This window comes from Bartonella sp. CL436QHHD (assembly GCF_042195105.1).
GTDB lineage: Bacteria > Pseudomonadota > Alphaproteobacteria > Rhizobiales > Rhizobiaceae > Bartonella.
The window spans coordinates 57,672-115,342 of sequence record NZ_JBHINR010000032.1 but is presented as its reverse complement, the minus strand read 5'-3'; the positions used below and the strand labels follow the sequence as shown (position 1 = coordinate 115,342).

At 38.6% G+C, this 57,671-nt stretch carries 40 protein-coding genes (2 of these 40 cut by a window edge); 22 read left to right on the top strand and 18 right to left on the bottom strand.

The genetic code is table 11. The features are described 5' to 3' along the window. The 3 genes from rpsA to pncB all read left to right on the top strand — a co-directional run. Nucleotides 1–778, top strand: partial view of a 30S ribosomal protein S1 gene (rpsA, locus tag ACFIKN_RS04345; protein WP_026500132.1) — the 3' portion only. The gene continues 923 nt to the left of window position 1, outside the view; 778 of the gene's 1,701 nt are visible here — the last part of the coding sequence; its start codon lies off the left edge, out of view; the stop codon is at nucleotides 776–778. A gap of 228 nt (nucleotides 779–1,006) precedes the next feature. Next, entirely contained in the window at nucleotides 1,007–9,577 is an 8,571-nt protein-coding gene (locus ACFIKN_RS04340; RefSeq protein WP_375657968.1) for a GH36-type glycosyl hydrolase domain-containing protein, read from the top strand. Between the two features lie 133 nt (nucleotides 9,578–9,710). Then, nucleotides 9,711–11,015: a nicotinate phosphoribosyltransferase gene (pncB, locus tag ACFIKN_RS04335; protein WP_273790248.1), complete on the top strand. Its 1,305-nt coding sequence runs from the start codon at nucleotides 9,711–9,713 to the stop codon at nucleotides 11,013–11,015. A gap of 1,561 nt (nucleotides 11,016–12,576) precedes the next feature. On the opposite strand, the gene ACFIKN_RS04330 is transcribed toward pncB, so the two are convergent. From ACFIKN_RS04330 to nth, 10 genes are all read right to left on the bottom strand, one after another. Next, entirely contained in the window at nucleotides 12,577–12,963 is a 387-nt protein-coding gene (locus ACFIKN_RS04330; protein WP_273790249.1) for a YbaN family protein, read from the bottom strand. Between the two features lie 408 nt (nucleotides 12,964–13,371). Then, complete coding sequence (locus tag ACFIKN_RS04325) at nucleotides 13,372–14,277, bottom strand: metal ABC transporter permease (RefSeq protein WP_273790250.1); 906 nt, start codon at nucleotides 14,275–14,277, stop codon at nucleotides 13,372–13,374. Then, complete coding sequence (locus ACFIKN_RS04320; RefSeq protein WP_273790251.1) at nucleotides 14,274–15,140, bottom strand: metal ABC transporter permease; 867 nt, start codon at nucleotides 15,138–15,140, stop codon at nucleotides 14,274–14,276. Before ACFIKN_RS04320 ends, ACFIKN_RS04325 begins: the two co-directional genes overlap by 4 nt. Continuing rightward, a complete protein-coding gene (locus ACFIKN_RS04315) occupies nucleotides 15,137–15,967 on the bottom strand; it encodes a manganese/iron ABC transporter ATP-binding protein (protein ID WP_273790252.1) in 831 nt (276 codons plus the stop codon). Before ACFIKN_RS04315 ends, ACFIKN_RS04320 begins: the two co-directional genes overlap by 4 nt. Then, the gene (locus ACFIKN_RS04310; protein ID WP_273790253.1) at nucleotides 15,964–16,872 is read right to left on the bottom strand and encodes a metal ABC transporter substrate-binding protein; all 909 of its coding nucleotides are present in this window, start codon (nucleotides 16,870–16,872) and stop codon (nucleotides 15,964–15,966) included. The genes ACFIKN_RS04315 and ACFIKN_RS04310 overlap by 4 nt, the downstream gene beginning before the upstream one ends. Nucleotides 16,873–17,162: 290 nt before the next feature. Further along, a complete protein-coding gene (pheT, locus tag ACFIKN_RS04305) occupies nucleotides 17,163–19,577 on the bottom strand; it encodes a phenylalanine--tRNA ligase subunit beta (protein ID WP_375657967.1) in 2,415 nt (804 codons plus the stop codon). Nucleotides 19,578–19,616: 39 nt separating this feature from the next. Further along, complete coding sequence (pheS, locus tag ACFIKN_RS04300; protein ID WP_375630537.1) at nucleotides 19,617–20,693, bottom strand: phenylalanine--tRNA ligase subunit alpha; 1,077 nt, start codon at nucleotides 20,691–20,693, stop codon at nucleotides 19,617–19,619. Nucleotides 20,694–20,787: 94 nt separating this feature from the next. Continuing rightward, the gene (gene rplT, locus ACFIKN_RS04295) at nucleotides 20,788–21,189 is read right to left on the bottom strand and encodes a 50S ribosomal protein L20 (RefSeq protein WP_012754515.1); all 402 of its coding nucleotides are present in this window, start codon (nucleotides 21,187–21,189) and stop codon (nucleotides 20,788–20,790) included. Nucleotides 21,190–21,222: 33 nt separating this feature from the next. Beyond that, nucleotides 21,223–21,426, bottom strand: coding sequence for a 50S ribosomal protein L35 (rpmI, locus tag ACFIKN_RS04290; RefSeq protein ID WP_183193590.1), 204 nt, complete (start codon nucleotides 21,424–21,426; stop codon nucleotides 21,223–21,225). A gap of 155 nt (nucleotides 21,427–21,581) precedes the next feature. Beyond that, nucleotides 21,582–22,322 (bottom strand): endonuclease III, encoded by a 741-nt coding sequence (gene nth, locus ACFIKN_RS04285; protein ID WP_273790256.1) that lies wholly within the window; start codon nucleotides 22,320–22,322, stop codon nucleotides 21,582–21,584. Between the two features lie 120 nt (nucleotides 22,323–22,442). Between nth and ACFIKN_RS04280 the strand changes: the two genes are divergently transcribed. From ACFIKN_RS04280 to ilvD, 3 genes are all read left to right on the top strand, one after another. Beyond that, complete coding sequence (locus ACFIKN_RS04280) at nucleotides 22,443–22,874, top strand: Hsp20 family protein (RefSeq protein ID WP_012754518.1); 432 nt, start codon at nucleotides 22,443–22,445, stop codon at nucleotides 22,872–22,874. 26 nt (nucleotides 22,875–22,900) lie between these two features. Then, complete coding sequence (locus tag ACFIKN_RS04275) at nucleotides 22,901–23,152, top strand: DUF1150 domain-containing protein (protein WP_012754519.1); 252 nt, start codon at nucleotides 22,901–22,903, stop codon at nucleotides 23,150–23,152. Nucleotides 23,153–24,145: 993 nt separating this feature from the next. Beyond that, nucleotides 24,146–25,984 carry a dihydroxy-acid dehydratase gene (gene ilvD / locus ACFIKN_RS04270; RefSeq protein WP_375657966.1) on the top strand — a complete coding sequence of 613 codons (1,839 nt, stop codon included), beginning with the start codon at nucleotides 24,146–24,148 and terminating at the stop codon, nucleotides 25,982–25,984. A 1,039-nt stretch (nucleotides 25,985–27,023) separates the two neighbouring features. On the opposite strand, the gene mutS is transcribed toward ilvD, so the two are convergent. Beyond that, nucleotides 27,024–29,768 carry a DNA mismatch repair protein MutS gene (mutS, locus tag ACFIKN_RS04265; protein ID WP_375657965.1) on the bottom strand — a complete coding sequence of 915 codons (2,745 nt, stop codon included), beginning with the start codon at nucleotides 29,766–29,768 and terminating at the stop codon, nucleotides 27,024–27,026. Nucleotides 29,769–29,963: 195 nt separating this feature from the next. On the opposite strand from mutS, the gene ACFIKN_RS04260 reads away from it, so the two are divergent. After that, nucleotides 29,964–32,264, top strand: coding sequence for an NADP-dependent malic enzyme (locus tag ACFIKN_RS04260; protein WP_375642989.1), 2,301 nt, complete (start codon nucleotides 29,964–29,966; stop codon nucleotides 32,262–32,264). A gap of 67 nt (nucleotides 32,265–32,331) precedes the next feature. Here the strand turns inward: ACFIKN_RS04260 and secB are convergent, their stop codons facing one another. Both secB and ACFIKN_RS04250 read right to left on the bottom strand, forming a co-directional pair. Then, a complete protein-coding gene (gene secB, locus ACFIKN_RS04255) occupies nucleotides 32,332–32,808 on the bottom strand; it encodes a protein-export chaperone SecB (protein ID WP_375630527.1) in 477 nt (158 codons plus the stop codon). Between the two features lie 143 nt (nucleotides 32,809–32,951). Continuing rightward, a complete protein-coding gene (locus ACFIKN_RS04250) occupies nucleotides 32,952–33,446 on the bottom strand; it encodes an FxsA family protein (protein ID WP_375630525.1) in 495 nt (164 codons plus the stop codon). A gap of 174 nt (nucleotides 33,447–33,620) precedes the next feature. On the opposite strand from ACFIKN_RS04250, the gene ACFIKN_RS04245 reads away from it, so the two are divergent. Together ACFIKN_RS04245 and ACFIKN_RS04240 are read left to right on the top strand one after the other, a co-directional pair. Next, the gene (locus tag ACFIKN_RS04245; RefSeq protein WP_273790262.1) at nucleotides 33,621–34,313 is read left to right on the top strand and encodes a Tim44/TimA family putative adaptor protein; all 693 of its coding nucleotides are present in this window, start codon (nucleotides 33,621–33,623) and stop codon (nucleotides 34,311–34,313) included. Between the two features lie 52 nt (nucleotides 34,314–34,365). Beyond that, nucleotides 34,366–34,956 carry a Smr/MutS family protein gene (locus ACFIKN_RS04240; protein WP_375657964.1) on the top strand — a complete coding sequence of 197 codons (591 nt, stop codon included), beginning with the start codon at nucleotides 34,366–34,368 and terminating at the stop codon, nucleotides 34,954–34,956. Between the two features lie 912 nt (nucleotides 34,957–35,868). Here ACFIKN_RS04240 and ACFIKN_RS04235 read toward each other — a convergent pair. Continuing rightward, the gene (locus ACFIKN_RS04235) at nucleotides 35,869–36,405 is read right to left on the bottom strand and encodes a GcrA family cell cycle regulator (RefSeq protein ID WP_375642988.1); all 537 of its coding nucleotides are present in this window, start codon (nucleotides 36,403–36,405) and stop codon (nucleotides 35,869–35,871) included. Between the two features lie 486 nt (nucleotides 36,406–36,891). On the opposite strand from ACFIKN_RS04235, the gene ACFIKN_RS04230 reads away from it, so the two are divergent. From ACFIKN_RS04230 to ACFIKN_RS04220, 3 genes are read left to right on the top strand one after another with little or no spacing between them, the layout of a single operon-like run. Next, nucleotides 36,892–38,106: an aspartate aminotransferase family protein gene (locus tag ACFIKN_RS04230; protein WP_273790265.1), complete on the top strand. Its 1,215-nt coding sequence runs from the start codon at nucleotides 36,892–36,894 to the stop codon at nucleotides 38,104–38,106. Further along, complete coding sequence (gene argF / locus ACFIKN_RS04225) at nucleotides 38,103–39,038, top strand: ornithine carbamoyltransferase (protein ID WP_375630517.1); 936 nt, start codon at nucleotides 38,103–38,105, stop codon at nucleotides 39,036–39,038. The genes ACFIKN_RS04230 and argF overlap by 4 nt, the downstream gene beginning before the upstream one ends. Nucleotides 39,039–39,074: 36 nt before the next feature. Next, nucleotides 39,075–40,076, top strand: a complete 1,002-nt coding sequence (locus ACFIKN_RS04220; protein ID WP_375657963.1) for an Hsp33 family molecular chaperone — start codon at nucleotides 39,075–39,077, stop codon at nucleotides 40,074–40,076. An 848-nt stretch (nucleotides 40,077–40,924) separates the two neighbouring features. Here the strand turns inward: ACFIKN_RS04220 and ACFIKN_RS04215 are convergent. The 4 genes from ACFIKN_RS04215 to ccmA form a co-directional block, all read right to left on the bottom strand. Further along, complete coding sequence (locus ACFIKN_RS04215; RefSeq protein WP_375637349.1) at nucleotides 40,925–41,539, bottom strand: DsbE family thiol:disulfide interchange protein; 615 nt, start codon at nucleotides 41,537–41,539, stop codon at nucleotides 40,925–40,927. Nucleotides 41,540–41,730: 191 nt separating this feature from the next. Beyond that, nucleotides 41,731–42,510, bottom strand: coding sequence for a heme ABC transporter permease (locus ACFIKN_RS04210; RefSeq protein WP_375657962.1), 780 nt, complete (start codon nucleotides 42,508–42,510; stop codon nucleotides 41,731–41,733). A gap of 46 nt (nucleotides 42,511–42,556) precedes the next feature. Then, nucleotides 42,557–43,222, bottom strand: coding sequence for a heme exporter protein CcmB (gene ccmB, locus ACFIKN_RS04205; RefSeq protein ID WP_375630511.1), 666 nt, complete (start codon nucleotides 43,220–43,222; stop codon nucleotides 42,557–42,559). A gap of 11 nt (nucleotides 43,223–43,233) precedes the next feature. Continuing rightward, nucleotides 43,234–43,845: a heme ABC exporter ATP-binding protein CcmA gene (gene ccmA / locus ACFIKN_RS04200; RefSeq protein ID WP_273790270.1), complete on the bottom strand. Its 612-nt coding sequence runs from the start codon at nucleotides 43,843–43,845 to the stop codon at nucleotides 43,234–43,236. A gap of 297 nt (nucleotides 43,846–44,142) precedes the next feature. Here ccmA and acnA point away from each other — a divergent pair, with 297 nt between their 5' ends. The 10 genes from acnA to cyoD form a co-directional block, all read left to right on the top strand. Then, nucleotides 44,143–46,836 carry an aconitate hydratase AcnA gene (gene acnA / locus ACFIKN_RS04195; protein ID WP_375657961.1) on the top strand — a complete coding sequence of 898 codons (2,694 nt, stop codon included), beginning with the start codon at nucleotides 44,143–44,145 and terminating at the stop codon, nucleotides 46,834–46,836. A 238-nt stretch (nucleotides 46,837–47,074) separates the two neighbouring features. Then, nucleotides 47,075–47,341, top strand: a complete 267-nt coding sequence (rpsT, locus tag ACFIKN_RS04190; RefSeq protein WP_273790272.1) for a 30S ribosomal protein S20 — start codon at nucleotides 47,075–47,077, stop codon at nucleotides 47,339–47,341. 701 nt (nucleotides 47,342–48,042) lie between these two features. Beyond that, complete coding sequence (dnaA, locus tag ACFIKN_RS04185) at nucleotides 48,043–49,614, top strand: chromosomal replication initiator protein DnaA (protein WP_375637197.1); 1,572 nt, start codon at nucleotides 48,043–48,045, stop codon at nucleotides 49,612–49,614. Between the two features lie 186 nt (nucleotides 49,615–49,800). Then, nucleotides 49,801–50,922, top strand: coding sequence for a DNA polymerase III subunit beta (gene dnaN / locus ACFIKN_RS04180; protein ID WP_375642983.1), 1,122 nt, complete (start codon nucleotides 49,801–49,803; stop codon nucleotides 50,920–50,922). Nucleotides 50,923–50,942: 20 nt separating this feature from the next. Then, nucleotides 50,943–52,073 carry a DNA replication/repair protein RecF gene (recF, locus tag ACFIKN_RS04175; RefSeq protein WP_273790275.1) on the top strand — a complete coding sequence of 377 codons (1,131 nt, stop codon included), beginning with the start codon at nucleotides 50,943–50,945 and terminating at the stop codon, nucleotides 52,071–52,073. A gap of 54 nt (nucleotides 52,074–52,127) precedes the next feature. Beyond that, nucleotides 52,128–52,580: a type II 3-dehydroquinate dehydratase gene (aroQ, locus tag ACFIKN_RS04170; RefSeq protein ID WP_375630506.1), complete on the top strand. Its 453-nt coding sequence runs from the start codon at nucleotides 52,128–52,130 to the stop codon at nucleotides 52,578–52,580. 130 nt (nucleotides 52,581–52,710) lie between these two features. After that, the gene (gene cyoA, locus ACFIKN_RS04165) at nucleotides 52,711–53,682 is read left to right on the top strand and encodes a ubiquinol oxidase subunit II (RefSeq protein ID WP_273790277.1); all 972 of its coding nucleotides are present in this window, start codon (nucleotides 52,711–52,713) and stop codon (nucleotides 53,680–53,682) included. A 76-nt stretch (nucleotides 53,683–53,758) separates the two neighbouring features. Beyond that, entirely contained in the window at nucleotides 53,759–55,777 is a 2,019-nt protein-coding gene (gene cyoB, locus ACFIKN_RS04160; protein WP_273790278.1) for a cytochrome o ubiquinol oxidase subunit I, read from the top strand. Further along, the gene (locus tag ACFIKN_RS04155) at nucleotides 55,774–56,442 is read left to right on the top strand and encodes a cytochrome (ubi)quinol oxidase subunit III (protein WP_375657960.1); all 669 of its coding nucleotides are present in this window, start codon (nucleotides 55,774–55,776) and stop codon (nucleotides 56,440–56,442) included. Before cyoB ends, ACFIKN_RS04155 begins: the two co-directional genes overlap by 4 nt. Further along, on the top strand, nucleotides 56,442–57,671 hold the 5' portion of the coding sequence (gene cyoD, locus ACFIKN_RS04150; protein WP_375657959.1) for a cytochrome o ubiquinol oxidase subunit IV. The gene runs 159 nt beyond the window's last position; the window shows 1,230 of its 1,389 coding nt (coding positions 1–1,230); the start codon lies at nucleotides 56,442–56,444; its stop codon lies off the right edge, out of view. The genes ACFIKN_RS04155 and cyoD overlap by 1 nt, the downstream gene beginning before the upstream one ends.

The window sequence follows — 57,671 nt, the reverse complement described above, 5'->3', positions numbered from 1 at the left end:
GCTGATCCATGTTTCTGAAATGAGCTGGACAAAGAAAAATGTTCATCCTGGAAAAATTCTGTCTACATCACAAGAAGTAGAAGTGGTTGTTCTTGAGATTGATCCTTCTAAACGGCGTATTTCTCTTGGCTTAAAGCAAACATTTGAAAATCCATGGGAAGCTTTTGCCAATAAATTTCCTGTCAATTCGCAAATTGAAGGAGAGGTTAAAAATAAAACAGAATTTGGTCTGTTTATTGGGCTTGAAGGCGATGTTGACGGTATGGTTCATTTGTCTGATCTTGATTGGAACCGTCCTGGTGAACAAGTTATTGATACTTATAATAAAGGCGATATCGTTAAGGCTGTGGTCCTTGATGTTGACATTGAAAAAGAGCGCATTTCTCTTGGAATTAAGCAGCTTTCCAGCGATAAAGTTGGAGAAGCAGCTGCTTCTGGCGAATTGCGAAAAGGTGCTGTTGTAACATGCGAAGTGATTGCTGTTAACGACAATGACATTGGTGTGAAATTGATTGATCACAACCTTGAGACAACCATTCGGCGTGCTGATCTCGCGCGTGATCGTGATGAGCAACGTCCTGAGCGTTTCGCAATTGGGCAAAAGGTTGATGCTCGCATCACAGCATTTGATAAAAAAACACGTAAAATTTCAGTATCGATTAAAGCTTTAGAGATTGCAGAGGAAAAAGAAGCTGTTGCACAATATGGTTCTACAGATTCAGGTGCTTCTCTTGGTGATATTCTTGGTGCAGCTTTGAAAAAACAAGAACAAGATTAATCATCAATCATTAAAGTTAGTGTTATTATTAAGGTCACTCATTTTAGGAGTGACCTTTTTATTTTCTAAAGAAATTGTCTGCTTATTTTTAAATTATTGAAACAAAAATTATAAATGCTTGCAAATAAAAACAAAAAGTTTGTTTTTTGTCTAACAACGGTTCACTATTCAGATAAAATGCTTAAAATTTAAATAAAAAACGATGTAATTGAATAACAATGGGACATTATGACGTGCATAAGACCTTTCATAAAGTGCTTTTTTTCTCAAAAAGAGAAAAAAGACCATTTTATTAATACGGATTTTCCTCTTCGTGCAATTTATAAGGTACAGGAAGATCTTTATAACTTAGGGCATGATATAGCTTCTGGTAAAGAAATTTTACTCCCTGAATATGAAGGAGTAGAAGATTTTCGCAAGAGATTGAATGAAAATGCTAAACTTATTCTTCATGCCTTTCACACCAGTGATTTTGCTGCCCGAAATGATGAAACCATCGCACCTTCTGCTCAATGGCTCATTGATAATCATTACACCATTGATAAAACCATACAAAAGCTACGTCGTAATCTACCCAAGTCCTTCATAAAGCAACTTCCTCTTTCTACACACAAAGCGGGAATACCACGAATTTTTGCTTTAACTTGGCTTTATATTGCGCATACCGATAGCAGCTTTTCACAAGAAACACTCACTGCTATGACCAACGGATTTCAAGAAGTTTGTGCGCTCACAATTGGTGAATTGTGGGCTCTTCCTTCTGTTATGCAAATGCTGCTCATTGAAAATGTCCGTCGTCTTTCAGTCCGTATCGAAAAAGCGCGACATATGCGCCGTCTTGCTAGTCAAGTGGCTGATAAAATTTCTCTTGTAGAAAATAAAACAAATCTACACTCTCTTTTTACGCAGTATAAACCATTTACTGTTGATCCAACTTTTTCAGCACATTTATTCTATCGCCTGCGCAGTGCATCTGTCGATTCAACCGTAGCATTAACTTGGCTTGAAAAGCAATTGAAAAGCCAAGGCAGTAGCTTAGAGATTGCAACAGCTGATGAACATACCCGACAAGCAGCAGATGGTGTGACCATGGGAAATATTATCCGTGCTCTTAAAGCTATAGATGATGTTGATTGGATAGCATGGTTTGAAACAGTGAGTTGTGTCGATTCTATTTTGCGTAAAAATAGTGATTTTTCTGAAATTGATGCTCACTCACGCAATATTTATCGACAAGTCATTGAAAAAGTTTCACGCTTTTCGCCTCTTAGTGAACTGGAAGTTGCACATAAAGTTGTAGAAATGGCAAATTCCACTTCTAAAGATATGCCTCATCATTCTTGTGTGGGGTGGTACCTTGTTGATGATGGTCGTGGCATATTTGAAAAGGCTTGTGGGTATATTCCGCCCTTTCTCATAAAATGGACACGCGCTTCCTGTTGCTCAAAATTGAGAGTCATCGCCCTTCCTGTCTCTTTTCTGACGCTTTCTCTTTTGCTGGTAATTTACGCCCTTTTACAAATATCTGGCATGACACAATGGATGTCTTTTTGCTTTACTGTATTGGCGCTTTTTCCTGCTATTGATGCTTCTTTTGCTTTATTTAACACTGTTGTTTCGTGGTTTGTCCCATCAAAACAACTCATTGGTTATGAATATAAAGAAGGTATTCCAAAACATGCACGGACAATGGTTGTTGTACCTACTTTGATGACATCACGCGCTAATGTTGATGAACAAGTGCGCAATCTTGAAGTGCACTATCTTTCCAATCCTAAAGGTGCCATTCATTTTGCGCTCATTACAGATTGGGTGGATGCTCCATTGAGAGAAACGCAAGATGATCTTGATTTATTGCACTATGCGCAAAAGACTATTGATAAACTCAATAGTCGTTATCATCGTGATGAACTTCCGCTTTTTTTCCTTTTACATCGCCGACGCCTTTATAATGCAAGCGAAAAATGTTGGATGGGATGGGAACGAAAGCGAGGAAAACTTCATGAACTTAATCGGCTCTTAAGAGGCGATAAAAATACAAGCTTTTATCCTCCCAATCCACATCTTCCTATGGATTGCCGTTTTGTTATGACGCTGGATTGTGATACACGTCTTACTCCAGAGAGCGTCGCGAAACTTGTTGGAAAGCTTAACCATCCACTCAATCATCCCGTTTTTGATCCACAAAGTGGAAAGGTTGTAAAGGGCTATAGCATTTTACAACCACGCATTATTCCTTCTCTTACAACAGGAAAAAAAACATCAATTCTCCAACGGGTTTTTTCTATCAACCGTGGCATTGATCCTTATGTTTTTGCTGTTTCTGATACTTATCAAGATCTTTTAGGAGAAGGCACCTTTATCGGTAAAGGTCTTTATAATATTGATGCATTTGAACAAGCGCTTGATGGCAAAATTAAAGAAAATACTATTCTTAGCCATGATCTCTTAGAGGGAGGTTATGCTCGTACTGCTCTGGTAAGTAGCATAGAAGTCATTGAAGACTATCCAACCGCTTACAATATTGATGTTATGCGTTATCATCGTTGGGTCCGCGGTGATTGGCAGCTTTTGCCTTATCTTTTTTCCCACCGTCAAATAAGTTTCGTGACGCGTTGGAAAATGCAGGATAATTTACGTCGTTCTCTCACTCCACTTATGTGGTTAATCGCAGCATTTGCAGGATGGGCTTTTTTGTCTTTAAAGAGTGCAATCGTCTGGCAAATATTCTTGTTGTTTAGCTCCTTCATTTCACCCATTCTATGTGTATTAAAAACGCTTGTCTCATCTAATATAGATCATTCTTTGCGTGGACATTTTCAATTAATCGGGAACAAAATTGCTCTTACAAGCGCTGATATATTTCTTAAAACGACGTTTCTTGCTCATTCGGCGTATTTTATGACCGATGCGATTATTCGTACACTCTATCGTATGACGATTTCAAAACAGCATCTTCTTGAATGGAAAACTTCTGCCGCAACAAAATCAATGCCCAATAGTTTGCGTTTCTATGTTTTTACAATGGCACCAGCATCGCTTATCGGTGTTCTTACTATAGCACTCCCTCTTTTTTCTGATAGTTTTGCAAGTTTGGTTGCTTTACCTTTTGGGATAGCATGGTTTTTTTCACCCTTTATTGCTTGGATTGTGAGTCAACCTTCAACCTTTCAAGATAGCCTTTATCTTTCTTTAAAAGATGAAAAAAAACTCCGCTCTATTGCACGGCGGACATGGCTTTATTATGCAACCTTTGTCAACGAACAAAACAACTATTTGCCTCCCGATAATTTTCAAGAAGATCCTGAACCTCTTGTTGCTCAACGTACATCGCCTACGAATATTGGCGTTTATCTCCTTTCTATTATTGCAGCACGTGATTTTGGCTGGATTGGTTTTGAAGAGACCATCACCCGTATTGAATGTACATTACGCTCTCTTACAAAAATGGAAAAGTTCCGTGGTCATCTCTATAATTGGTATGAAACGGATACACTTAGGCCTCTTTTGCCTACTTATGTATCAACCGTTGATTCGGGAAATCTTGCCGGTCATTTGGTAACACTCTCTTCTGCGTTAAGTGAATGGGCTGAAAAACCGCCTCTTTTTTTTCAAAGTGATCGAGAAGGCTTATCGGATGTTCTTGCTATTCTTGAAGAAACTGTCAGAGAAATTCCAGATCATAAACCCAGTTTACGCTCTTTACGCCAAAAAATCGAAGAAAACATCACTCGTTTTCATGATTCTGTCTTCACTTTTATAGAACAAGAAAATACGATCCCTTCTCACGTCATAAATCTTTCACTTGCAGCCCACGATATTGTGCACTTAGTCGATGAACTTGACCACAAAATTCAAACGATAGAATCTGCTCGTGCACTTTCTTGGGCTAAATGCCTTATCGACACCTGTAACGCTCATCATCATGATGCGACTGCTCATTGTGATACTGAAAAATTACGTAAAAAACTAAACAGGCTGGCTATAGTGGCACGGCAAATAGCCTTTGATATGAAATTTGACTTTTTAGAACAGCCTAAACGGCATCTCTTATCCATTGGATATCGTGTTCAAGAAAACAAACTCGATGAAAATTGTTATGACCTGCTTGCTTCAGAAGCACGTCTTGCAAGCTTTTTTGCCATCGCAAAAGGAGATATAAAACTTAAACATTGGTTTCGTCTTGGTCGACTTCTCGTACCCATAGGTGGGAAAGGTGCACTCCTATCATGGTCTGGATCAATGTTCGAATATCTTATGCCATCTCTCATAATGCATGAACCTTTAGGGTCTCTCCTAGATCAAACAAATCGATTGATTATTCGTTGTCAAATACAATATGCCCATAAACGGGAATTGCCATGGGGTATTTCAGAAGCCGCATTTAATGCTCGCGATCATTTAATGAATTACCAATACGCTCATTTTGGTGTTCCAAACCTCGGACTCCAACGTGGTCTTTCACGCAATGCTGTCATTGCTCCCTATGCCAGCCTTCTAGCGGCACAATATGCTCCTGCTTGCGCTGTCGCTAATTTAAAACGACTTCGTGATCTTGGAGCTTTAGGAACATATGGTTATTATGACTCTGTTGATTTTACCCCTTCACGCGTGAAAACAGGGGAAAAATACGCCGTTGTACGCAATTATTATGCGCACCATCATGGCATGTCTATCCTTGCTCTTAACAATGTTATTTTTCAAGGGCGAATGCGTGATCGTTTTCACCGTGATCCCTTTATTGAGGCAACACAATTGCTCTTACAGGAAAGAGCGCCTCATCTCATTCCTATTATTCATACCAAAGCTGTTAATCGTATGCGCAATAAGTCTCAAGCATTTGATGCAGCCCCTTTGCGCATTATTACAAACCCGTTACTCAAACCACGAGCGACTTTACTTTTGTCTAATGGCTTTTATTCTACCATGTTAACAGCGAATGGTTCTGGTTACAGCCGTTGGCACGATTATGCGATTACGCGCTTTATTCCTGATGCAACAGAAGATCAACAAGGTACTTTATTCTTCTTGCGTGACACGCATAGTGGACGGTGGTGGTCTGTTACTGGTGAGCCAACACGTGTTATTGAAGAAGAAGCTGTCAGCATTTTTACAGATGAAAAGGCTGAATATACAAAAATGGTTGATGGTATTAAATCAACACTTGAATGTCTTATTACATCTGAAGGATGTGGCGAAGGGAGACGTATTCAATTGATGAATACGACAAATAAAGACCGATTCATTGAAGTGACTTCTTATGGTGAATTAGCGCTTGCCACGATGGATACAGATCAAGTTCATCCTGTTTTTTCCCGTATGTTTATAGAGACAGAAATTGCTGAAGAAGGTAAAACAATTTTTGCCAAAAGGCGCAAACGCTCGCCTAGTGATCCTGAAATCTATGTTGCCCATTTTGTTTCTAGTACAACAGATATTCTCCAAGAGACAGAAGCTGAAACAGATCGCTTTCTGTTTATTGGTCGGGGGCGATCCATTCATCGGCCCGCTGCATTTGACCAAAATGCTCGTTTCAGTAACAGTCAAGGTTGTGTTCTTGATCCTGTTATGTCATTGCGATGCCGTATAAAAATTTCAGCCCATGAAAAAGCAGAACTTATTTTTTGGACCTTTGCTGCTCATACAAAAGAAGCGCTAAATAATCATATTAAACATTATCGACAACCTGATATGTTTCAAAAAGAACTTTCAATGGCATGGACGCGCTCACAAGTCGCACTGTATCAGAGCGGAACCCAGCTTAAAGAAGCTATTATCTATCAAAAATATGCAACACCGCTTATCTATCCAGAAAGAACGTGGCGTCTTCCTTCTGAAATATTAGCAAAAACGCTAGGAAAACAGTCTGATCTTTGGCCCATGTCTATCTCAGGAGACAATCCACTCTGTCTTCTTAGATTAAATAACGAGGGAAATATAACCGTACTGCGCGAGCTCCTTAAAGCACACGAATATTGGTGTATGCGCGGACTCATTGTTGATTTGGTCATTCTTAATGAACAAACATTTTCTTATATACAAAGTACACAACGCGCTCTCGAGTGGGTCTGTGAAACTTATTATCACCACACGCAAAAAGCAGATGAACGCCAACATATTTTCATGCTTCGACGCGATCAAATGAGTGAACAGAGTTTTAAAACGCTTCTTGCATCAGCACGCATCGTTCTTGATGCCCAAAATGGCTCTTTATCTGAACAACTTAAACGACTTGATGAGAATGATTTTAATCTCACAATTCATAAAAATTATCAAGAATCTTATGATCAATTAGACTTGCCAAGATATAACGAAGGACAGCAATTTACAACACAAACTGAACAAAATCTTTTTTCTTCCATTGGTCTTATTAGCCAACAAAAACCATCCTCTTTTCTCCCAAATGGAGAAGATCTAAGATATTGGAATGGTTACGGTGGTTTTAATCAGCACAATCATTATGTAATACGTCTTCATGGACGTACCACCACACCACATCCGTGGATTAATGTCATTGCTAATCACAGATTTGGTTTTCATGTCTCTGCTGAAGGTGCAATTTTTACTTGGGCTAACAATAGCCGCGATTATCAACTAACTCCTTGGGCGAATGATCCAACGTCTAACCGGCCAGGAGAAGCTCTTTATCTGGTTGATCGCCAGTCTTTAAAACGTTTCTCACCCGTTTCTACTGTTGAATGTGACGAAAATATTGTCTATGAGGCTTGTCATGGGTTTGGATTCTCAACTTTTAAATCAACACATTCAGAAATCGCATTAGAACTGACTCATACACTTGATCCCGAAAAACCTATTCGCTTTTCACGTCTTATCCTTACGAATGAAGGGAAAAAACCACGTAGTTTACGCCTTTATAATTATGTTGAATGGGTTTTGGGAAATATCCGTACAAAATATGCCCCCTTTATTGTTTCCTCTTATGAGGCTAGATGGGGTGCACATTTTATTCAAAATCCCTATCACATCGAGAAATCTCAACAAGTTACATTTTTATCAGCATCCGAAATGCCAACCAGCACTACGACCAATCGCGCTGAATTTATTGGTGCAACGGGAACCGTAACACGTCCAAATGCGATCCGTAAAGCCGGTGCTCTTTCGAATACCATTGAAGCAGGATGTGATCCTTGTTCAGCATTCGCCTATGATATTGATCTTCAACCAGGGCAAACAAAAGAAATCATCTTCTATCTTGGCAGTGCTGAAAATAGGCAAGAAGCTGAAAAATTACTTAATCAAGTACGTGCAAGTGATTTTGAGATTCAGCTCACAAAACAAAAACAGCAATGGAGTGATTTTGTTTCTCCTTTCCAAGTCAAAACACCGGACGCTTCTTTTAATCTTATGGTCAACCATTGGCTTCCTTATCAAATCTACTCATGCCGCATCATGGCACGCGCAGGCTTTTACCAAGCTAGTGGTGCATTTGGTTTTCGTGACCAGTTACAAGATAGCCTGTCTTTGTTATTGCTGGAACCACAATTAGCACGTGAACAATTGTTAAATGCAGCAGCGCACCAATTTCTTGAAGGTGATGTGCAACATTGGTGGTTGCCTGACACAAATGCTGGTGTTCGTACATACATTTCTGATGATATCGTTTGGCTTGCATATGCAACAGCTCTTTATGTCAATACCACTGGCGATAATGCCTTTCTTGATACGCTCATTCCTTTTATTGAAGGTGATGTTCTCAAAAGTGGGCAACAGGATGCTTATTTTCAACCCACCCAATCCTCAAAGGTTGCAACAGTTTATGAACATTGTGCTTTAGCTTTAGACCTTGCCATTAAACGCTGCGGACCACATGGTCTCCCTCTTATTTTAGGTGGGGATTGGAATGATGGCATGAATTTGGTCGGTGTGGAAGGAAAAGGCGAAAGCATTTGGTTAGGATGGTTTCTTGGGCACACATTACAAGCATTTATCTCTTTAGCCAAAAAACGTGGTGACAATAGCCATATGCAAATATGGAGTACGTACCTTGAACATTTAACAAAATCCCTAGAGAAAAATGGTTGGGATGGTGCTTGGTATCGACGTGGTTATTTTGATGATGGAACGCCTCTGGGCTCTAAAGTCAATGATGAATGTCAAATTGATACCATTGCTCAATCTTGGGCTGTCATTTCTCAAATGGCATCGCTTGAGCGCCAAAAACAAGCAATGACATCAATGCTGGAACATCTCTATGATAAAAAAGGTGGACTCATTCGCCTTTTTTGGCCGCCTTTTGATAAAAGTACGCTCGAGCCTGGTTACATAAAAGGTTATCCTCCAGGAATTCGAGAAAATGGTGGTCAATACACGCATGGTGCCATTTGGAGTATTTTTGCGTTGGCTGAAATGGAACAAAACGATAAAGCTTATGCTTTATTTTCTATGATAAACCCAATTACCCACGGACAAGATCCTGAAATTTATCGTGTTGAACCTTATGTGATGGCCGCAGATATTTATGCTGTTGAACCACGATGTGGTCAAGGCGGTTGGACTTGGTATACAGGTTCAGCCGGTTGGTTTTATCGCGCCGCAACACAAGCTATTCTTGGAATACAGCGTCAGGGAGACCTCTTGTTTTTGCAGCCACATTTACCCTCTATTTGGCCAAAATATGAAGCAACAATGAAGTTTTATGATGCCGTTTATAGCATTAAAGTAAAATGGGGACCTAAAAATATGCTCTATGTTAATAGCAAAGAATATACCGAATTTCATACAGGGATAAAGTTACAAAAAACAGGTCAGCATGAAATTATACGTATTGTCAAATATTAAAGATGAAAGATGAAAAAAGAGAGCAGACTTTTTTATTCTTGCCCAAAACTGTAGAGTTGTTATATTGCACCGCCTATATTAGCCGTGTTGGTGCATAATATTTTAGATTTTATGAAACTGAAAGAAAAAGGTTATGAATCATCCGGATATTGCTAGACGTGTTTACAATCATACTTGGAAACTTGATCCCATTATTCGTTCACTTCTCGATACGGATTTTTATAAGCTTCTTATGGTGCAGATGATTTGGGGGTTATATCCTAATGTTGATGTTACTTTTTCCCTCATAAATCGCTCTAAAACAATACGTCTTGCCGATGATATTGATGAGAGTGAATTACGTGCTCAACTTGATCATGCTCTTAGTTTGCACTTTACAAAAAAAGAAATGATTTGGCTTGCTGGTAATACATTTTATGGACGCAAACAAATTTTTGAACCGGATTTTCTTCAGTGGCTTGAGAATTTTCAACTCCCAGAATATGAACTAACCCGTAAAGATGGCCAGTATATTCTTCATTTTTATGGTTCGTGGGCTCATAGCTCTATGTGGGAAATTCCAGCCCTTGCTATTATAAGTGAATTACGTTCACGTGCTGCTCTCAAAAAACTAGATCGTTTTGCTCTTGATGTACTTTATGCGCGTGCTAAAGCAAAAATGTGGAGTAAAGTTGAACGTCTCAAAAAATTGCCTGATATTAAAATATCTGACTTTGGGACAAGGCGCCGCCATTCTTTTTTATGGCAGCGCTGGTGTGTGGAAGCATTAAAAGAAGGGATTGGTAATTCTTTTACTGGAACTTCTAATGTTCTTCTTGCCATGGATACGGATTTAGAAGCTCTTGGAACCAATGCACACGAATTGCCCATGGTTATTGCGGCTCTCAGCAATAACGATGATGAATTACGCAGAGCTCCGTATCAAGTCTTGCAGGATTGGAACCGTTATTATGGTGGAAATCTTCTCATTGTTTTACCTGATACCTTTGGTACAGAAGCATTTTTACGCAATGCACCAGATTGGGTAGCTGATTGGACGGGTTTCAGACCCGATAGTGCGCCCCCTATTGAAGGTGGCGAACGTATTATTCAATGGTGGAAAGAAAAAGGAAAAGATCCATGCAAAAAACTTCTAATTTTTTCTGATGCTCTTGATGTCAATACAATTGAAAAAACCTATCATCATTTCCATGGTAAAGTGCGCATGAGTTTTGGGTGGGGCACGGATCTTACCAATGACTTTACAGGCTGTGCACCTCAGGAAATCGAAACTCTTGATGCTCTTTCCCTTGTTTGTAAGGTGACCTATGCCAATGGTCGACCAGCCGTGAAACTTTCAGATAATCCTGAAAAAACGATCGGTGATTCAAAAGAAGTACAACGTTATATCAATTTTTTTGGTAATACAAAGCGAATTGCTAGACCTATAAAGACGTAGTTTTCGGCTCTTTAAACAAGTATATTGCCTCAACATATTGTTTATAAGATTGATTTTTGTTCTGCCCTAAGGATGAGGATTCTTAACCTTTGCTGGTCTGAAATAGTTCGGCTGTTTTTTGAGCAGATTCTACTTAGTCTATCAACGCATACGCTTCACTTACATAAGGCGCGATAGATAAGACTTAAAAATATTCACTACGCATTAAAAAAATACTTAACGCGCTAGGGAAGTTTAGCCAAGGAGGCTTCCTTATATCATTTGTCATAAATAACAGTGTTATACAGCATAACAAGATACTATCATTTTGCATGTTGAATGAGCGTGCGCGAGTATCATAAGTTTTTCTCATTTCAATCCTGTTAAATCAAGCACACTAATCCCCTTGCATATATGAAGGTTTTCAAGTTTTAAGAGTTATTGTTGTAGTTTGACAGTAGGTTTTATACTAAGTGGAAAGAGGCGGGATTAAGTAGGAATACGTGGTAATTTGTTGTTTTATGTACAATTTTTACCATTAAATGCGCGTTTTATCAAAATAGATTTTGACACCTAAAATTACAAAAATTACCGAAAATCAGAAAAAAGTGCGTTTCCATAGTAAAAATGAGAAAAGGCTTTCAAAACCCTTTGAGAACACCTTTAAAACTCTTTGAAAAAAATAAATTGGTACAAAATCTAGTGTCAAAATATACAAAACCAGATGACAAGCTACAATTGCAACATTAGAAATTACTAAGGCAACATTGGAGGATGATAAATAGCATGGTGACTATCGGTATGCATTTTGCAAGGCAAGGATGATGGTGCTCAAATAGATTTTATACACTTTACAGGAGATTTTACTTTATCCATGTATGGTCTGCTATTATGAAATGAGTAAAGCGTTGAGAAATGTTTCATTAAAATAAATGTGTAAATAACATGATTTGGGAGACCTTTTGTTTTACGTGAGGGGCATGACTTCATTAAAAAACAGAGAATGCAATAATATTTTTATTTCGAATAAGCTTTATATCAAGACAGAGAAATTATTTATTCGCATATTATAATAAGAATGCGTGTATGTATAAACCATTTGAAAAATTCTGTTGTTTCTTATGAATTATTCTTAAGTTAAGAACAGATGTAACCTTAAAGATTGATATAATAGACCGGCTTCTTAACTGTATAAGTATAAAAATGAGGGTATTTAGTAAGCTTTGTATTATATCCTCATTAAGAGATATGAAAACAAACGAAATGTCTATCATATCAATGACTTTTCAATGATGTATATATAGAGATTCATACAAACATGCTTTACAAAAATAATGACTCTCTTCCATGAATGTGATTTATCATTGTTTACCAAGTGAGAACATTTTGAGTATTCGTAAACAATCTTCTTTGTTCATAAAAATTATTTCACAAACATATTATTAATTAATTGCGCTCAAAAAGCTTGCTATTTCATATGTATTTTGGATATGGAGAGCTTATATTCAAAACTTAAAAGTCCTCATAGTTTTTACAAATAAGTCGAAGCTAAAAAGAGTATCTCATAAAGCCTTTTTTATCATTAAGAAGATGGACGTGTTACAATATAAATGGCAATCAGCAATAATATAACCGCAACAAGTAAGGAAATCCATAAAGGAGGGTGTAGCATTACGAAAAAGGATAAAAATCCTCCTGTCATACTCATCATTGCAAAAACTTTAACGAATGGAGAGATTGCTTTTTTTTCTTCCCATCGCTTAATAGGGGGACCAAAAATACGATGATTATTCAACCATTGATGAAAACGTGGAGAAGAACGCGTAAAACACCATGAGGCAACCAATAAAAAAGGCACCGTTGGCATAATAGGTAATACGACACCGATAATACCTAATATAACCATCGCCCACCCTGCTATATAATAGCAGATACGTAAAGGGTGCGATATCTTCGAATCTTTTTTCATTCTCTCGTACTATTTTCCTCTACGCAAAACCCTATACAAAAACATTGTATCTGTTTTTTTCTGTTTACATGTCTGAGTGCACAATTACGCTCTACCCCTTCATGCGTAAGTGTCTTTGCTGTTATAAGTTCCTTGAAAATACCGAATAGCTTACACAATATGATAATCATTTTAAATGATTTCAAGAAAAGAGGAGAGATTTTAGAAAAACAAAAAAATAAAAAGGCTGCAGAAGAAATCAATGCAGCCTCTTAATTAAGAATGCAGTGTTGGGGGGGAGAAAATGTACTGCACTCATCTGCTAGATATTAGGAGGAAAAACAACCTAGCACCCCAGACTCTAATTAAAATAAAAATGAGAAACAATATATAAAAATGCATGGCTGATATGCATGAATTTTAACACTTTCAAGTTTCTTGAACTGTGTTTCGACGAAAGAAAATCATCATGAAAATAGCCATAAAAATCAACGTCAAGATCAACACAATTGTGGAAGCAGAATCAGAGCCGATAAATAAGCTGAGATAAATCCCTAAAAAACCAGAAAAAGCTGCAACAAGTATCGCGATCATTAACATAAAAGAAAACCGCTTTGTGACAAGATAGGCAATTGCTCCTGGTGCTATCAGTAAAGAAATAACGAGCACGATACCGACAGCTTTCAAAGCTGCAACAATTGTAAGAGAAATCATCGTTAGAAGGGTATAGTGGAGTAGAGATATTGGTAACCCCATTGCACGTCCTTGAACTGTGTCAAAAATATACAGCATAAAGTCGCGCCATTTTGCTGCTAAAATAAAAGTGACAACAGCAGAAATGATTGCCGTCTGCGTTATATCAAGCCAGTTAACACCCAAGAGATTACCAAATAGAATATGATTCAAATCTAAGCTACTATAAATAGACGTGGCTAAAACAAGCCCTAAACCAAACATTGAAGAAAAGACCACGCCCATCACCGTATCCTGTTTGATACGGCTATTGCTCCCTAAAAAACCCGTTAATAGTGCACACACCATTCCTGCAACAAAAGCACCGCAAGTAATCAAAGTCATTGTAATATTCTCTGGACGCATATGCTGAAACCAAGCAAATGGCAAAGAAGTTAAAAATGCGATTACCCATGGTGTTGTCATATAACCAACAACAACACCTGGAAAAACTGCATGAGAAATGGCATCGCCTAACAGCGCCCATCCTTTCAAAATAAGAAAACAGGAAAGCATCGCCATGGGAATAGAAAGAATCATGACAATAAGCATACCCTTAAGCATAAAAGAAAACTGAAACGGAAGCAGTAATTGATCAATCATGATAATATTACACCCTTTTTTGCTGCATTTATGCGTAAGCGCGCGGCAATAAACCCATGTTTAGGAGCAAAAATAAAAGCTAAAACAAATAAAGATGCTTGAAAAAGCACAACAACCCCCCCCGTTTGTGCATTCAAAAAATAACTCACATAAACACCCAAGATACTTGTGAAGGTTCCAATTACAACTGCAATAACCAAGATGTTCACGAAACGATCACTTAAAAGATAGGCCGTTGCCCCAGGTGTCACAACAAGACAAATGACTAAGAACGCTCCAACGGTTTGCATCGCAGCAACGGTACAAGCGGCAAGCAATGTGAAAAAGAGAATCTTTAAAAATTTTACGTTTAATCCAATGGCATGCGCATGCGTCTCATCAAATAACGAAACAAGAAGATCTTTCCATTTCAAAAGCAATATAAGCAACGAAACAAAGCCGATAAAAGCCAATTGTAGAATATCTGTTGAACTAACTGCTAAAATATTTCCCAAAACAATCGTATCAATATTAACAGCCATTGGTTTTAATGATTTGAGAAACAACCCAAAGGCAAAAAAGGAAGAAAAAATGAGCCCAATAATGGTATCTTCTTTAAGTTTTGTCCGGTGGTTAAAAAAGAGCATTGCTGCTGCTGCAAGACCACCAGAAAAAAAAGCGCCAAGTGAAAAAGGTAACCCTAAAAGGTAAGCTCCTGCTACACCAGGAACAATCGAATGGGAAAGTGCATCACCAATCAATGACCAACCTTTTAACATCAAAAAAGCCGAAAGAAAGGCACAAACACACCCAACTAATCCAGAAACCCACATTGCATTCACCATATATTGATAGCTCAGTGGCTCAAGCAACCAAGAAATCATGCAACGTGCTCCACTCTTTCAATATCTTCACAAACGGCAGACTGCTTTCTTCCCATGAAAACATCATTTTTTTTTGTGGTTTGAAGATCAAAAATATGGTGGTGCAAAGACCCTCCAAAAGTTTTCTCCAGATTTTCCTTTGTAAAGATTTTTTCTGTTAACCCAGAAGCTAAAACGGTCCCTTTTATTAAAACTGTATGATCACAAAATTCGCGAACAGAACCCAAATTGTGAGTTGAAACCAAGATCACTGCTCCTTCTTTACGAAGATCTTGTAACAAAGCAATGATTTTATCTTCTGTTGTAACATCAACCCCTGTAAACGGCTCATCTAATAAAATAGCTTTTGCTTTCTGTGCAAGAGCGCGCGCTAGGAAAACACGCTTTTTCTGTCCACCAGAAAGTTCTCCAATTTGGCGCTTGGCAAAAGCCAACATATCAACGCGTTCTAAGGCAATACGAACGGCTTCATAATCTTGTGTACGGGCATAGCGAAAGAAATTCATATGACCATACCGCCCCATCAATACAACATCTTCGACCAAGACAGGAAAATTCCAATCAACATCTTCACTTTGAGGAACATAAGCAATGAGGTTTTTTTTCAAAGCTATATCAACAGGTAAATCAAACATGCGAATTTTTCCCTTTGAGGGGCGTACAAACCCCATAATCGCTTTAAATAACGTTGACTTACCGGATCCATTAACACCAACCAATGCCGTAATAGAACCCTTTGGACTTTCAAAATTCACTTCGCGTAAAGCTGTATGTCCATTACGATATGTTACCGTTACTCCTTGGGCAAATATTCCACATTCCGTCATTGGCTTTTTACTCCCTCTACTAAAGCATTGCTAATACGCCCACTCGTGACACGTAATAAATCAATATAAGTGGGTACCTCACCATTTTTCTCACTTAAAGAATCAACATAAAGAACACCACCGTATTTAGCCCCTGTTTCTCTGGCAACCTGCTTAGCAGGCGCAGGGGAAATAGTGCTTTCAGAAAAAACTGCATGAATATTGTATTTGCGAACCATATCAATAACATGCTTGACCTGCTGTGGTGTTCCTTGTTGGTCAGCATTGATGGGCCATAAATAAAGTTCTTTTAGATCAAAATCACGCGCCAAATAGCTAAAAGCCCCCTCACTTGTCACAAGCCAACGTTTGTCTTGCGGTACAGCTTCTAATTCAGCCCTAATTGGATCAATCGTTGCACGAATTTTCTGTTTATAAATTTCAGCATTCTGTTTATAAATTTCAGCATGTTCAGGATCATATTTTACAAAAGCATCGCGAATATTATCAACGTAAATCAAAGCAGAGGTCGGTGACATCCACGCATGAGGATTAGGTTTACCGCTAAAGGGGCCCTCACCAATTTTAATGGGTACAATACCTTTTGAAACAACAACACTTGGAACATCCTTGATATTTTGAAAAAACTTTTCAAACCAAAGCTCTAACTCTAAACCATTCCACAATACAAGGTTAGCTCCCTGAGCACGCATAAGATCGCGTGGGGTGGGTTGGTATTCATGAATTTCCGCACCTGGTTTTGTAATGGATTCAACATCAGCGGCATCACCTGCTACATTGCGTGCCATATCAGCAATGATAGTGAATGTCGTAACAGCTTTAAATTTACCAGCACACAAAGCAAAATTGGGTGTAAAAAAAATAACACTTCCAAAAACTATGGTGAAAAACGTTCTTACGTTCATTGGTTTTCTCTTTCCTTTATATGCCTTCTTTTTATTGCAAATAATTTGCATTATCATTTAGCAATAGCAGTTATCTTTTACATTTGCAATGAAGGATTAAGAGAAAAAATAACTTTTCAAAATGTTTAAAAACAGTTTTTTCATATTAAAAAAATTGATGATTTAAGCAGCTTGTTTTGGTAAGGAGGTCCCCTTTCAAGAAGCTCTATAGCTCTTGAATGCCAAACAAAAAGGGAGCACTCAAAGATGCTCCCACTTCATGTAAAATATCTCATAAAAAATGAGAATACTCAGTAGCGTAAATATGCACCTGTCATTTTGGTAACATTATCCACGATCTTTGAGGCAAGCTTTTCTAAATCTTCATCCGTTAGAGTCCGTTCTATGGGCTGAATAGTTACTTCAATTGCAACAGATTTTTTATCTTCACCAAAGCTTAAATCTTCGAAAACATCAAAAACCTGCACTGAATGAATAAGTTTTTTATCGGCTCCACTTGCCGCACGAATAATAAGAGAAGAGGCAACAGTTTTATCCGCTATAAAGGCAAAATCACGCCGCACCATTTGAAAAGGTGAGAGTTTCAAAGGAGGACGGCTTTTGGTCGTTTTTTTCTTTGATTCTGGAATTCGGTCTAGAAAAATTTCAAAGCCGCATAAAGGGCCACTGACATCTAACTTTTCTAATGTAGCAGGATGAAAAACACCAAAAAAACCAAGAATAATCTTTGATCCAAGTTTTATGACACCTGAACGACCAGGATGATACCAATCTGGTGCTCCAACTTCAATCTGCACTTTCCCAATATCCATATCACATGCTTCTAAAATAGCTAAAGCATCTGCTTTGGCATCAAAAACATCAACGACGGTTGCATTTCCATTCCAAAAGCGCCCAGCACCTTTAAATTGCTCTGTTCCGCGACGAATCCCACTAACAACACGGTGTTGTTTATCAGGGGTGTCGCCCTCATAAATACTGGAAACTTCAAACAAAGCAAGATCGGAAAAACCACGATCAGCATTTCTTTGTGCCGCCATAATCAAACCAGGTAAAAGGGAAGGACGCATCATTGACATATCAGCAGCAATAGGATTAACCAATTTAAGCTCTTCTTGACCTCCTCCAAAAGCAAGAGCTTGATTTTCAGAAATAAAAGACCATGTTACCGCTTCTTTCATACCGCGTTGCACTAAAGCCAAACGTGTAGCACGTGAACGAATTTGTGCGCATGTTACAATCTGATCTTTTTCTTCTACGAAGTTTTCCAAAGGAATAGGTTTAATTTTATCTAACCCATAAATTCTCATGATCTCTTCCACCAAATCGGCTTTACCCATAATATCAGGGCGCCATGATGGTACTTTTACGGTAACGACATCTCCTTTTCCTTCAACAAAAAATCCAAGTTTTGTTAAAATAGAGATGATTTTTTCAGGCTCTATTTCCAAATTTGTTAAACGTTTAATTTCAGAAAAAGGAAAAGCGATCTGTTTGATTTCTTGTTGCTGATAGCCAACGATCCTCTTCTTAGATACTTCACCACCACAAAGATGCAAGACCAATTCTGTTGCAATCTCAAGCCCTGTTTCTATAAAAGCCGGATCAACACCTCGTTCAAATCGATAACGTGCATCACTGATAAGACCTAATGCTCTTCCTGTTTGTGCAATGCTTTGCGCATCCCAAAGCGCCGATTCAATAATAACGCGATGTGTTGTTTCATCACAACTCGTTCTTTCTCCGCCCATGATACCGGCAATCGAAACAACTCCCTCGTCATCTGCAATGACACAATTCTTAGCGCCCAAATGATAGATTTTTCCGTTCAGTGCTTGAAGCTGTTCTCCCTCACGCGCACAACGTACACACAAATTACCTTTAATTTTATCTGCATCAAAAACATGGAGTGGACGACCAAGGTCAAAACTGATGTAATTGGTCATATCAACAAGCGCATTAATCGGTCTCAAACCAATTGCATTCAAACGCTGTTGCATCCACTGGGGTGATTCGCCATTTTGAACATTGCGTACTTCACGCCAAGCAAAACCTAAACATAATGATGAATCTTGCGAAAAATCTAATGAAACATTGAGAGGTGTTTCAAAGGAAGGCTCAAATTTTGGTAAAGACAATTCTTTTAATTGTCCGATTCCTGTAGCGGCAAGATCACGGGCAATACCACGAACACCTGTGCAATCGGAACGATTAGGGGTCAAACCAATATCAATGACCGGATCATCTAAACCAGCATAAGCTGCAAATGAACCTCCAATAGGACTATCTTCTGGAAGTTCAATAATCCCATCATGCTCATTCGATAATTCAAGCTCTGCTTGTGAACACATCATCCCAAAACTTTCAACACCACGGATTTTTCCTACAGATAATGTTACATCAAGTCCTGGAATATAAGTACCTGGTAGTGCCAGAACACCAATAAGACCTGCACGCGCATTTGGTGCTCCACAGACAACTTGAACAGGTGTGGAAGTCCCTGTATTGACGGACAGAATCTGGAGTTTATCTGCATCAGGATGCTTTATTGCTGTTAAAACTTTTGCAATCACAAAACCTTTTAAAGAAGATCGATCATCAACGGAGTCAACTTCAAGACCGATAGCTGTTAGTTTCTCACAAATTTCATCCAAAGATGCATTTGTCTCTAAGTGATCTTTTAACCACGACAATGTAAATTTCATTTTAAAACCTCACATGAAAGCGATGACTAAGATCACACATTATCTATTAGGAAAAAAAGCAGGCATATCAAAGAAACGAAAGCCATAGTGGTCTAACCAACGCAGATCAGCATCAAAAAAAGCCCGCAAATCAGGCATACCGTATTTCAACATGGCAATACGATCAATGCCCATTCCCCATGCAAAGCCTTGATATTCATCGGGATCTAAGCCAACATTTTTCAACACATGAGGGTGCACCATTCCGCATCCTAAAATTTCCAACCAATCCTGCCCTTCTCCGAACTTTACGTCTGAACCAGAACGATCACATTGAATATCCACTTCCATAGATGGCTCGGTAAAAGGGAAAAAAGAGGGACGAAAACGCATTTTTACAGAGGGAACTTCAAAAAATTCTTTACAAAAGGTTTCATGTAGCCACATCATATGGGCAATGGTGGAGGTTTTATCGATGACAAGACCTTCTACCTGATGGAACATGGGAGAATGTGTTGCATCCGAATCCATGCGGTAAGTTTTTCCAGGAATAATGATCCGTATCGGTGCTTTTTGTCTTTCTAGTGTGCGAATTTGTACAGGTGATGTATGGGTCCGCAATAATTTTCGTTCTCCCATTTTATCAACATCAAAAAAGAAGGTATCATGCATTTCGCGTGCTGGATGCCCTTCAGGAAAATTCAATGCCGTAAAATTATAATAGTCTGTTTCAATATCAGGTCCCTCTGCAAGAGAAAAACCCAACTTCGTATAAATGGCAATAATTTCCTCAATCACTTGTGAAATAGGATGAATGCGTCCCCGTTCTATAGGTGAAGAGCGAATAGGCAAGGTAACATCAACTGTTTCACGAGAAAGACGGGCATCCATTGCCTGTCTTTTCAGAAGATCACGCTTTTGCGCCCATAATTCTAAAATACGATTTTTTAATCCATTAAGAACTGGTCCAACTTTATGACGCTCGCCAGCATCCATTTTTCCTAATTCTTTTAATTTTTCAGAGATACTACCTTTTTTACCCAATGCTGCAATACGCACTTCTTCAAGAGCTTTTTCATCACCTGCTGCCTCTAAGGCTAAACAAATTTCTTGTTCCAGACGCTCAATATCATTCATATTTTTGCCTATTTTTTAATAAAGAAAAACCCGCACTTGCAATAGCCAGCACGGGACCTCAAATAAATGAATGCTTTAAGAGAACACGACTGGCTTATTTGACAGCGCCTTCGAAAGCATTAGGTGTCGTATCTTTTAAATATTCTAAAGCTTTTTTTGCCGAAGCTACTAAAGCAGAAAATGCTTCCGCCTCGTGGATTGCTATATCTGAAAGAACTTTACGATCAACTTCAATACCAGCTTTTGATAAGCCATCAATAAAACGTCCATAAGTTAAACCTTCTGCACGAACAGCCGCATTAATCCTCTGAATCCACAAAGCACGGAAAGTACGCTTTCTATTTTTGCGATCACGATAAGCGTATTGCTTTGAACGATCAACCGCTGCTTTAGCTGCACGAATGGTATTTTTACGACGACCGTAAAAACCTTCAGCCTGTTTAAGAACTTTTTTGTGCTTAGCGTGTGCTGTCACACCTCTTTTCACACGAGCCATATTATAATCTCCTCAAAATCAAAAGCGTAAGGTTTAAATACCATTCGGCAAATAATGCTGAATGACTTTTTTAGCATCTTGTTCACACAAAACCATTGTTCCACGTGCATCGCGAATAAATTTATTCGAACGCTTAATCATGCCGTGGCGCTTACCGGCAGCTGCTACTTTAATTTTGCCTGACGCAGTGATTTTAAACCGCTTTTTAGCGGATGATTTGGTCTTCATCTTGGGCATTTTGCTACTCCGTACATTAATTTATTCACTCAAAAAATTTATTCACTCAAGCGGACCAACGCTTGAACAAGCATTTAAACAGCCACGGCATGCCCTGCCGGGCGGCTCTTAAAGACGTTTTCATAAGCTAGTATACACAAAATTGCAAGACCGTATTACAAAAAAATCGGCGCTCCATTGCCTTGAAGCTCAACTAAAGGTGCTGGAATTGCATTTGTTTTGATAGCTGCTTTACATAAATCGGCAATAATGCATTGCGTACATTGTGGTTTACGGGCTTGACAAATATAGCGACCATGTAAAATCAGCCAATGATGTGCATGGCGAATATAATGAACCGGTATAATCTTTAATAATTTTTTCTCAACAATTTCTGGTGTTTTGCCAGGCGCTAAACCAAGACGATTGCTTAAGCGAAAAATATGTGTATCTACTGCCAATGTAGGTTGACCAAAAGCAACATTCAAGACCACATTAGCCGTTTTGCGCCCCACTCCAGGAAGGGCCATGAGTGCTTCACGCGTATCGGGTACTTGACCGCCATAATAATCAATTAAATAGTTGCAAAGCGCATAAACATTACGTGCTTTTGCACGCCAAAGACCAATTGAACGGATATGATGTGCTATTTCTTCTTCTCCTAATGCAACCATTTTTTCCGGTTGATCAGCAAGGCGAAATAATTCTTTTGTCGCTTTATTAACGCTTACATCTGTCGCTTGAGCCGAAAGCACAACGGCAACCAAAAGCGTAAAAATATTTGTATAGATAAGATCACTCTTAGGCGCTGGGCGTTGCACAGAAAAACGGCGAAATATTTCTGCAATTTCATTTTCATTATATAATATACCAGATAAATTTCGCACTTTTGACAATTTTATGGTACGTTGAGGCATTGAACTCTCTTAAATCTTCTCTCTTGAAGTTATCATTCACGCTCGCCATATGAGAGAAATGCAGCGAACACTTTTATAGAGTGTGGTCAAGTAAAGCCGTTTTAAAGAGGATACTCATGAATGACACATGTGACGCCTTTCTCCAATCCCTTTCTTTTAGGGTTTGAAACCGTAGAAAAAATATTGCAACGTATCGGTAAAGCTGATGAGGCTTACCCAGCCTATAACATTGAACGTTTGCATAAAAATGATGATGCAAATCATATCCGGATAACTTTGGCTGTTGCTGGATTTAAGATTAACCATCTTAATATTTTGCTTGATGATAATCAATTGGTTATTCATGGTAAACAAACAGACAACCAAAATCATCAATATTTATATCGCGGTATAGCTGCGCGACAATTCCAGCGAACCTTTGTTCTCGCGGAAGGGATGCATGTTACAAATGCGGAGTTGAAAAATGGTCTTTTATCAATTAATCTGTATCAACCAAAATTAAAAAAAGAAATAAAACAGATTCCAATTAAAGTCAGTAGTGGTGAGTCATAAAAGTTAAGGCGTAAAGGAACAGTGAAATGGGAGAACATAAACAAAACTTGTCGTTTCAGAACACATCCTATTCTGATGCGGGACAGATTGCCTATTTAAAAAAAGTTTGTACAGATGATCTGGCTAAAAACTTTCCAGATCTTCCACCGATGACCCCAGGCATTACGATATGGGCTCTCTTTGGTGAAACAGGTTATCCTATCATTTTATCCGATGAGCGTTCTATCGCTCTTGCTGGAGCCAATGAGCATGAACTACAAATTGTAACTCTGCACTAGATTACCTTACGAGAAAAAGCTGTACTCTTTTATAAATTCTATCTGTTTTTTCGTAAAGGGTGTAATGTGGGTTATAATGAGATTAAGTATTGATTTATATTCATAATTAATTTTTTACAACTGGAATGAGAGTCCCGAATATCATAAGGTTCTCTCATTTGAGATCTTCTTATATTGAAACAATTAAAGTCACTTGCTTGATGTCATAAGCAGGGAGAGCCATGTGGATAAAAACACTTGAAGAAAGGAATAAAAATATCTCTTTTTAATTGTCTCAATTACCAAAGACATTCACAATATGGGGATGAAAAAATGTATGATGGTGTCAGTTTTCTTCTTCATAAGTGTGAAGATGTCCCTTATAGATTTATATTATTCACGAGGGCTGTTATACCATTCATGGGCGCTATCGTGAAATGGGCTCGAGTTACATTGAAAGATGTCTCTTTAAAATGAGTACATAAAGGCTATACAAGTGTATTTTGTTTGGTGTGTTTTGTTCTTCCTGAGGGGAGTAGCTCTATTGAAGAGTGTAAAAACAAAAGCATGAGATAATGCGTCATAATTATTTAAAAGATATTTCTATGAATGCGTTTGAAAGGTGTAAAGCTGAATTGTAAGGAGATGATAGATTTTTACCACGATGCCTTTATATTCTTTCCAAATGAGGCTGTCTTCTTGTTCCAGAAATTACGCAAACAGATAGATGCAATATACTGACCAAATCTGGCATACAAAAATCTGGAACAGTTCGTTCCACACTGAAGCGTTTTGATATTTGTCTCAAACGTGGACTTGCACAGGGATTAGATGTTGATTAACAGGTAAGAAAAAAACAAAGGCTTTATGAAAAAGTTTATACAGGGCTTTTAATTTTGTGCTTCAAATGCCTCAGTACGAGGTATTTTGCTCTTTTGAATATTAAAGCTCTTGTTTTTATAATGAAGTTACAGCACAACAAGCAAAATGGAATTATTTGAGGGGAAAAAAATAATGCCTTCTTACCGTTCAAGAATATCAACCCACGGGCGTAATATGGCAGGAGCCCGCGGACTTTGGCGTGCAACAGGGATGAAAGATACTGATTTTGGTAAACCCATTATTGCGATTGCGAATTCTTTTACACAATTTGTACCAGGGCATGTCCATTTAAAAGATCTTGGGCAATTAGTCGCACAACAGATAGCTGTTGCCGGTGGTGTTGCGAAAGAATTTAATACCATTGCTGTAGATGATGGAATTGCGATGGGGCACGATGGAATGCTCTATTCTTTGCCCTCACGTGAAATCATTGCTGATTCTGTAGAGTATATGGTTAATGCACATTGTGCGGATGCACTTGTCTGTATTTCTAATTGTGACAAAATTACGCCTGGTATGTTAATGGCTGCTTTACGGTTGAATATTCCGACAATCTTTGTTTCTGGCGGTCCTATGGAAGCAGGTAAGATTAAATGGAAGGATCAAGATCTAAGGGTTGATTTGGTCGATGCCATGGTCGCAGCAGCTTCAGAACAAAATTCAGAAGAAGAAGTTGCTGAAATGGAGCGTGCAGCTTGTCCTACATGTGGTTCTTGTTCAGGAATGTTTACGGCCAACTCCATGAATTGCTTAACGGAAGCATTGGGGCTTTCTCTTCCTGGAAATGGATCAATGTTAGCAACACATGCAGATCGGCGGATGCTTTTCGAAGAAGCTGGAAAACAGATTGTTGCATTGGTTAAGCGTTATTATGAAAATGATGATGAAACAGTTTTGCCACGCTCTATTGCTTCACGCAAGGCTTTTGAAAATGCAATGACCGTTGATATTGCCATGGGGGGATCAACCAATACAGTACTGCATCTTTTAGCCGCGGCGCAAGAAGGTGAGGTGGATTTTACCATGACGGATATTGATCATCTTTCACGTCATGTTCCTGTTTTATGTAAGGTTGCTCCTGCTGTTGCAAATGTACATATGGAAGATGTTCATCGCGCTGGTGGTATTATGGGGCTTTTAGGCGAACTGGATGCGGCGGGACTCATTGATACATCAACTTATACGGTTCATGCAAAAACAATGAAAGAAGCTCTTTACCGCTGGGATGTAAAGCAAACTAATGAGCCAACAGTTCGTGCATTTTATCGTGCTGCTCCAGGTGGTATTCCGACACAAACAGCTTTTAGCCAATCTTGTCGCTATGAGACCCTTGATCTTGATCGTGAAAAAGGTGTGATTCGCAATAGGGAACATGCATATTCACAAGATGGAGGATTGGCAGTTCTTTATGGAAATCTTGCAAAAGATGGCTGTATTGTAAAAACAGCAGGCGTTGATCAATCAATTTTAACTTTTAAAGGTCCGGCAAGAATTTTTGAAAGCCAAGATTCAGCTGTTTCAGCTATATTAACTGATAAGATTAAAACAGGTGAAATTGTTTTAATCCGTTATGAAGGTCCACGTGGTGGACCTGGAATGCAAGAAATGCTTTATCCAACGAGTTATCTCAAATCTAAAGGATTAGGCAAGGTTTGTGCACTTGTTACGGATGGACGTTTTTCAGGAGGAAGTTCAGGGCTTTCGATAGGACATATTTCACCAGAAGCTGCGGAAGGAGGAGAAATTGCGTTAGTGGAAGAAGGGGATATCATAGAAATTGATATTCCAAATCGTAGAATTCATATGTTGGTGGATGACGTTGAGATGAAGCAGCGCCGTGCTAAGATGGAAGCAAAAGGAAAAGGCGCTTGGCAACCGATTGAGAAGCGTCAGCGTAAAGTTTCAAAGGCTCTCAAAGCTTATGCAGCGATGACTACATCTGCTTCAAAAGGTGCAGTACGTAATATTTGATGAGTTGAATAGAGACAGTACTCTGATTTTTTGCATCTTTTGCACGATATTCTGAGCTAATTATTTTATGAGTTTATGAACTTATCAGAACATTTCGAGTCATGGATGAGTATGATTAAAAAGCTATCAATACAACTAAAAGCAGCTGCGGATTGCTTATTTTAGCAGCTATGTAAGATAGATAAAGATAGATACAGTATCATTACTTTTCATATCATATTCCAATCTTATACGAAATTACAATTTCCTGTTCTCATATTTATGGAAGATATTTATTGTACTGGTGGCATTATCTTGTTGTACCGTAAAACACTGTCATTTAGGACTGTGATATACGGCATCCTCCTTAAATATTAAGTGTTTCTTAGTGCGTGGTGAATATTCTTAGACTTGTTTGTAAAGCTTTTAGTTTAAGTGAATCACATGACTAGGAAATCAAGATAAATTCCTTAGAATCTGGATTGTTTGCAGACTTGATTCGAATGAAAATCTCTATCCTTTGAGATGTAAGAAGGAGTTTAAGGATATTTAGGAAAATAAAATGCTGCTGTGATATATCTGATTATATGTTCCATATGAAAACAGTAAAAGAGCTCTTTATAGCTTAAAATGTGAAGAAAATACGAGACCCATTATCCATGAATTTATTATGCAAAATGGGATGGTATCCCAACACCAACAGCTTTAAACTAGAAATGTTGCTATGATAACAATAATATCGATCGTGAAAAAGCATAATTCACTAAATATGGCGTATTTGCAAGGTGGAGGAGATTTCATGACAATCTTTACAAAAAACGACTATCTTGTAAAAATAGTCGATCTTGATCAATTTTTTGTATAAGAGCCAATATTAATCTAAGGGAATATGAAATATAATGCATATGGTTTTGCTTCTATAGGCAATTATACTTACAAAATATATTATGTAGAAAAGCGATGGGAATACGATAAATAACTGTTTATGCTGTGGTATATCAAAAATGGTTACGTTATCTCCTATTAAGAAGGTTTTTTAATAAAAAATAACATCTGTTTTCTATAAAGGGTTACTCTTTTCAAGCTGTTTGAGGTGGTAAATTGCTTCTAAAGCTTGTTTAGGAGAGAGTTCATCGGGATGAATATTTTTTAAAGCTTCGTGAAGTATACAATGTTTGTTTTTTGCTTCATTGACGGGAGATGTTGCTTTAAGAGAAAAGAGTGGTAAATCATCAATGAGTTTATGTCCTTTTCCAGCCATTTCGCCTTGTTCTAATTGATGGAGTACATCTGTTGCTCGTGTAATAACGGCTGGGGGAAGTCCAGCAAGCTTTGCGACTTGTACACCATAGGAACGGTCAGCGGCTCCTGGTGTGACCTCATGAAGAAAAACTACATCACCATCCCAATTTTTGACTTTCATGGTTACATTATGCAGTCTGTCAAGTTTTTCGGTAAGTGCAGTCATTTCATGAAAATGGGTAGCAAGAATAGCACGACAATGGTTAACTTCATGGAGATATTCAACAGCAGCCCAAGCAATAGAAAGTCCATCAAAGGTTGATGTTCCACGTCCTATTTCATCAAGAATAACAAGGGAATGGTGGCTAGCATGATTGAGAATCGTTGCTGTTTCAACCATTTCCATCATAAAGGTTGAGCGCCCCCGTGCAAGATCATCGGAAGCCCCAACGCGACTAAATAGGCGATCAACGACACCAATATGTGCTGAAGTTGCTGGAACGAAGGACCCCATTTGCGCCATAATAGCAATAAGAGCATTTTGCCGCAAAAAAGTTGATTTTCCTCCCATATTAGGCCCTGTCAACAGCCAGATTGCTGCATATTGCTGATTTTCTTGCACAGAGAGATCACAATTATTGGCAATAAAAGGTTCTGCTGCTTGTTTGCGGAGTGCTTGCTCGACGACAGGATGGCGTCCTGCTGTAATATGAAAGGTAAGTGAAAGATCAATTTTAGGGCGGCAATATCCTTGTTCTTCAGCAAGATATGCTAAAGCGACAGAGACATCTAAAATAGCAAGTGCTTCAGAGGCTTTACGAATAAAATCAACTTGTTCGGTAATTTCCTGAACGAGAATATCAAAAATCTCTAGTTCAAGTGTCAATGCGTGATTGGCAGCATGGGCAATACGGCTTTCAAGGTCAGCGAGCTCTGTTGTCGTAAAACGCATAGCGTTTGCCATTGTTTGCCGATGAATAAAACGCGCTTTAGCTTGTGGATTATTTGTAAGGGAAGATGCTTGTGTGCTGGTTACTTCAATGAAATAACCTAGAATATTATTATGCTTTATTTTAAGCGTCTTAATATCTGTTTCTTGGGCATATTGCGCTTGAAGTTCAGCAATGACACGGCGAGATTCATCACGTAAAGCACGCATTTCATCGAGTTCTTTATGATAATTAGAACGAATAAAACCACCATCACGTTTAAGGAGTGGGAGATCATCAGCTAATGCCTGTTCTAAATGAAAGTATAACGCTGTGGGTAATTTTGAGAACACCTGTTGTACATCACTTATTTCTTGAGGCAGAAGCTCATTATCAAGAAGTTGATACAATTCACGAATGATTTCAAAGCCGCGCTGGATTGTTGCCATATCACGGGGACCTCCTCGTCCAAGAGCCAAACGTGAAACGGCGCGGGGCATATCTGGTCCCCCCTTTAAAATAAGCTTTATCGCTTCTGCAAGAGAAGGATTACGTAGAAAAAAATCGATAGAATCCAAACGCGTATCAATAGCCGAAGGAGTGGTGAGGGGAGCAATAAGGCGGTCAATAAGAAGGCGTGATCCTCCTCCTGTTACAGTGCGATCAATAGCTTTTAATAAACTTCCATCCCGTTGACCTGATGTCGTACGAATAAGTTCAAGGCTTAATCTGGTTGCGGCATCAATAAAAAGAGTCGCACTTTCATTTTGGCGCTCAGGCTGCATGAGGGGAGGGCGATGCGTGATTTGTGTTTTTTCGATATAACGAATAGCAGCTACAATTGCAGAGAGTTCGGAACGTGAATAATCGGCAACGCCTTCAAGAGTTGAGAGTTTAAAATAATTGCAAATATCGCGTTCAGCGGTGAGTGCATCAAAGAGACAAGCAGGTTGAGGTGAAACGATACGATCAAGAACACTAAAAAGTGACTTGTGAGATTTATCATGAAAAAATGAATCAGCAACAATGATTTCTTGTGGATCAACACGCATAATATCTGCTAAAAGTTTTTCTTGGCGGCTTTCTGTTACACGAAATATGCCTGTTGAGATATCAATCCAAGAAAGAGCAAATTCCTCTCCATCGCTAGTTTTTATACGGGAAAGTGTCATCAAATAATTTGCGCGTGTTGGATCAAGGAGTTTTTCTTCTGTTATCGTTCCAGGTGTTACAAGGCGAACAACATCACGCCGAACAACAGATTTTGAGCCACGTTTTTTTGCTTCAGCAGGATCTTCTATTTGTTCACAAACAGCAACTCGGTAACCACAAGCAATCAGTTTTTGTAAATAATCATCAGCAGCATGAACGGGAACACCGCACATAGGAATATCTTGTCCTAAATGTTTTCCGCGTGCTGTGAGTGTGATTCCTAAAGCCTGAGCAGCTTCAATCGCATCATTAAAAAATAATTCATAAAAATCCCCCATTCGGTAAAAGAGAAGGGAATCATGATGGACGGCTTTGATTTCTATGTACTGCTCCATCATAGGTGTAAGACGTTCTTGAGAGGAAGCAGATGAGGAGGCAGGCTGTGGAATTAAATTATTTTTATGATTGTTTTTTTTATCCATTTGTACGAGGCCTGTTTCCTTTAAGTGAAGTTTTTACTCTTTTTTATTTACTTCAATATCTATTTATCTCTAAATTGCAACGCATCATCAGATTTGCTAAGGCAAGAATAGCGATTTCTAATATATGAATCAGATTTAATGACTATACGCATTATCAAGCAAAATTTACACTGTTTTTGGAGAAAATAAAGTGAGATGAAAAAGAGCGAGCAAGATCAGAAAATATCTCAAACTGTTTACAGTGCGAGCGAAAGAGAAGCTCTAGATTTTCATAGTCGTGGTCGACCAGGAAAGCTTGAGATTGTTGCAACAAAGTCTATGGCAACACAGCATGATTTAGCACTTGCTTATTCACCAGGTGTTGCCGTTCCAGTTAAGGCAATTGCTCAAAATCCAGCGCTAGCTTATGATTATACAGCAAAAGGCAATCTTGTTGCTGTTATTTCAAATGGTACAGCTATTTTAGGGTTAGGCAATTTAGGTGCACTTGCCTCTAAGCCGGTCATGGAAGGCAAAGCAGTGCTGTTTAAGCGTTTTGCGGATATTGATTCCATTGATTTAGAAATTGATATAAACGATACAGAAAGTTTTATCAATTTGGTGCGCCATTTAGAACCTTCTTTTGGTGGAATTAATCTTGAAGACATTAAGGCGCCAGAGTGCTTTATGATTGAAAGCCGCCTACGCGAGGTAATGAATATACCTGTTTTTCACGACGATCAACATGGTACAGCAATTATTGTTGCTGCTGGTGTTCTCAACGCTTTGACTTTAACAGGGCGCGATATGCAAAATACGCGGTTAGTCTGTAATGGTGCTGGTTCTGCAGGAATTGCTTGTATTGAACTGATTAAAGCGATGGGCTTTCGTTCCGAAAATATCATATTATGTGATACAAAGGGTGTGGTCTATGAAGGCCGCAAAGAGGGAATGAATCAGTGGAAATCTGCGCATGCTATTCAAACAGATAAACGTACGCTTATGGAAGCAATGGAAGGTGCAGATATATTTTTTGGGGTTTCTGCTAAAGGTGCTCTGACTCCTGAAATGGTAAGATCCATGGCACCCCAGCCGATCATTTTTGCTATGGCTAATCCCGATCCAGAAATTACGCCGGAAGAGGTTATGCAAGTGCGTCATGATGCCATTATCGCAACAGGACGTTCCGATTATCCAAATCAGATTAATAATGTTCTCTGTTTTCCTTATATATTTCGTGGTGCGCTTGATGTGCGTGCAAGAGTTATTAATGAAGACATGAAGATTGCTGCGGCAAAGGCTCTTGCTAATTTAGCGCACGAAGAAGTGCCTGACAGCGTTGCAGAAGCTTATCATGGAAAGCGATTAAAATTTGGTCCTAATTATATCATCCCTGTTCCTTTTGATCCGCGTTTATTTACGGTTGTTTCAATAGCGGTAGCAAAAGCAGCAATGGAAAGCGGTGTTGCGCAAAAGAACATAGATGATTTAGAGGCCTATGAGCGCGATTTGAATGCGAGACGTGATCCTACTTCCTCGATGATGCGTGGGGTTTATAACCATGTTCGTCAAGCGCCAAAACAAATTGTCTTTGCAGAAGGTGAAGAAGAGCAAGTTATGCGGGCAGCCGTTTCCTATGTCCATCAAAAATTAGGACAAGCGATTTTGGTTGGTCGTGAAGAGCAAGTAAGAGAAGCGGCTGTTATCGCTGGAATTGATCTGGAGCGTGAAGGTATTTCTATTATGAATGCTAAGCTTTCTTGCCGTACAGATGCTTATGCGAATTATCTTTATAAAAAGATGCAGCGTCAAGGCTGGCTGTTGCGTGATTGTCATCATCGTATCAATAATGATCGCAATTATTTTGCTGCGTGTATGGTGGCACTAGGAGATGCTGATGCAATGGTTACAGGGGTGACACGCAATTATGAAACAGCGTTAATCGATATACGTCGTGCAATTGATGAAAAACCAAAAGAACGATTGATTGGTATTTCAATGGCTATTTGCCGTGGACGAATTGTGTTTATTACGGATACAGCCGTTTATGAAAATCCTAATGCTGAAGAACTTGCGGATATAGCGGAACAAGCAGCTTCATTTGTGCGAGGATTTGGATATCAACCACGGGTAGCATTTTTAGCATTTTCTACATTTGCTTATATGAAAGGGCAGACGACGCAGCAAATTCAGGATGCGATTAATATTTTGCATGAACGCAAAGTTGACTTTGAGTTTGATGGAGAAATGAGTGCTGATGTGGCACTCAATTCCAAATTGATGCAGCAATATCCATTTATGGGATTAACGGAGCCCGCTAACATTTTGGTTATGCCTGGATATCACGCGTCTTCCATTGCAAGCAAAATGTTACAAGAACTTGGTGAAGCAACCATCATTGGTCCTATTTTAATTGGATTGGAAAAATCTGTCCAAATTGTACCATTTAGTGGAAGCGATACAGATGTTGTCAATATTGCAATGCTTGCGGCTTATCATGCCGCAAAAGTCGTCTAAAGGAAAAAAGCCCCTACTATACCAAGAATATATCAAGGGGCTTTTTAATAACAAAAGAATAAACTTTTTAAGAAGGCTGTATTTGACTGTCTTTTTGTTCTTCAGAAAGACGCTTTTGGAAGAGTGCTGCAAAATCAATAGGATCAATCCACAAAGGTGGAAAGCCACCGTTTTGAGTAGCATCAGATATAATTTGGCGAGCAAATGGAAATAAAAGACGGGGACATTCAATAAAGACCAGAGGCATAACATGTTCTTGTGGAATGTTTTTAAGGTGAAAAACACCACCGTAAATCAATTCTACATGAAATAAGGTTTCAGTTTCATCATTGGCTTTGACGGAGAGAGACAAAACGACATCATAATTGTCATCACCAATTGGGTTAGCATTGACGTTAATATTGATATCAATTTGTGGTGATTTTTCACGTGCACGCAATGAACGAGGAGCACCTGGATTTTCGAATGATAAATCTTTTAAATATTGAGTTAATACAGCAAAAACCGGCTCTCCACCACTGTTATTCATTTCACCTTCGGCCATACGACGAACCTCTCTTATTATAATATGTATAATTTATTTTAGATCTAAAGACCAGATTGGTTATCACGCCTTGCAAAAGGTTGCAAGAAATGCGCTCTTTATCTTGAATATTTTTTTAGTTTGTTGCAGATTTTTTAGGCATTTCAATGGTTATCATCATTTTTGCGCCATGGAGATTCTGTCGTATCATGAATTGTGTAATCTTCTGCTTTAAGATCAATTATTTTTTCAGAGTCATTTTTTCTTTTAGTATTGGGATTCATTTTGTTTTTTAATGATATAAAGAAATGCCAAGCAACAGAGCGAATTGGTTTAATAAGAAGTAATATTCCCAAGAAATCACTTACAAAGCCGGGAAGAATAAGTAAAATTGCACTAAAGATGATGAAAGCATCATTAATAATATTATTCTCTAATGTGCGTCCTTGGACAAGTTCAGTTTGTATATTTTTTAAAAGGCTAATCCCTTGAATTCGCAATAAAACAACCCCAACTATGGTTGTGAGAATAACCAAACTCAAAGTTGCCAAAATACCAATTTCTTGACCAACAAAGATAAAACCAGCAATCTCGATTAAAAGAATGCAAAGAAAGATAACAACAAAAAAACGAGGATTTATAGAATAAAGTTTTATCACATGAAAATTTCCTTCTGGATGAGTAGGGGGAGAAATTCTTAAGAGCACTCCGTTTAAATACAAAATCTATAAAAATATTTGAATGATAAGATTCCTTATTTTACATATTTATTGATAAATGGTATTGACTGCAATGTTTATTAGAGACTTAAGCTTTGGAGATTGACAGCGCCTATGGAATTTGACGTTATACTTGTCATAGCTCTTGTTGTTATGGTTGTTATTTTTGTGCAACTCCGTAATGTATTAGGGAAACGAATTGGGTTTGAAAAGCCACCCTTTGATCCTTATTCACGTCGTTCTAAAAAACAGGTTGAAGCAGAAACGGCTGATAATATTGTTTCGTTCCCTCATCAGAAAAATTCACAAAAAGACGACTTTAGTGAAATTGATAAAATTTCACCGGAGGGGAGTCTTTTGAATAAAAATTTGCGGGAATTGCATAGAATTGATTCTCATTTTTCTCCTCAACTTTTTATAAAAGGTGCGCAAATTGCTTATGAAATGATTGTAACAGCTTTTGCCAAAGGTGATCGCAATCAGCTTAAAAGCTTGCTTTGTCAGGATGTTTTTGAGAGTTTTTGTACGGCTATTGAGCAACGAGAAAAAAATAAAGAAAGAATAGAATTCACTTTTGTTGGAATTAATAAGATCGAATTTATTGCGGCGGCAATACAAGAAAAGGATGAACTTTTAACGATACGTATTGTCAGTGAGATGATTTCTGTTACTTATAATGAACAGGGCGAGCGTATAGACGGTGATCCTGATGCTATTGTAGAAATCAGAGATATTTGGACTTTTGTTCGCAATAGTTTATCGTCAGATCCCAACTGGAAGCTTTTTGCTACAGAAAATGAAAATTAAAATACTTTTTGTTTTTCTTCCATAAGCATTCAATGATTTATGAGAAATTAAAATGTCCTCAAGTAAATGGAGACAAAAAAGAGATTTATTGGCTTCACAAGATCGCCTTTTATGGGAGATGGTGTGTCGTACGATAACACCGCTTCACGGTAAGATGCTCTCTTCTACTTCAGAAATTATTGCAAATATTAATGATAAAAATCAACCTGTAACTCAAATCTCCTCATTGTCTCAGGAAAATCAACAACCCTCGACAATTATTAAAAGAGAAAAGAGGGCAGTTACACAAGCACAAAAGATTCATTTCTTCGATCATGTTGCATATCGTAAAATTTCCCAAGGTCGTTATCCTCTTGAGGCGCGTCTTGATCTTCATGGTTATATGCAGGAAGAAGCTTATTTTTTCTTAAAAAAATTTCTACAATCCTCTCAGCAGAGAGGATTGCGTTATGTCCTTGTGATTACAGGAAAAGGACGATCCGTTGGGAGTGATGGAGCTTTATATAGATTTGTTCCGTATTGGTTATCAACACCAGCTTTTCGATATTATGTCCACGCGTTTGAGCAAGCAGCACGTCAGCATGGCGGAGAAGGTGCGCTTTATGTTTGGTTGCGCCGTTTTATGTCGGGAGAAGGAATGTGATGTCATTATGGTCGTTTCAGGTTTAATATTTATTTATACTTATAATTTATTGTTTTTGTATATTTCGTAAGAGCCTTGAATACAATATTCCCTTCGTTATAATTTTTTATAAAGAATTATAAAGATATTATTTTACATTCTACGTATTGCTTCACGCTTTTGTTTATAGCATTCGTTAACGGGGCACATCCCTCACACAAAACAGAACGACATTGAATTGAATATATCCACAGGCTTGTTTTAAAGAAACATCTTTCAACGCTCTCAAGCTTATTTTGCGACAGTATTCGTGAAGAGTATAATGATAAATCCATGAAGCACCCCCCTATCTTTATGCTTAGTAAAAGAGTAAGCTGGCATCATCATACACTTTACCATCTCCCAATGTTGCAACAACCCTTTAAGTCCTTGGTATTTTAAAGCGTTTATACAGAGGCATGCTTTTCTGTAAGTGTTTTTACTCTCCGCAGTTCTCATCTCGCGCGTGACGCCCAAACGAAAGATTTTGATCGATTCAATATAAGAGGACTTAAAATGAGAGAGATATAGATGGATCTCATTCAGGTTGCAAAGCGATAAATTATTTTTATAAACCACAGCATTACTCTATTAAATACACGAAGAATAAAAACATGAGAAATTGAGAACTGTATTATTCAAAAGACATTGCTATGGATAGTGTTAACAGCAGTACAACTAAATTAAAGAGAATCGTGAAAATAAACAAGAATATAACTTTACAACACATAGCTGCGCAGTAGCATCAAAAGATACAGTTTCGTTGAATAATTTCATGAAGAAATTTTTTCATTCATTAAAAGCTCCATCAAATTTCGTTCTCATAATAATTCGATAATTAAAATTTAATAACGAAGCGCAGAAGACGTAAAATACGAGATTCAATTGAGGATATTACACTCTTATCCGACGTCTTTCAGATATTGGTTGAAATGCTAGCTTAGCATGAAAGGCACAATAGGGGCTACTTTCATCAGAATCTGCACCACAAAAATGAAAATCTGCTGATAATGGATCGCCAACCGGCCATCTACATGTATTTTCACTCAATTGTAGAAGATTAAGTTGACGTGATATAGGCACCACTACATTGGATTTTGTGGACATATCAACTTCTTTTACATCTTCCACTACAAATTCTGTCTTTAAAGCTGTTTCTTCAATACTTACAGATGATGTGTTTACTGGCGATACCGTGGATGTGTTGCGACGCACACGTGGAGATGATGGGCTGCTGCTTCCCACGGGAGTTTTTTGCGCACGCGTGCTTCCTTGAGCTGTCTTACCACGTCCTGGTAACTTTAATCGATGTACTTTGCCGATGACTGCATTTCTGCTGACCCCACCTAATTGAGCAGCAATTTGACTTGCACTTAACCCTTCACTCCAAAGCTTTTTAAGAAGCTCAACGCGTTCACATGTCCAACCCATACCAGCACTCCATTCCGATTACGTCACTAAGATGCTCTCCCCCGTTGCATCTTCAAATGTTTAAATAATGTTTTCATTACGCTGAATGAAAGAACTTTACACTCTAAACGAGCATAAGAAAATCATCCAACCTGTGGACTTACAAATCAAAACACATCATCTTGCTTATTACATTGTAAATTACAATATGCACTCACTCTATGACAAGAGTCTTTACCTCTTGAAGAGTTTATTTAGAATGTTTTCCCCAACTTGCAAATCAATCATAGGTTAAACTTTCACTTTTGTTTAAGGCTTTTCCCCAAAATGCTTATTTGTAGAACCTTCATTGACTTTTTTTCAATTGGTGTAATGATCTATTCTATAGGTGTAATCACTAATCGTAATGAAATGTTGAAAGCACCGTAACGAAATGTACCATGCTATTTTATTTGTAGTGTTGCTTTGTATATATATTGAAAAGGTTAAAATATAAAGGGAATTATGATGGATGCTGTCTCTATACAACCACTTTATGAATGCTTCGCACGACGAAATTTGCATTTTGAACAGGGGCATGGTGTATGGCTTATTTCCGATAAAGGAGAACATTATCTTGATTTCACATCTGGCATTGCTGTTAATGCATTAGGGTATTCACATCCAAAATTGGTTGATACGCTCAAAATACAAGCTGAAAAACTTTGGCATGTTTCTAATATTTTTCAATCTCCTGAACAAGCATCTCTTGCCACGCGGCTTTGTGCAAATAGTTTTGCGGATAAGGTTTTTTTCTGCAATTCAGGTACTGAAGCATTGGAGTGCGCATTCAAAACGGCACGTCATTATTACTATGCTGCTGGTCATTCAGAACGCATTGAAATAATTACTTTTGAAGGGGCATTTCATGGACGTACACTTGCAGCACTTGCTGCGACTGGGCATGAAAAATATCTTGAAGGCTTTGGACCTAAAGCTGGTGGATTTATTCAAGTACCTTTTTGTGATGAAATCGCTTTGTGTAATGCTATTAATAAAAATACCGCCGCTATTCTTATTGAACCTATTCAAGGAGAAGGAGGAATACGAACGGTCCCTCATGAATATTTAAGATTTTTGCGCAAAATATGCGATGATAATGGTCTATTATTGATTTTAGATGAAGTCCAAACGGGTATAGGACGAACAGGAAAGCTTTTTGCTTATGAATGGAGTGATGTCACACCTGATATTCTTACCCTCGCAAAAGGATTAGGAGGGGGATTTCCATTAGGCGCTTGCCTTGCAACGGATAAAGTTGCAAAAAGCATGACACTTGGGACACATGGTTCAACCTTTGGAGGAAATCTTCTTGGAATGGCTGTAGGAAATAGTGTTCTTGATATTTTGTTAGAGCCAAGTTTTCTCAACCATGTTCAGCGCATGGGGGATAAACTAAAAAGTGGACTTTTGCATATTCTCAATATCTATCCTGATATTATCCGCGCAGTTCCGGGGATGGGGCTAATGTTGGGTATTCAATGTGTTGTGTCTTCAAATCTTGTCGTTAATGCTTTAGAAAATGAACATCTCTTAAGTGTTGCTGCCAACAACAATGTTGTGCGCTTATTGCCTCCTCTTATCATTAGGGAAGAAGAAATAGATGAAAGTTTGCATCGTATTGAAAAAGCAATAGCTTATCTTTCGCAAGTAAACAAAGAAAGACAAATATCACACACATGACAAATGCTCTTCGTCATTTCACGGACTTATCCATTTTAACGCCAGCAATAGCACGCGCACTGATCGATTATGCGAAGATCCTTAAAGCATCTTTTAAAGCAGGAAAAGGTTCAAAACCTTTTATAGGTAAAACACTTGCGATGATTTTTGAAAAACCATCCACACGAACCCGTATTTCATTCGATATCAGTATGCGCCAGCTTGGCGGAGATACAATCATGCTCACGGGTTCAGAGATGCAGCTTGGTCACAGTGAAACTATAGCTGATACGGCTCGTGTTTTATCCCGTTTTGTGGATATCGTGATATTACGAACAACAAAACATCAACGTATGCTCGAATTGGCACAATATGCACAAATTCCTGTCATTAATGCCCTTACAGATGATACACATCCTTGCCAAATTCTAGCAGATATATTAACCTATGAGGAGCATCGGGGGCCTATTTCTGGTAAAATATTTGCGTGGATGGGGGATGGTAATAATGTGCTCCATTCCTTAATTGAAGCCGCAGCTCTTTTTGATTTTCATTTGCGTATTGCTACTCCAAAGGGCAGTGAACCACAGGAAAAATTTATCCATTGGGCACGTGAACGAGGAGCGCATCTTACACTAACCCATAATCCCCAAAAAGCAGCTCAAGATGCTGATTGTATTATGACCGACACATGGGTCTCCATGGGACAAGAATTTCGTGCTCGCAGTCGTTCTACTTTTCAGCCTTATCAAGTCAATGAATCTCTCATGAAATTAGCAAAATCTGATGCTCTTTTTATGCATTGTCTTCCTGCTCATCGCGGTGAAGAAGTTGTTGATTCTGTGATTGATGGACCGCACTCCGTTGTTTTCGATGAGGCTGAAAATCGTCTTCATGTTCAAAAAGCAATTCTTTCTTGGTGTTTACAAGATGCGTTTTTCTCTCCACAATAGCCTCCCTACAACAAATTATATAAAAAAGGCAAAGCTATGAGTGAACAAGCTAAAGATGAAGCCTCTCTCAACAACAACTTCTTGCGTGAAGATGATAGTGTTATTCCCTTTCAAGTTGAAGAACTTGATATCCGTGGACGTGCCGTACAACTTGGGGAAACTTTAAATTCTATTCTTAACAGACATCAATACCCTGAACCGGTTTCTTATCTTCTGGCAGAAGCTTTACTTTTAACGGTTCTGCTTGGAACTTCTCTAAAACTTACGGGAAAATTTATTCTACAAACCCATTCCGATGGACCGGTTAATATGTTGGTGTGCGATTTTTCGCCTCCTTCCAGTTTACGTGGATACGCTCGTTTTGATAAAGAACAGCTGAAACAAGCCATAGACAATGGTCAAACCTCTTCAGAAAAGCTTTTAGGAAAAGGCACTTTAGCCTTCACAATTGATCAAGGTCCCCATATGCAACCCTATCAAGGGATAGTTGCATTAGATGGATCAAATTTACAAGAAGCTTCTCGTATTTATTTTGATCAATCAGAACAAATTCCTACCGATATCCGTCTGGCTGTTGCTATATTAATTAATCGTGACCAACAAGGAAAACCGCAGAAAAGCTGGCGAGCTGGAGGTATTTTGATCCAACTTTTACCCCAAGAATCGTCTCATCATAAAATAGATGCCCCTCATCAAAAGCGAGAAGAAACGAAAACTCATACCCAATTGGATAACCAATGGCAGGAATCTAAAATACTCATGGAAACGATTGAAAGTTCAGAATTAACAGATCCCCAAGTCGGTAGTAAACAGCTCTTGTTCCGTCTTTTTCATGAACAAGGTGTTAGAGTTTTTAAGCCTTTTTCTCTTGTCGATCAATGTTCTTGTTCACACGAAAAAATTAAAGGAATCCTAGAAGGTTTTTCTATTGATGAACGCAATAAAATGGTTAAAAATAAATATATTTCAGTCACATGTGAATTTTGCTCAAAAACATATTGTTTTACACCGCAAGAATTTTTAGAAGAAAAAACATAATCAAATATTTTTCATAAAAAATGATGATTGCAACAAAAGCCTATTTTATTTGCGTTATAAAAGTTTACGCATAAGCTCATATGAACTTCTAGAATATTTCTTGTCTTAGAGTTTTTTAATGTATACGAGTGATCTTTCTGTTGAAATCAGTAATCACGTTATAGAGTGCTTAAAAAAGAGTTCTCTGTAAAATATATTTTCTCCTCTCGAAAAAGCTTCTTTTATACTTTTTACATCTCAAAAGTTTATTTCTTACAATGAATTCTTTTATAATGTTCATTGATAGATTGATTATGTATTCATAACTTATCTTCTCTGTTAAATGAGACTTTTTGATTGTAGTCATATTTTCTTACTCGAATTTATCTTATTAAGAGTCAAAAAAGCTCATTAGTTATAATCATAAGAGAAATTATCGATAGAATAAGAATGTATAGACTCAATATGGACTTTATAGAGTCTATTACGAACAGATAGTGTAATGGGAATAAATGTAACAATGACGCTGCGAAGGAACGGGTTTGTTATTTTATAAAAAAGATAAGAATAGTGGTGAAGTCCCCTCATAACAATGTGCATTTTAGATAAAAATGCGAAGACAAAATACTATATGACTTTGAAAATAATAGTTGGTTGCTGTCACTAATCTAACGATGGTTCTATAGCAATATTGTTTTTGTCCAAGTAATCAAAAATAAAGCTCCCAAACAGATATTTCTTTACACATGTTTTTGAATCAACAATGGTAATGCTCTTGTAAAATTTTTCTAAGAAGAATGATGGTCCGTATAAATAAAATAGCATACATAGCATGATAAAACGTTATGTTTTTACAAACCTGCATTATTTTATTTTTCTTCTGTCATAATCGCTTGTTCAATTTTTGGTAGAATTTTTTTTTGATAAATTTGCCACGTTAAGGGACCAACATGTTTGGCAATAATGATGCTCTCTTTATTCAAGAGAAAGGTTTCTGGGGGGCCATATATTCCCCAATCAATGGCTGTATATCCTGAAACATCAAAGCCAATAAATTTAAAAGGATTACCAAAACTGTTTAAAAAACGCAGGGCATTTGTTTTATTATCTTTATAATTAATACCAATCAGATCAAAACGTTTATCTTGTGCAATTTGCATAAGAATAGGATGTTCTTCGCGACAGGGCAGACACCAAGAGCCCCAAAAATTGACCAATGTGACACGTCCTTTAAACTGTTTTGAATTGAGATAACTTTCTTTATCAAGAAGAGGAAGATGAATATTGGGAGCAGGTTTTTCAGCCAATGCGTTTGCGAGAAGAGAAGAATCTTGAAGGTGTTTTTTATCCATAAAGTTGAAAAAAAACACCATGAGAAGAAGAAAAAGAACAAATGGTCCAAAAAAAACAAGCAGAACAGGCAAAGATATATTTTTTTTAAGTTTGGAGGGATGTTTTTCATTATACTTTTCTTTTTGTGACAGCTCTTTTTTGTTTAGTTGTTGGAGAATTTTTTTTTGGTATAGAGCTTTGCAAAGAATATATCCAATAAGACATAAGAGGGATATTGCAGAAAGCACATAGCTTAAAACAACAATTTGCTCGTGTTTAAGGGTGCTAAGGAAAAAATCAATTTTCTGAGATAGATTTCCTAAAAGTCCGCTGTGGATGCCATTTAGGTCGAGCATGATGAAGCGTCCTGTTGTTGTGCACGACGGGATTTTTTAATCTGAAGTATTCGGATATAATGACTATTGATTTCATTTCGCATAGCCATCAAATAAAGCACAATAAACATAAAGATAAAACAAAAGAGCATTGTTATAAGGGGCCATAACATAGCATTGTCGATTGTTGATCCTCCAGCACGTAACAATGATGCTGGTTGATGCAATGTATTCCACCAATTAACGGAAAATTTAATAACAGGGATATTAACAAATCCAACAAGTGTAAGAATTGCAGTAGCACGAGCGGCTTTTACTTGGTTGTCAAAAGCACGCCCAAGCAGGATAATGGAGAGATAGATAAAAAGCAGAATTAAAACTGATGTTAACCGTGCATCCCAGACCCACCATGTTCCCCATGTAGGTCGCCCCCAAAGCGCTCCTGTCATGAGAGCCAAGGCGGTAAAAATTGCCCCAATAGGCGCTCCACATTTAAGTGCCACGTCAGCAAGATGATATTTCCAAATCAGATTTCCTAATGCCGCTGCACTCATCGTTACATAGCAGAATGTAGACAACCACGCAAAGGGAACATGAAGGTACATAATCTTAACAGTAATGCCTTGTTGATAGTCATCAGGAGAATGCATCACCAGCATAAGCCCTAAGATAAGGAAACACAATGTTATGCTGGCCAACCAAGGTAAGACGATACTGCTTATTTTCATGAAAAGGGTGAAACTTGCAGGGAGTGACTTGATTTTATATGTACGAGATAGTTCATTCATAAAATTCATAATAGGCAGAGTTTTGCTATGCGGCAATCATCTTTTATTATTCTGATAAAAGTTTAAGCGTTATTGCAGCAACAAAAGAGCTAAAGAGACTCAAAAGAAGTGAAAAAGCACTGAGAAGAGCTAGGGAAGTGAGAAAAGAGGTATTTGGGTTTATTGGGGCTGTAGCAGCCGAAACACCAAAAATCATAATTGGAATGATCCACGGCAAGATAATGATAAAAATAAGCAAAGTACTGTGCAACAATGAGGTTGCGAGTGCAGCGCCTATAGCACCAATAAAAATAATAGCTGGTGTTCCGCATAAAAGGGTGAGTATTGTTGTAAAAGTTATTGTTACATCTAAATGGAGCATGAGGGCTAAAATAGGTGTGGCAAAAATAAGAGGAAGCATCGTTCCTACCCAATGGGCAAAACATTTGGTAAAGACAATTAGAGTAAAACTTTGTCTTTGTCCTGAAAGGATAAATTGGTCGAGATTACCATCATCGCGATCGATTTGGAAAAGTTTGTTCAGATTGAGAAGCCCTGCAAGAAGGGCTCCAAACCACAATATACCTGGTCCTATTTGTGCAAGAATTTTGGGGTCTGGCCCAATGGCAAAGGGGGTTATGACAACAACAGCGATAAAAAACAATAATCCTGTTAGTGAAGAGGCTTGTAGCACTAATAATAGTTTAAGATCACGCCAGAACAGTGCTTTCATTTTATTCTCTCCTAGAGAGGTAAAAATTTTTCCAGAGCGATTTTATGGTTTTCTGGAATGCCTATGGAATTATGAGTTGCAGCGATAATCATACCACCTTGATTGAGATGACGCTGGAAAATACGAGCAAGGAGTTTTTGAGCATGGTTATCAAGCCCAGATATTGGTTCATCTAAAATCCAAAGAGGACGATAGGAGAGCAAAAGGCGAGCAATAGCTACGCGTCTTTGTTGTCCAGTTGACAGAGCGTTAAAGGGTAAATGTTCAAGGTTAGAAAGACCAATATCGGCAAGAGCTTCATGCGCAAAACGTAAATGTTGACCGTAAAAATCTGCCCAAAATTGCAAATTATCAATGACAGATAAAAGAGGTTTCATAGCATTTTGAGGACCAAGATAATGACAGGCAGTTGCAACAGGGTATATTTGATCATGGTCTTTAAGTATTATATGACCTTCAGCAGCTTCAAGAAGACCGACAATGATTCGGAGTAATGTAGACTTTCCGATACCATTAGGACCGGTGATTGTCATAAGTTGCTGTGAAAATAAACAAAAAGAAAGACCTTTAAACAGAATTTCTTCGTTTCTGTAAGCGGCTAAATCTTTGCCTGATAACACCATGTGATTGCCTATTTTGTTTTTATTTTCATATTCTTTATTGTATTATAGAATAAAAAACACATTTTTTATGCAATTGTACCTAGAATAGTTCTAGAAATAGTTCTATAAAGGATACCTTACATCAATATCTGGTGTAAAATGGTTTCTGGCGCTGATTTCCGCATTTGCCTATGAGAGGGTGGAGGGGAAATGGATAGCGGAGGTAATTGCGTCTGCGCTCAAGCTGCGACCTTGACTCGTAGTTTGTGTTGTTCATTCCTGGAAATTGGGTGGTTATAGTATTGAGGGTGGACAGTCATGACTCAAATTGATAGCTTTAATTGTCGCAGAGTATTAAATGTTGGTGGCAAAGAATATATTTATTATAGTTTGATCGAAGCGGAGAAGAACGGACTTGAAGGTGTTTCTCGTTTACCGTTTTCGATGAAAGTTATTCTCGAAAATTTATTGCGATTTGAAGATGGTCGCACAGTTAAAAAAGAGGATATCCTCAATGTTGCTAAGTGGTTAAACGACAAAGGGAGTGCCGGGGCAGAAATTGCTTACCGTCCTGCGCGTGTTCTTATGCAGGATTTTACAGGTGTTCCAGCAGTTGTTGATCTTTCTGCAATGCGTGATGCTATGGTTAAACTTGGTGGTAACGCTGAAAAAATCAATCCTCTCATTCCCGTTGATCTCATCATTGATCACTCAGTTATTGTTGATGCTTTTGGCACTTCCATGGCTTTTAAGGAAAACGTCGAGCATGAATATGAACGCAATGGTGAACGCTATCGTTTCCTTAAATGGGGGCAGCAAGCCTTTCAAAATTTTCGTGTTGTTCCTCCAGGAACAGGGATTTGTCATCAGGTTAACCTAGAATATTTAGCACAATGTGTATGGATGAAGAATGAAGAGGGGTGTGAGACGATTTATCCTGACACCTGTGTGGGAACTGATTCGCATACGACTATGGTAAATGGTTTAGGGGTTTTAGGTTGGGGTGTTGGTGGTATTGAAGCAGAAGCAGCAATGTTAGGCCAACCTGTTTCTATGTTGTTACCTGAAGTGATTGGTTTTCGTCTAACAGGTAAACTTAAGGAAGGTGTAACAGCCACCGATCTCGTATTGACGGTGACTCAAATGCTACGTCGGAAGGGTGTTGTCGGTAAATTTGTTGAGTTTTTTGGTCCTGGTTTGGAGCATATGACACTTGCTGATCGGGCAACGATTGGAAATATGGCACCTGAATATGGAGCAACGTGTGGTTTTTTCCCAATTGATAAGGAGACAGTGCGTTATCTCAATATGACAGGGCGTGATGAAAATCGGATTGCCTTAGTGGAGGCTTACACCAAAGCACAAGGGATGTGGCATGAGGAAATGGTAGCTCATCCCATTTTTAGTGATACAATTGAATTAGATATGGGAACTGTTGTCTCTTCTATGGCTGGTCCTAAACGTCCTGAAGGACGTATTGCATTGGAAAACGTTGGGCAGGGTTTTGAGAAGGCATTGGTCGAAGACTATAAGAAGACTTCTGGACAAGATAAAGATAAGCGTTATCAGGTCGAGGGTGAAGAATATACGCTTGGTCACGGTGATGTGGTGATCGCTGCGATTACGTCGTGTACGAATACATCGAATCCAAGTGTTCTTATTGCAGCGGGTCTTTTGGCACGAAATGCTGTGGCAAAGGGGCTCAAGAGTAAACCATGGGTAAAAACTTCTCTTGCACCTGGTTCACAAGTCGTTGAAGCTTACCTTCAAAATTCGGGTCTGCAAAAAGATTTAGATGCACTGGGATTTAACTTAGTAGGATTTGGGTGCACAACATGTATTGGGAATTCTGGTCCTTTGCATCCAGCTATTTCCAAAACGATTAATGACAATGGTATAATTGCATCTGCGGTTCTTTCAGGAAATCGTAATTTTGAAGGGCGTGTTTCCCCTGATGTGCAAGCGAATTATTTAGCTTCACCACCGTTAGTTGTTGCACATGCGCTCATCGGGACGGTGTGTAAGGATTTAACCAAGGAGCCTCTTGGTGAAGATTCAAATGGCCAACCCATTTATTTGAGAGATATTTGGCCAACTTCTCAAGAAATACAGGAGTTTATCGAAAAAAATGTCACGCGTAAGGTTTTTGCCGAAAAGTATGCAGATGTTTTTAAGGGAGATGAAAATTGGCAAAAAGTTCAGATTCCTACGGGTTCTACCTATTCTTGGGATGAGCGATCCACCTATGTACGCAATCCACCTTATTTCGATGATATGCAGAAAACGCCTGATATCTTACCAGATATTAGAGATGCACGGATTTTAGGTTTATTTGGTGATAAAATCACGACGGATCATATTTCTCCTGCTGGTTCTATTAAAGCAGCTTCTCCTGCCGGAAAATATTTAATGGATCATGGTGTTAAAGTAGCTGATTTTAACCAGTATGGAACGCGTCGTGGGAATCATGAAGTTATGGTGCGTGGGACCTTTGCCAATATTCGCATTCGTAATTTTATGTTAGGGGAAAATGGTCGAGAAGGAGGTTATACGGTTCATTATCCGTCAGCGGTAGAACAAACCATTTACGATGCAGCAATGGCGTATAAACAAGAAGGTATTCCGCTCGTTGTTTTTGCAGGTGTTGAATATGGTAATGGATCATCACGCGATTGGGCTGCCAAGGGGACCAATCTTCTTGGTGTCAAAGCGGTGATTGTGCAATCTTTTGAAAGGATACATCGCTCTAATCTTGTTGGTATGGGCATTGTCCCTTTTGTCTTTGAGGAGGGGCTAAGTTGGAAATCTTTAGGCTTAAAGGGAGATGAAAAGGTGACAATTGAAGGGATTCATAACTTGAAACCTCGTCAAAAGACTGTAGCGAAAATTACTTTTTCTGATGGTACGGTAAAAACCGTTCCATTATTATGCCGTGTTGATACTGAAGATGAGCTAGATTATTTGCATCATGGTGGAATTTTGCAATATGTCTTGCGTAAGTTAGCTGTTTAGATTCTTTTGTTTGTTAAGGAATATCTATTATTAGGCTATAAAGTTGCGGATCAAAGAGTTTGGCTTCGTTTTTTTATGACTATCTTTGAAAATCTAATTGACGTTAGCTTTGGGATTGCGTTATAAACCACACGAGTTATAGGCAGCTTTATAGTTTTGCTTGGGTTGGATTTATTTATATTGGTAGAGTTGTTATTGAGACTCATTTTACCAAGGTGTTGAAAGAGAGATTATATTTATGGCGAATACACCTTCTGCTCGAAAAGCGGTGCGCAAGGTTGCGGCGCGCACACAGGTTAATAAGGCCCGCCGTTCACGCGTTCGTACTTTTATACGTAAGTTTGATGATGCTTTGGCGGGTGGCGATAAGGCATCTGCGGAGATTGCATTTAAGAATTTTGAGCCTGAAATTATGCGTGCAGTTTCTAAAGGGGTTTTTCATAAAAATGCTGCTGCGAGGAAAGTATCGCGTTTAGCTAAACGGTTGAAGGCTCTCAGCGTTTAAACTTTTTCTCCTTTAATTGAGAAAAAAGCCAGTATCCATGAGGATGCTGGCTTTTTGTTTATTATTTCAAAAAGTTTCTATTGAAATAAGAATCGATAATGATTCTCCACTTGAAAAAGGAGAGAAAGTTTATAGAGGGGGGTATGGTTATCCACAAGCTTTGTGGATTTTTACAGAGTCTTTTTTGTCAAGCATTTTATTTTTTTTTTTAAATCTGAAGAGATTCTTTAATTATTGGTAAATTTAGAGAAAAAAAATGAATTGAATCAATATTTTTTTCAGTCCTCATTAATATAAGCATTTTTTTTGGGTTTTTTGATTTTATTTTGACCTCTTGCATTTTACCTCTGCTGTTTTGTATGGTTCTTATGAAGACTAAAAAGCATGAAGGGGTCACATCAGCGTATTATTCTGTACTTTGTTGAATACAAGATGTTTTGATTTAGGCTTTTCTAAACTTTTGTGTTGGAGAGGTTTTCTGACGGTTTTTTAGTTTTCTTAATGGATATGTTTACCATTTTAGAAGGGTGGGTCATATCATGAGTGCAAGTAAATCTTATTGGTCATCTTTGTTAGTGGGGTTGTGATGAGGCTATCCTAGGGGAGGGTGAGTAATCTTATTTGGGGTAGGGCGTTTTGCCTTCGCTAGATTTATTTTAGCTGTTTGGCAGGACAAAATTTTATTTTTATCAGGATGGAAGATGGTGGATAAATTGAACTCTAAAGCTAGTTCCTTTAAAAGGGTTTCGGTAAATATCCTGTCGGCAGAGAACATAATAAAGAATAGGATGACGGAGAGTGATAAGAATGTTTGTAGAAGTGCTCCTATAGGGCATTCTATTGTTTCAGAGGAGGAAAGTGCAGCGGCTTTTATACGTGTTATGGCGCAATTAAAGGTACAGGTTGGTGTTGAGGCTTATACCAGTTGGTTTGGGCGCGTGAAGCTTGCTGAATATAGTCATACTCTTGTAAAGCTTTCTGTTCCTACTGCTTTTTTACGTTCATGGATTAATAATCACTATGGTTCTCTTTTGACTCATTTATGGAAACAAGAGAATTCAGCAATTCTTCGTGTTGAAGTTATTGTTCGTGGTATGGAACGCGTTTCAAGAGATGTCGTTTGTAAAAGAAGTGTTCCTTCTGTTGTACTAGAGGAGCAGGCGACTTCATCTTTTGTTGAAAGTTGCGCAGAGCATTCAGTTAAGAGTTCTCAAACGGGAGTTTTTGGATCTCCACTTGATTCTCGTTATACTTTTGAAAGTTTTGTTGAGGGGGCTTCTAATCGTGTTGCTTTAGCCGCTGCGCGTTCTATTGCGGAGGGGCATAAAAGTGCTTTACGTTTTAATCCTCTTTTTATTCACGCATCTGTTGGCTTAGGAAAAACACATTTGCTTCAAGCGATTGCTGCTTCTGCATTGAAGCGTTTAACGTCTGCGCGCGTTATTTATTTAACTGCTGAATATTTTATGTGGCGTTTTGCAACAGCTATTCGTGATAATGATGCTCTTTCTTTTAAAGAACAGCTTCGTGATATCGACCTTTTAATTATTGATGATATGCAGTTTTTACAGGGTAAGTCGATACAACATGAGTTTTGCCATTTGCTTAATATGTTGCTTGATAGTGCAAAACAGGTTGTTGTCGCTGCAGATCGTCCACCAGCAGAATTAGAATCGCTTGATCTTCGCGTTCGCTCTCGTCTTCAGGGAGGGGTGGCCCTTGAAATTGAAGCACCAGATTATGAAATGCGTTTGCAAATGTTGCGCCAGCGGTTGAAGGTGGCACAACAAGATGATGGCATGGTATCAATTTCTGATGATATCTTGGAATATATTGCGAAAACGGTTTTAGGGTCGGGGCGTGATATTGAAGGTGCATTTAATCAGCTCTTGTTTCGTCAATCTTTTGAGTCTGATTTATCTTTAGAGCGGATTGATGAGTTATTAGGTCACTTGACACGTCCTGGTGAACCTAAGCGTATTCGGATTGAAGAAATTCAGCGTACGGTAGCACGCCATTATAATGTTTCTAAACAGGACTTGTTATCTAATCGTCGAACACGTACGGTTGTGAAGCCACGGCAAGTTGCAATGTATTTAGCAAAAGTATTAACTCCTCGCTCGTTACCAGAAATTGGGCGCCGTTTTGGTGGGCGTGATCATACAACAGTTTTACACGCTGTGCGTAAAATTGAAGATTTGGTTTGTGGTGATCAGACCTTGGCTAAGGAACTTGAATTGCTTAAGCGGTTGATTGGAGAACAGGCTGTATAGTGTTTATCGTTTCTTTCCTTGGAGAGACTTTAAAGAATTTAATGAAAAGATTTATTTTTTCTTATGCAGGAGTGACTTGCCATTTTAAGAGAGGTTTAATAAACTCTAGCAGGCGATTCTTAAAGAGGGTCTATTCTTTAAGTCTAAAGAATTCTTATAGTTTTTAGTAAATCATACGGGGCTTTTATGCGTATTACAGTTGATCGCAGTCAATTTCTCAAGTCTCTTGGTCGGGTTCACCGTGTGGTAGAGCGCCGTAATACTGTTCCTATTTTATCGAATGTGTTGATTGATGCAGAAAATGGCCGTGTACAGTTAAAAGCAACAGACCTTGATTTAGAGGTTATGGAATCTTTTGCAGTTAATGTTAAACAAGCTGGAGCAACAACTGTTCCAGCACATTTGCTTTATGATATCATTCGAAAACTTCCTGATAGCAATGAAGTTGTATTATCCGTCGATGAGAATCAAGCAGGTACAATGTCCGTGGTTTCGGGTTGTGCACATTTTCAGCTTCAATGTCTTCCGAAGTCAGACTTTCCAGAGTCGCTTCCTGGGCAGTTTGGTTATCGTTTTTCTTTATCGGCATCAGGCTTAAAACATTTACTTGATTGTACACAATTTGCTATTTCTACTGAAGAAACCCGTTATTATCTTAATGGTATTTATTTCCATATTATTAATGATGATGTTTTGAAATTGCGTTTGGTTGCAACTGATGGTCATCGTTTGGCACAAGTTGAGATGGAAGCTCCTTCGGGAGTTGAGGGAATGCCTAGTGTTATTGTTCCCCGTAAAGCTGTAGGAGAATTGCAAAAACTTCTTTCAGAAGAAAATGATAGTGATGTGTGTATAGAGCTTTCAGAGACAAAAATTCGTTTTTCTATAGGCTCTGTGATTTTTACATCAAAATTAATTGATGGAACATTTCCGGATTATCAACGTGTTATCCCTCTTGGAAATGATAAAGAATTAATTGTTAATAGGCAGGACTTTTCTTCTGCCGTTGATCGTGTTTCAACGATTTCAAGTGATCGGGGGCGTGCAGTTAAATTAACGATTGAGCATGGACAGTTAAGGCTTGTTGTTAATAGCCCAGATTCGGGCAGTGCAGAAGATCAATTATCAGTAACTTATGCATCTGAACCGCTTGAGATAGGGTTTAATTCACGTTATCTTTTGGATATTGCTGGGCAGCTTTCAAGCGATGAGATGGTTTTTATGTTGGCTGAGGCTGGAGCACCCGCTCTGATTCGTGATAATGATGATGTGGATGTGCTCTATGTACTGATGCCTATTCGCGTTTAGGGGCGGTTGTTTTGCAATGTATGGCCAGTCATGTGCACAAAGTGGCAGTGAGGCAGCTGAAGCTTTTACGTTATCGCAATTATTCTTTTTTCAATATTCATTTTTCTGGTCAGCATGTGGTTTTTACTGGCCATAATGGTGCTGGTAAGACGAATCTTTTAGAGGCGTTATCTTTTCTTTCTCCTGGCCGTGGTTTGCGGCGCGCTGTTTATTCTGACGTTAGCTTTGTAGATGGTGGTGGAGGATTTGTTGTATTTGCGCGTCTTGAATGCGCTCTTTATGGTGAAGTAAAGATTGGTACAGCTTTCGAGGTTAGTGATAACAGTCGAAAGGTCCATATTAATGGTGTGAATGAGTCGAGTGATTGCCTAACAGATTATTGTCATATTAGTGTCCTAACACCGTCTATGGATGGTCTTTTTACAGGTCCTTCACTTGAGCGCCGTAGTTTTTTGGATCGTATGGTTTTGGCGATTGATCCCTTGCATAGGCGCCGCATAGCCGATTATGATAGAGCTATGCGCGCACGTAATCGTTTGTTTTTAGATGGAAATGAAGATTGTGCTTGGTTTGATGCTTTAGAAAAGCAGATGGCAGAACTGGCGACAGCTATTTCTGCGGCGCGTGTTGATGTTATTCGTCTTTTAAATGACATGTTTACGCAAATGCCATCACAGATACCTTTTCCACGAGCTTTTTTGCAAATTGATGGTTTTTTGGAAACAGCTCTTAGTGAAATATCAGCAACTGAAGTTGAAGAACAATTTTGTGATCGATTACGGCATAATCGCGCAATGGATCGTGCTGCTGGTCGGACGTTAGAAGGACCACATCGTGCAGATTTGCAGGTTTTTTATGCTGATAAAAATAGAGCAGCAACATCTTGTTCAACAGGTGAACAAAAAGCGCTGCTGACAGGTTTAGTTTTGTGTCATGCACGTCTAACAGGTATGATATCGGAAAGATCTCCCATTCTTCTTCTTGATGAAATGGCTGCTCATCTTGATTCGCATCGACGTGCTGCTCTATTTGATATTCTTGATGATTTAGCTGTACAAACATTTATGACAGGAACAGATCGTCTTTTATTCGATGACTTAAAAGGACGCGCAGAATTCTTTGAGATTAAGGATGGAGCTTTATTGCCATAAAAACATGCTAAATATTTTTTTAATAAGTGATAGGTCTGAAAGAAAAGGCTTGCTATGTCAGAGATAATAACAATTTTAAATGGTCCTAATTTAAATTTTCTAGGTCAACGTGAGCCAGAAATTTATGGAACTGAAACTCTAGAAGATATTGAAAAAAGATGCAGAGAATGGGCAAAAAAAAATGATATTATAATAAATTTTTATCAAAGTAACTGTGAAGGGCAATTAGTAGCATGGATACAAGAAGCAATAGAGGCAAGTTCTGGATTGATCATTAATCCAGCGGCTTACAGTCATACATCTGTTGCACTTCTTGATGCCCTAAAAATGTTTTCAGGGCCGAAAGTAGAAGTTCATTTATCTCATATTTATCAGCGTGAAGCTTTTCGTCACCATTCTTATACATCTGCAGGTGTAGACGCTGTCATAACTGGGTGTGGAGGTGATGGATATTGGTTTGCACTTGAGTATATTGCAAAACAATTAAGCAAAACAATTAAATTGTGATAGATAAAGAGTAGGCGTTTAATAAGAGTAATATAGGCATTGAATTCTCTTGATAATTATTTTCAAATCTGTACAATGTGAGGTATATATTTATGACAATTTTTAGTGCGTATGACGGGGGTAAATAAAGGTGAAAAGCTTTGTTAGACAATTAGAAATGCTTGTGATTTTAGGGGGAGCACTGCTTTTGTCTGGTTGTAAAATTGATGTTATACAGCCATCAGGTTATGTTGCACGTCAACAGCTCATTTTGATCGTTGTTTGTGTGGTGGTGATGCTTTGTATTGTCATCCCAGTTATGGTGAGTGTGGTATTTTTAGCTATAAAATATCGTGCATCGAATATGAAAGCGGACTATTCTCCTGATTGGGCGCATTCAAATAAAATTGAAGCATTGATGTGGGGTATTCCAGTTGTAATTGTAATGGTTTTAGGTTCATTAACAGCTTATTATACCTATAAGCTTGAACCTACAAATCCTCTTCCAGTGGAAGTTGTGGGTGAAGGAAAGCCATTACAGATTGATGCTGTTGCTCTTGATTGGAAATGGCTTTTTATTTATCCTGAATATGGTGTTGCATCGATTAATGAGATTTATGCGCCTGAAGGACGTCAAGTTTTATTGCAATTAACGTCAGAGAATTCTGTCAATGCTTTTTGGGTTCCCAAATTGGGTACAGTTCTTTACGCTATGCCGCAGATGAATGCTAAGTTGCATTTGGTCGCTGAAGAGCAAGGAGTATTCAAAGGAGCCTCAGCAAATTACAGTGGTGATGGTTTTTCGAGTATGCGGTTTAAGTGGCATTCTGTGTCTTTGCAGGATTTTGAGGATTGGATTGTAAAAGCTCGGGCTAATGGTCGAGTACTTGATCGTGCATCTTATCGTCAACTTTCTATTGCGCCTCGTATGGGTGATATTGCTGCGAAGGAAAAAGATGCTGAAGTTCGTTATTTTGCACCTGTTGAGAAGCGGCTTTACTATCGTGTTGTTAATCGATGTGTCGATGAAAAGACGGTATGTAATGAAGATTTAATGAAACGTGCTGCTGCTCAGACGCTGTGGGGTGCACTATGTTCAGTATTTGATCCTGATGTTATTTAACAGAGTCAATAAAGTAAAGAGCCCTTTTAACAAAGGTTTCTTTTAAACTTGAATTTCATTTGAAATGGGTTGAGAAATGTTTGGAAGACTTACAGATCCTACGGCAGGTGCTTTTCATGCGCTTGCACATGAACCGATCGTTTTGTATACATGTATTGCGATTGTTTTGGTTGGTTTAATTGCTGTTATTGCTTTAACAGCACTTGGGTGGTGGGGAATTCTATGGCGAAATTGGATTACAACGGTTGACCATAAACGCATAGGTATTATGTACATCGTTCTTGGAATTATTATGCTTGTTCGCGGTTTTGCGGACGCACTTATGATGCGAACGCATCAAGCTTTAGCTCTTGGGAGTGAAACAGCGGGTTATTTGCCCCCTGAGCATTTTGATCAAATTTTTTCGGCGCATGGTACGATCATGATTTTTTTCATGGCCACGCCTATTTTATTTGGTCTTTTTAATTATCTTATACCGCTTCAAATTGGTGCGCGTGATGTTGCTTTTCCCTTTGCAAATAATCTAGGTTTTTGGATTACGGCTGCGGGGGCAATATTAATTAACATATCCCTAGGTGTTGGTAATTTTGGTCGTGGTGGTTGGCTGATGTACCCACCTTTTACAGAATTGCAAACGAGTCCAGATACAGGGGTAGATTATTATTTATGGTCACTTCAGCTTTCTGGTATTGCAACAACAATGGGATCAGTAAATTTTATTGCAACGATGATTAAAATGCGTGCTCCTGGAATGACAATGATGAGAATGCCTATTTTCTGTTGGAGTGCTTTTGTCAGCAATGTTCTTATTTTAGTTATTTACCCTGTCTTGGCTGTAGCATTTGCACTCTTGGCATGCGATCGTTATTTGGGCATGAATTTCTTTTCTAATGTTGGTGGCGGAAATCCGATGGTATGGATTAACTATGTTTGGGTTTTTGGTCATCCTGAGGTTTATGTTTTGGTTGTTCCTGCTTTTGGAATTGTTTCTGAAGTTGTGTCAACTTTTTCTTCAAAGCGCCTCTTTGGTTATACTTCGATGGTATGGGCCATGTTGGTTATTTTGATTCTTTCGCTTCTTGTTTGGGGACATCATTTTTTCACAATGGGTGGCGGTGAAGCTGTAAATACTTTCTTTGGTATTGCGACAATGATCATCGCAGTTCCAACAGGTGTAAAAGTCTTTAATTGGCTGCTTACGATGTATAAAGGTCGAATTCGCTTTGAGCCTCCAATGCTTTGGTGCATGGGCATGATCTTTACATTTGTTGGTGGTGGATTAACCGGTGTTTTATTATCTATTGTCCCTGCTGATTGGCAGTTTCATAATTCGCTCTTTTTGATAGCACATTTCCATCATACAATTATTGGAGGTGTGGTTTTTGCGTACTTAGCGGGGATTGCATTTTGGTTTCCAAAAGTTTTTGGTTATAAACCAAATCGCATACTAGGTATTGCATCTTTTTGGTGTTGGTTTATTGGTTTTTACCTTGCCTTTTTCCCCGTTTATGCGCTTGGTTTAATGGGGGCGACGCGTCGTCTTCAGCATTACATGGAACCTAGTTGGCAGCCGATGTTTATTATTGCTGCATTAGGTGCTTGTATTATCTTACTTGGTATTCTTTGTTTTGTGTTACAGGTTGTTTTGGCGATTTGGTACGGTATTAAGCATAAAGGTCACTTACCGGTAACATTAAATGATTCTTGGGGTGATGCACGTACACTTGAATGGTTTACCTCTTCACCGCCTCCTTCCTATAATTTTGCCCTCCTTCCAAAGATACAGTCTGATGACGCTTATTGGAATATGAAGAAAAGTGGTTATCAACGGCCGACAAGTGGATTTACAAAAATTCATATGCCATCAAATACATCTGCTGGAATTATTGCGGGATTCTTCTCATTAGTTGTTGGTTTTGCACTTGTTTGGCATATTTGGTGGCTTGTTGCGGTTGGACTGGTTGGTTTTATTGCAACGCTTGTGTGTCATTCATTAACAGGTGATCATCATGGTTACTATATTCCAGCTGAAGAAGTGCAAAAAACTGAAGATGCCTTTACGGCTGTTCTTAAAGAACAAGGAGTGACAGTATGAGTGCTGTAACAATGAATAACGCGAGTACTATAGATGAACTTCACCACGATAGTAGCTCGGTAATGACGTTTGGTTTTTGGGTCTATATTCTTTCAGACTTAATCCTGTTTTCGACATTGTTTTCAAGTTTTGCTGTATTTTCTGCTTCTTATGGCGGTGGTAAAGCGGGTAATGAGTTTATAGATTTAAAGTTTGTTTTGGTTGAGACTGCTTTCTTGTTGTTTTCATCCGTCACTTATGGCTTTGCAATGGTACAAGCACATAAAAATAACATCAGTGGTGTGCGTTTATGGATGGCTATTACCTTTGTATTGGGGGGTTGCTTCATTGGTATGGAACTTTACGAATTTCATGAACTTTTGAGTGAGGTTTTTTATTACGATCCAAATGCTTATGCGGGTATTGATCCTGCAACAGGTTTACAACTTTTTGGACGGGAAATTCTTTCTGCTTATTGGTCAGCATTTTTTGCTTTGGTTGGCACCCATGGACTTCATGTAAGTGTTGGTCTTCTTTGGATGGTTGTGATGTTTTTTCATCTTCGTCGTAATGGTTTGGATCAGAACAATAAAACACGTTTAGCATGCCTTTCCATTTTTTGGCATTTACTTGATATTGTATGGATTGGTGTTTTCACCATGGTTTATCTATTAGGAGCGTTGTGATGAGCGTGCAAAATGAAACACATGGTCCCAGTACTGGTTCCTATTTGGTTGGTTTTATTCTGGCTGTATTTTTCACTTTGGGTTCTTTTGTTCCTGTGATGTATGGAATGATGGAGAGTTGGGCAGTTAGTACAAAGGTTGCGTATCTTATTGGGATGGCGATTATTCAGATTATAGTACAAATTGTTTTCTTTTTGCACTTGAATTCTGGTCCAGACGCCAAGTGGAATTTAAGCGCGTTATGGTTTGCTGCTATTTGCGTTTTTGTTATTATTGGGGGAACTTGGTGGGCTATTTCTCATTTAAATTATAATATGATGGGTGGTTCAGGACGTGTTATTGAACCGGAAATATCAAGTAGAGATGATTCTTCAGTGTCTGAGCAGTTATCAAACAAAGATATATCCGTAAGAAAACAGCCAGAAAAGATACAGGGTTCAGAAATGCCCATGGGGCAGGGTCTAAGTACGCAAACTCCTGTAGATCAAGCACCTGGTTCAGAAATGCCCATGGGGCAGGGTCTAAGTACGCAAACTCCTGTAGATCAAGCGCCTGGTTCAGAAATACCCATGGGGCAAGGTCTAAGTACGCAAACTCCTGTAGATCAAGCGCCTGGTTCAGAAATACCCATGGGGCAAGGTCTAAGTACGCAAACTCCTGTAGATCAAGCGCCTGGTTCAGAAATACCCATGGGGCAAGGTCTAAGTACGCAAACTCCTGTAGATCAAGCGCCTGGTTCAGAAATACCCATGGGGCAAGGTCTAAGTACGCAAACTCCTGTAGATCAAGCGCCTGGTTCAGAAATACCCATGGGGCAAGGTCTAAGTACGCAAACTCCTGTAGATCAAGCGCCTGGTTCAGAAATACCCATGGGGCAAGGTCTAAGTACGCAAACTCCTGTAGATCAAGCGCCTGGTTCAGAAATACCCATGGGGCAAGGTCTAAGTACGCAAACTCCTGTAGATCAAGCGCCTGGTTCAGAAATACCCATGGGGCAAGGTCTAAGTACGCAAACTCCTGTAGATCAAGCGCCTGGTTCAGAAATACCCATGGGGCAAGGTCTAAGTACGCAAACTCCTGTAGATCAAGCGCCTGGTTCAGAAATACCCATGGGGCAAGGTCTAAGTACGCAAACTCCTGTAGATCAAGCGCCTGGTTCAGAAATACCCATGGGGCAAGGTCTAAGTACGCAAACTCCTGTAGATCAAGCGCCTGGTTCAGAAATACCC

Coding starts and splice junctions, on each gene's coding strand:
- ACFIKN_RS04340 (WP_375657968.1), top strand. CDS start 1,007: ATGACGTGCATAAGACCTTTCATAAAGTGCTTTTTTTCTCAAAAAGAG.
- pncB (WP_273790248.1), top strand. CDS start 9,711: ATGAATCATCCGGATATTGCTAGACGTGTTTACAATCATACTTGGAAA.
- ACFIKN_RS04330 (WP_273790249.1), bottom strand. CDS start 12,963: ATGAAAAAAGATTCGAAGATATCGCACCCTTTACGTATCTGCTATTAT.
- ACFIKN_RS04325 (WP_273790250.1), bottom strand. CDS start 14,277: ATGATTGATCAATTACTGCTTCCGTTTCAGTTTTCTTTTATGCTTAAG.
- ACFIKN_RS04320 (WP_273790251.1), bottom strand. CDS start 15,140: ATGATTTCTTGGTTGCTTGAGCCACTGAGCTATCAATATATGGTGAAT.
- ACFIKN_RS04315 (WP_273790252.1), bottom strand. CDS start 15,967: ATGACGGAATGTGGAATATTTGCCCAAGGAGTAACGGTAACATATCGT.
- ACFIKN_RS04310 (WP_273790253.1), bottom strand. CDS start 16,872: ATGAACGTAAGAACGTTTTTCACCATAGTTTTTGGAAGTGTTATTTTT.
- pheT (WP_375657967.1), bottom strand. CDS start 19,577: ATGAAATTTACATTGTCGTGGTTAAAAGATCACTTAGAGACAAATGCA.
- pheS (WP_375630537.1), bottom strand. CDS start 20,693: ATGAATGATATTGAGCGTCTGGAACAAGAAATTTGTTTAGCCTTAGAG.
- rplT (WP_012754515.1), bottom strand. CDS start 21,189: ATGGCTCGTGTGAAAAGAGGTGTGACAGCACACGCTAAGCACAAAAAA.
- rpmI (WP_183193590.1), bottom strand. CDS start 21,426: ATGCCCAAGATGAAGACCAAATCATCCGCTAAAAAGCGGTTTAAAATC.
- nth (WP_273790256.1), bottom strand. CDS start 22,322: ATGCCTCAACGTACCATAAAATTGTCAAAAGTGCGAAATTTATCTGGT.
- ACFIKN_RS04280 (WP_012754518.1), top strand. CDS start 22,443: ATGACACATGTGACGCCTTTCTCCAATCCCTTTCTTTTAGGGTTTGAA.
- ACFIKN_RS04275 (WP_012754519.1), top strand. CDS start 22,901: ATGGGAGAACATAAACAAAACTTGTCGTTTCAGAACACATCCTATTCT.
- ilvD (WP_375657966.1), top strand. CDS start 24,146: ATGCCTTCTTACCGTTCAAGAATATCAACCCACGGGCGTAATATGGCA.
- mutS (WP_375657965.1), bottom strand. CDS start 29,768: ATGGATAAAAAAAACAATCATAAAAATAATTTAATTCCACAGCCTGCC.
- ACFIKN_RS04260 (WP_375642989.1), top strand. CDS start 29,964: ATGAAAAAGAGCGAGCAAGATCAGAAAATATCTCAAACTGTTTACAGT.
- secB (WP_375630527.1), bottom strand. CDS start 32,808: ATGGCCGAAGGTGAAATGAATAACAGTGGTGGAGAGCCGGTTTTTGCT.
- ACFIKN_RS04245 (WP_273790262.1), top strand. CDS start 33,621: ATGGAATTTGACGTTATACTTGTCATAGCTCTTGTTGTTATGGTTGTT.
- ACFIKN_RS04240 (WP_375657964.1), top strand. CDS start 34,366: ATGTCCTCAAGTAAATGGAGACAAAAAAGAGATTTATTGGCTTCACAA.
- ACFIKN_RS04235 (WP_375642988.1), bottom strand. CDS start 36,405: ATGGGTTGGACATGTGAACGCGTTGAGCTTCTTAAAAAGCTTTGGAGT.
- ACFIKN_RS04230 (WP_273790265.1), top strand. CDS start 36,892: ATGGATGCTGTCTCTATACAACCACTTTATGAATGCTTCGCACGACGA.
- argF (WP_375630517.1), top strand. CDS start 38,103: ATGACAAATGCTCTTCGTCATTTCACGGACTTATCCATTTTAACGCCA.
- ACFIKN_RS04220 (WP_375657963.1), top strand. CDS start 39,075: ATGAGTGAACAAGCTAAAGATGAAGCCTCTCTCAACAACAACTTCTTG.
- ACFIKN_RS04210 (WP_375657962.1), bottom strand. CDS start 42,510: ATGAATGAACTATCTCGTACATATAAAATCAAGTCACTCCCTGCAAGT.
- ccmB (WP_375630511.1), bottom strand. CDS start 43,222: ATGAAAGCACTGTTCTGGCGTGATCTTAAACTATTATTAGTGCTACAA.
- ccmA (WP_273790270.1), bottom strand. CDS start 43,845: ATGGTGTTATCAGGCAAAGATTTAGCCGCTTACAGAAACGAAGAAATT.
- acnA (WP_375657961.1), top strand. CDS start 44,143: ATGACTCAAATTGATAGCTTTAATTGTCGCAGAGTATTAAATGTTGGT.
- rpsT (WP_273790272.1), top strand. CDS start 47,075: ATGGCGAATACACCTTCTGCTCGAAAAGCGGTGCGCAAGGTTGCGGCG.
- dnaA (WP_375637197.1), top strand. CDS start 48,043: ATGGTGGATAAATTGAACTCTAAAGCTAGTTCCTTTAAAAGGGTTTCG.
- dnaN (WP_375642983.1), top strand. CDS start 49,801: ATGCGTATTACAGTTGATCGCAGTCAATTTCTCAAGTCTCTTGGTCGG.
- recF (WP_273790275.1), top strand. CDS start 50,943: ATGGCCAGTCATGTGCACAAAGTGGCAGTGAGGCAGCTGAAGCTTTTA.
- aroQ (WP_375630506.1), top strand. CDS start 52,128: ATGTCAGAGATAATAACAATTTTAAATGGTCCTAATTTAAATTTTCTA.
- cyoB (WP_273790278.1), top strand. CDS start 53,759: ATGTTTGGAAGACTTACAGATCCTACGGCAGGTGCTTTTCATGCGCTT.
- ACFIKN_RS04155 (WP_375657960.1), top strand. CDS start 55,774: ATGAGTGCTGTAACAATGAATAACGCGAGTACTATAGATGAACTTCAC.